Below are 57671 nucleotides of genomic sequence, written 5' to 3'. Positions count from 1 at the left end.
CGCTCGGCGACGGCAGTGCGCAGCGAGCCCCGCTGCGCCTGCCGGCACTCGTCGTAGACGCGCTGGAACGCCTCGGCGTCGACGTCGGCGCCGCGCTCGCCGGCGAGTTCCCGCGCCGCTCCCAGGAGCGCGTCGCGGTAGACCACGTCGTCGTAGATCGGCCCGCCCACGTCGAGCAGGACGAGGTTGATCTCCGCAGTCGCAGCGGAGTCGCCCGGGTTCGCCGTCACGTCGGTCCTTTCCACCGGGAGCCCCGCGGCCCCGACTCACGCATCACGCAAAAGATAACATGATTCCTGATAAAAATAACAGTATTTGTGCGGTCAGGCCCCGTCCCGCAGCGAATGCGCCTCCTCCGCAGGGGGACACCAGGCCAGCTCCAGCAACCCGGCCGCCTGCCGCGTGCCCCGCCGGTCCCTGCGGCTGGACAGGCGCTCGGCCAAGCGCGTCCGGAAGCGCTCCGCCCGCTCGCCCAGCAGCGCGAAGGCCTGCTCCACGCTCGCCAGCGCCACCCGGTGCGGCCCGGTGCACAACAGCTCCGCCAGCGCCACGTCCAGGGCGAGCACCGGCAGCCCGTCGAGCTCGACGACGTCGGACTCGCGGATCCACGACTGGTGCACCGCCAGCCCGTGGCCTGGTCGCGGGTCGCGGTCGTAGGGAACGGTGACGTGCACGGTGCGCTCCGCAGCGGCCGGACAGCCGTGCAGCGCCACGGCGGTCGGCCCGGACAGCACGGCGCGGTCGCCGGCACGCAGCACGCCGGCCGCGGCGCGCGTCAGCGGATCCCGCATCCGGGAGGAGGGCACGACCACCCCGGTCCACGGCTCCCGCAACGTCCCCTCGCGCACCGCCTCGCCCACGACGGCGGGTCCGAGCAGCTCCTCCGCGGCGCTCCGGGACAGCGCCCCGTGCAGCGTCTCGTCCCAGAACCGGCCCGGCGGGGTGAGGTCCTCGGCGCATCGTTGCCAGCGGTCGTTCCATGCGGTGTTCGACGTCATGCCCTGGAGAGCCGCGCAACCCCGCGATCCGGGCAGCTACCGCACACGTTCACTTCGATCGGGTGACTCCGTGGCGCGGTGCGCGGGCCCGTCCCCGCGCAGACCGGCCCGGCACGCAGGAGGCGCCGCGGCCGCCCTCCCGCGACCGGGCCGGGCAGCTGGCCCCCGGCCAGGGCCCCGCAGCCGCGCCCGACGGCCTCACGCCCCCGGTCCGGCCGGTTCCTGACCGCCGGTGTACTGCCGCAGCACGTGCAGCGCCGTGTGCACCATCGTGCGCACCCCGACGAACAGCGCCCGCTCGTCCAGCGCGAAACCGGCGTGGTGCAGGTCCCCGGTCTGCACGCCCTCGCCCTGCACGCCGAGCCGGGCGAAGGCCCCCGGCACGTTCTCCAGGTACCAGCCGAAGTCCTCGCCGCCGGAGGACTGCGGGGTACCGCTGAGCGCGTGCTCGCCGAGCGCCTCGGCCACCCCGGCGCGCAGCAGGGCCGTGCTCGTGCCGTCGTTGACGACCGGCGGCACCCCGCGCCGGTGGTGCAGGTCGATGCCCACGTCCAGCGGCCCCAGCAGGCTGTGCACGATCTCGGAGACCAGCGGTTCGAGCTTGGCCCAGGTGTCCCGGTCACCGGTGCGCAGCGTGCCGCGCAGGACGCCCTGCTGCGGAACGGCGTTGGGCGCCTCGCCGGCGTGCACCGCGCCCCAGGTCAGCACGGTCCCGGTCCGCGGGTCGACGCGGCGGGACAGCACCGCGGGGACCTCCGTGATCGCCGTGCCCAGCGCGTGCACCAGATCCGCGGTGAGGTGCGGGCGCGAGGTGTGCCCGCCCGGCGAGCTCAGCCGCAGCTCCAGCAGGTCGGCGGCGGAAGTGATGGCGCCCGCGCGGGTTCCGACAGAGCCCACCGGCAGCCGCGGGTCGCAGTGCAGCCCGAAGATCCGGTCGACCCCGTCGAGCCACCCCTCGGCGAGCACGTCCAGCGCCCCGCCGGGCATGACCTCCTCGGCGGGTTGGAAGACCAGCCGGACCCGCCCGGGCAGGTCCGGCACCTGCGCCAGCGCCAGGCCCGCCGCCAGCGTGATCACCGCGTGCGCGTCGTGCCCGCACACGTGCGCCACTCCCTCCTCGGTGGAGGAGTACGGCAGCCCGCTGCTCTCGGTGACCGGAAGCGCGTCGATGTCCGCGCGCAGGGCGATCGTCGGTCCGGCCGGATCGCCGACGTCGCACACGAGTCCGGTCCCGACGTCCAGCGGCCGCGGGTTCAGCCCCTCCTGCTGCAGGAGGTCGCTCAGCAGGGCCGTGGTCCCGTGCTCCGCTCGCGAGAGCTCCGGCCGGCGGTGCAGGTGCCGCCGCCACGACACGATCCGCTCGCCGCGGCGCGCCAGCCAGTCGTCCAACCAGGCCGGACCGCGTCCCGCACCGAGGTCCACCACACCTGATTCCACACTGGACATGGTGCCGCCGCGACCGGTCAGCGGCTCGGCGGCGCTCCCGCCGGGGGAACCGTCGCCTGCCCGTTCCGCGGGCGAACCGTGCGAGTACGTCGCAGTCACGCCATGCCTCCGTTCTCGTGCGGGAACCGCGCCCGATCTCCCGCACCGGCTTCGCTGTGTCCGTTGCACGAACCGCGGCGCGCACCGCTCCGGTGCGCACGCGCAGCGACGACCGCGCCCGAAAAGCCGCGCGACTGCAGCACCGCCGCCCGCGGGAACCGTTCAGCGGTGCGGCGCGTGCAGCTCACCGCGCAGCACGACGCGCGGTCGGGAGCAGCCCGCCCACCGCCGCGAGCGGTCCGGGGCACCGCCCCCGGCTCCGGTGCCGGTCCGGCCCGGTCGAGCCGCGGGAGCGCCCGCACGGCGGGACCGGCGCGCGGCCGTGGTTCGGCCGGCTGCGCGGTCGGGCAGTGCGCGGGCGGTCCTCCCGAGGGGGCGGTGGAACTCGCACGGCAGCGGGCACTCCGCTCGCCAGCTGGCGCGGTCGCCAGCTGGTGCACATCCTGCCGCAGGAGGAGAGCGGACGAGAGCGCAGGCGCCCGCGGAACCGGTCATCGGTCGCCACTCTGCGCTGAACGGGTGAGCGGAGTTCGGCAGAACCGATCGAGAAAGCGGCGCAACCGCTCGAAGAGAGGTGGGCCGGCACCGGTCGGGGGGCTTCCCGGTGCCGGACCACGAACACCCCTCGGTGTCGGCCTGGTGCCGATCACCAACGGGCAGTTGTGAAAATCCCACAGGTTCGGCGCGAGGTCTAGTCCGGTCCCGGAATCAGTCCGGAGAACTTCTCGCCAAAACCGACCACCTGGATGGTTTCACGTGCAGCGGGCACTACTTCTTCCACTTCACGAACAGCACGGGCTTCTTCCGCGCCCGCCGCGAGAGCAGCACCAGCCCGATCAGCGCCACACCGCCGACGCCGATGGCGATGTCCTGCCGGCTGCGCTGCTCGGTCGCGCCGGAGTCCCGGCCCGGCCCCGGGGGCGCCTGAACCGCGGCGGCGGGAGCGCGACCGTGCCCCGCCGGGGCGCTCACCGCCGGGGTGCGCGCAGCCGGGGGCTCGGCGGGCGCAGCGGCCTGGGCCAGACCGGGCAGGCCGAGCAGGGCAACGCTCACGACCAGCCCGGCGAGCACTCGCCGGCACGTGCTGCGCGTGGTGGGACACGTGCTGGGCATGGCAGCTCCCTCCGCTGTGGGCGCACCTGCGGGCGCAACGCCGGCGCGCACCGCCTCCACGGCACGTCCGGCGCCGGCCATTCGATCATAATCACCGCGCCCGCGGACCGTCCCGCGCCGCAGATCCCCCGATCCGACGTGCGGACACCGGGCGGCGCAGGAAGCGCGTCACCGCACCCGCTCCTCGCGGCGCAACCGCTCCCCCAGGTCGTCCACCCGGAGGGTGCTGCGGTCGAGGCTGTCGGCGCGGTAGCCCGCCCGCCCCACCAGCTGGGCCGTGATCGGCGAGATGAGCATCTGGAACAGCCCCACGAGGATCAGCCCGGAGGCGTAGACGAAATCCAGCCGCACCGCCGTGCCCACCAGGATCAGCAGCAAACCCAGGGTCTGCGGCTTCGTCGCGGCCTGCAGCCGCGCGGCCACGTCCGGGAAGCGGACGACGCCGACGGCGCCGAGCAGGCAGGACAGCGCGCCCGACAGCAGGCACACGGCGGAGAGGACGTCGAGCCAGTTCACCGGTACGGCTCCTTTCGCTCGACCAGGCGGGCGGCGGTGACCGTGCCGATGAACCCGAGCAGCGCGACCGCGGCCAGCAGCGCCACGTTGGCCCCGTTCCGCTGGGCGGCCATGCTCGCGCACACGGCGGCCACGACCAGCGTGAGGAACACGTCGACCGCCACGATCCTGTCCATGGTGGACCGACCCAGCAGCAGGCGGGCGAGCACGAGCAGTCCGGCCAGGCACAGCAGGCCGAACGTCGCGACGAACACCCAGAACACGGCTTCAGCCCTCCGTTCCCCGCGCGGCGACCCGCTCGACCTGGTCCCGCGCGCCGACCGCGTTGACCACCAAGCGCTCCAGCTGCAGCACGTCGCGGCGCACGGTCCACGCGGTGGACTCGGTCACCCCGAGCCCGTAGACGTAGCAGATCCGGTTGAGGCGGTCGATCTGCAGCACGAACTTGCCCGGCGCCAGCGAGACCCCGCTGGCCACCATGGCGATGAGGTGGTCGGAGTCCGCCCGCATCGACACCGCCACGATCGACGCGGGCGTTCCCGGCCCGTACCGCAGCGCCTGCCAGGACACCCGCACGGTCGACACGAGCAGGTCCGCGGCGAGGTAGGCCAGCAGGCGCAGCAGCGCCACCGGGCGCACCACGAGCTCGGTGCGGATCGCCGGCACCGGGAACACCAGCGCGACGAGCAGCGCCACGAGCACGCCGTACACCAGGGTGCGCAGGTCGAACGTGCCCCACAGCAGCAGCCACACCAGCGTCAGCCAGAGCACCAGCGGCACCCGCCGCAGCTGGCGGTGCCGCCACGTCACGCGCTCACTCACCGGCAGCACCTCCCTCGGAGGTCGTCACCACGGCGGAGCGGTACCCCTCGGCGTGCATCAGGTCCTCCGCGGCGCGCCGGCTGATCCCGGCCAGCGGCCCCGCCGCGGCGGCGATGACCAGGCTCGCGGTCACCAGCAGCGCCGAGGCCAGCACCATCGGGCGGTTCGTCGTCGCGGTGCCCACGACCAGCTCGTCGGTGGGGTCCGGATCCTCCTCGGGTGCCTTGACCTGGCCCCAGAAGGCGCGGGTCCACACGCGCGCCATGGCGTACAGCGTCAGCAGGCTGGTCAGCACCGCCCCGCCGGTGACCACGTAGGCCGGCCACGTGCCCGCGCCGACACCGGACTGCAGCAGCGCCAGCTTGGCCACGAACCCGGAGAACGGCGGGATCCCGGCCAGGCTCAGCGCGGGCAGGGCGAACAGCACGGCGATGAGCGGCGAGGCGCGCGCCAGCCCGCCCATGCGGGTGAGCGCCACCGTGCCCGTGCGCCGCGCGATCAAGCCCGCGACCAGGAACAGTGTGGCCTGCACGGTGATGTGGTGCACCACGTACAGGATCACCCCGGTCAGCCCGGCCACGTCGTAGACGCCGAGCCCGAACAGCATGTAGCCGATGTGGCTGACCAGCAGGAACGACATGAGGCGGTTGAGGTCGTTCTGCGCCAGCGCGCCGAGCGCTCCGATGATCATGGTGGCCAGCGCGATCACGAGCATGAAGTCCCAGCTCGCCTGGTGGCCGAACACCAGCGTCTGGGTGCGGATCAGCGCGTAGACGCCGACCTTGGTCAGCAGTCCGGCGAACACGGCCGTCACCGGCGCCGGCGCGGTCGGGTAGCTGTCCGGCAGCCAGAAGTGCAGCGGCACCATGGCCGACTTGATGCCGAACACGATGACCACCAGCAGCGCCAGTCCGATGCGGAGCCCCTCGGGCAGCTCCGCGATGCGCGGGCCCAGGTCGGCCATGTTGACCGTGCCCGTGGCCGCGTACACCAGCGCGATCATCGTGATGAACAGCAGCGAGGAGGTGATGCTGACGATCACGTAGGTCATCCCGGCACGGATCCGCCGGGCCGTGGTGCGCCGGGTGATGAGCACGTACGACGAGGTCAGCATGATCTCGAAGGCGACGAACAGGTTGAACAGGTCGCCGGTGAGGTAGGCCAGCGACACCCCCGCCGCGAGCATCATGTACATCGGGTGGAACGTGGTGCTCGGCCGCTCCCGCCCGTAGTCGGTGATGCGCTGCCCGATGGAGAACACGAGCACGCCGAAGGTCACCACCGAGGAGACCACCAGCAGCAGCGACGAGAGCCGGTCGGCCACGAGCGTGATCCCGAACGGCGCCGGCCACGCGCCCACCTGCAGCACCAGCGGCCCGCCGTGGTCGGCGGCGTGCAGCAGCGCGCCCGAGACGGCGATGATGACCGCCAGCACCACCAGCCCGATGATCCGCTGGAGGTCGGCGAACCGGCCCAGCGCCAGCGACAGCCCCGCCGCCATCAGCGGCAGCAGCACGGGCAGGGCCACCAGGACGGTCACCGGATCGCCCCCTCGTCCTCGCGCATCTCGTCTTCGTGCACCTCGGCGTCGGCCATCGAGTCGTCCTCGGTCTCGCCCTCCTCGGACTCGGCCAGCTGCCGCTCGAGCCGGCGGATGCGTCGGTCCTCGAGGTCGTCGCGCACCTCGTCGTCACCCAGCAGCGTCCAGGAGCGGTAGGCCAGGGCGAGCAGGAAGGTCGTCAGCCCGAAGGTGATCACGATGGCGGTCAGCGCCAGCGCCTGCGGCAGCGGATCGGTCATCTCCGCCGGCAGCGCCGAACCGATGAACGGCGCGCGCCCCGGCGGCCCGCCGGCCAGCTGCAGCAGCAGGTTCGAGGCGTGCCCGATGACCACGACGCCGAGCAGGATGCGCACCAGCGACCGCTGCATCAGCAGGTAGAAGCCCACCGAGTACAGCACGGCCAGCAGCACGACCATGGTCAGGTTGACGGTGGCCATGCCGATCACGACTGCCCCCTCTCCGCCGCGGCGGCATCGGCCTCGATCGCCGAGCCGAGCGTGCGCAGCAGGTCGAGCACCACTCCGACGATCAGCAGGTAGACCCCGACGTCGAGCACGAGGCTGGACATCAGCTTGAGCTCGCCCAGCAGCGGCGCGTTCAGCTTGACGATCTCCCCCGTGAGCACGGGGTCGCCGGCGACCAGCGGCAACAGCGCGGTGAGCACGGTCAGGGTGATCCCGCAGCCGATGAGCACCGGCGGGCGCAGCGGGACCACGGCGCTGCCGTCCATGCGACCGCCGGCGAGGTAGCGCAGCACGAACGCCTGCCCGGCCACGAGCCCGCCGCTGAACCCGCCGCCGACGCGGTAGTGCCCGGCGAACAGCAGGTACAGCGACAGCACGAGCACCGTGGGGAACACGGTCCGCGCGGCCAGCTCCAGCAGCACGGTGCGTTCGCGGCTGTCCCGCGGGAACCCGGTGAGCAGCCAGCGCTCGGTCGGGGCGTCCCAGTTGGTCCAGGAGCGGCGCACCTGGCGGGTTTCCAGTTCGGAGGTGCCGCGCTGGCCGGACAGCGCGGATCCGCCGTTGGTCATTGCCGGCCCTCCTCGTGCGTCTCGGTTCCGTTCGCGGTGCTGCTCGGCGCCGGGGTGCCCGCGTCCTCGGTGGGCGGCGAGCCGGTGACGGGACGCGGGGTGACGCCGGCGCTGCGCTTCCGGCGCTCGTGCCGGCCCGCGAGGATGAGGCTGGCCACCCCGGTGGCGGTGATGCCCAGCACCGAGATCTCGCCGACGGTGTCCAGCGCGCGGAAGTCGATGAGGATGGCGTTGACGACGTTGTGCGCGCCGGCGCCCTCCTCGGCGTTGGCGATGAAGTTGCCGCTCACGGCCGAGGGGCTCCGGCGCGCGGCGCTGAACACCAGCGCGGACACGGCGATGAAAGTGCCCACGGCGCCGGCGACGAGCGCGCGCGGCCAGCGCAGCGTGTTGGTGCCGTCCTGGCCGAAGCGCACCGGCAGCCGGCGCAGCACGAAGACGAACACGACCAGGGTCAGCGTCTCGACCATGAACTGGGCCAGCGCCAGGTCGGGTCCGCCGTCCACGATGAACAGCCCGCCGATGCAGTACCCGATGACGCCGACCATGAGCACCGCCGTGAGGCGGCGGCGCGCGCGCAGCGCGGCGAAGGCCGCGACGATGGCCCCGAAGGCCAGCGCGACCTGCAGCGGGTTGTCGTAGGCGCGCAGGTCCGCGGGCAGGTCCGCGTGGTGGGTGAGCATCACCGCACCCGGCACGCACAGCACCATCAGCAGGATGACGCCCAGGTAGATCGGCAGCGACCCGGCCTGCAGCCGACCGGTGACGCCGACCGCGGTCCGCTCCAGCCCGGCCATGATCGCCTCGTAGCCGCGCTGCGCGTCGGCGATCCGGGGCAACCGGGCGCGGAACGCGCTGACCGGGTCGCGCGCGAGGTGCAGCGCGACACCGCCGATCAGGGCGACCGCCGAGCACAGCAGCGCGAGGTTGAACCCGTGCCACAGCTCGAGGTGGTACGGGTCCGGGCCGACCGCGAAGTTCGACGCGTAGCCGCCGGCGAGCACGTCGGTGACCGGATAGCCGATCCCGAGCACGATGCTGGCGGCCGCGGGCAGCGCGGCCGGCACCCACAGCACCGGGCCCGGTGCGGCCGCCCGGCTCGGGGCCAGGCCCTCCTTCGTGGCGAAAGCGCCCCACAGCAGCCGAGCGGTGTAGCCGACGGTGAGGACGGAGCCGACGAGCAGGCCGATCGTCCCCCAGGTGCTCAACGCGCCCCCACCGGCGATGAACGATGCGAAAGCGGCCTCCTTGCCGAGGAAGCCCAACGTCGGCGGCACCCCGGCCATGGAGAGGCCGGCGACCGACGCCAGCGCGGCCAGCCACGGCATGCGCCGGCCCATCCCGGACAGCTCGCGCGTGTCCCGAGTCCCCGCCTGGTGGTCGATGATGCCGATGACCAGGAACAGCGCTGCCTTGAACATGCCGTGGGCGAGCAGCATCGTGTCGGCGGCGAGCATCGTGGTGTACGTGCCCGGTCCGGCGAGCACCATCAGGAACCCGAGCTGGCTGACCGTTCCGTAGGCGAGCAGCTTCTTCAGGTCGTGCTCGTGCAGCGCGCGCCACCCCGCCACGATCATCGTGGCGAGGCCGAACACCACCGCGAGCACCGTCCACAGCTCGACCCCGGCGAACACCGGGGCCATCCGGGCCACGAGGAACACCCCGGCCTTGACCATCGACGCCGCGTGCAGGTAAGCGCTGATCGGCGTGGGCGCGATCATCGCGGCGGGCAACCAGTTGTGGAAGGGCAGCTGGGCGGACTTGGTGAACGCGCCGACGAGGACGAGCACGGCCGCCACCGCGGTGGCCGCACCGCCGGGCGGGTCGGCGGCGAGCTCGGAGATCCGGTAGGTGCCCGCGGTCTCGCCGAGCACCACGAACCCGAGCAGCATGACCAGCCCGCCGAGGGTGGTGACCATCAGCGCCTGCACCGAGGAGCGCCGCGACTCGCGGCTCACACCGGCCTGCCCGACGAGCAGGAACGAGCAGATCGTGGTGAGTTCCCAGAAGATGTAGACGGTGAGCAGGTCGTCGGCGAGGACGAGCCCGAGCATCACGGCCGCGAAGGTCAGCAGCAGCGGCGCGGAGCGGCGCGCGGCACCGCTGCCGGGTGCGAAGTAACCGGCGGAGTAGACCAGCACCAGGGCGCCGATGCCGGTGACCAGGATCGTCAGCAGCAGTGCGAGGGAGTCGAGGCGGAAGGTGAACTCGAGTCCGAGCAGCGGTGCCCACGCCAAGCTCTCGGTTCGCGGCACCCCGCCGAGCGCGCTGCCGGCGTGCGCCAGGCTCCAGCCGAGCATCGCGGCGGGCGGAACGGCGGCGGCGAAGAAGGCGGCCCGCGTGCTGCGCCGGGCGAGCGCCGGGAGCGCACCCGCCACGAGCAGGTGCACGAGGACGAACGCGAGCAAGGACACCTCCTCGTTGCCGGACGGTCACCGCCACCGGACGCGGACGCGCACCGCGCGTGGCGGCCCGCTGCGACCGCCCGGATCCCCGGGTCGGCGCGCCCACCCGTGGTTGGGACGTGTTCGGCACCCGGGAGGCCAGCAGTCCGACCGGTGCGGACGCGCGCGGCACACCGTCCGGCTCGCCGAGTTCGACGTCGGTGAACTCGCCCGGGATTGTTCGCCACCCGCTGTCCGCACGCACCGCGACACTCCCCGCGTTCGCGAGGTGCGCCGGCAGCTCGCGCATCCGCCGACCGCGCACCGCCGGTGCGCCGAAATCGGTGTCCGCCAATCTAACCGAACAGTACGATGTATGCCCAATAGCGCATATGTCGCGCGCGGCGGGCCCCGACGGCGAAAGTCGTTTTCACGGAGCACGATCGACGCACGTTAACAACTCCCCGCGACCCACTTGGTGGGAAAAATCACTCGCGATCCGGACTTCGCAACCGGACGAGCGAATTCCGCACCACTGCGCCGAGCGCGCGCGGGACAATGATCCGCGTGACCACCGACAGCGACGCCGACGGCGCCGGGCGCCTCATCGGCGGGCGGTACCGCCTGGACACGCGGCTCGGCCGCGGCTCCATGGGCACCGTGTGGGCCGCCACCGACGAACTGCTGTACCGCCCGGTGGCGGTCAAGGAGATGCGCCTGCCCGAGGGCCTCCCCGAGGAGGAGGCCGCCGAGCTGCGCGAGCGCGCCCTCCGCGAAGCCCGCGCGATCGCGGCGCTGACTCACCCGAACGTGGTGACGCTGTACGACGTGGCCCGCGAGGAGGGCCAACCGTTCGTGGTCATGGAGCTCGCCCCCGCCCAGAGCCTCGCGTCCATCCTCGACGACCACGGTCCCCTCGATGACACCCAGCTGGCCCTCGTCGCCGACGGTGTGGCCGCCGGGCTCGACGCGGCGCACCGGGCCGGGATCGTCCACCGCGACGTCAAACCCGGCAACGTGCTCATCGGGGACGAGGAGCGGGTCAAGCTCACCGACTTCGGCATCGCGCGCAGCCTCAACGACAGCACCATCACCCGGACCGGGACGATGCTGGGCACACCCGCCTACATCGCCCCGGAGACCGCCGAGGGGCACGGTGCGGCGGCGGCAGGCGACCTCTGGGGGCTCGGCGCGACGCTGTACGCCGCGGTCCGGGGGGCACCGCCGTACGACGTCGAGGACGACCCGCTGGAGACGGTCGCCAGCGTCGTGCGCGGCCCCGTCCCGGCGCCGCCCCGCGAAGGCCCCGTCGGGGAGGTCATCGCGGGCCTCATGGTCAAAGACCCCGGTGCCCGCATGCCGCTGACCGAGGTGCGCCGCCGCCTGCAGCCGCTGCTGCCGGAACCGGGCGCGCACCCGTTCGCGATGCTGCTCGACCCGGACGCGCCGACGGTCCGCTTGGTCCGCGAGCGCGCGCGGAGCGCCACCGAGGACGCGGAGCGCCCCGAGCGGCCGGAGCCCGGGGGCGGCGCGGCGAGCTCCTCCGCGGCGGACGCCCCTCCCAGCGGCGCTTCCCCCGACGGCGGGGGTGGCGACGCCGCCCCGCTGGCCGCCAGCCCCGGAGCGCCCCCCTTCCCGCTCACCCCGCAGCGCCCGCGCCGCTCCCGGTGGCGCACGGCGGTGCTGGCCTGCTCCGCGGTGCTCGTGTTCGCGGTGGCCGCGGCGGCCGGTTTCGCCGGCACCCGCGCGGTCGCCGGGGTCCCCGTGCTGCCACCGAGCCTGAGCAGCAACACGGTGGACCGACCACCCGCGCTCGGCACGCTCATGCCGTACTCGGACAACGCCAAGCACACCTCGGCGCCCGCCGGCGGCCGCTTCTCGCTGAGCGTGCCCGAGGGCTGGGAGGTGTTCCACTACGAGGGACGCGAATTCGCCCCGAACAAGACCATCTCGTTCGTCTCCCCCGACGGGACGGTCGAGCTGGCGGTCCAGCGGTTCGGCGGGCTCCTCGCGACCGAGCGCTCCACAACGGACTACCTGCGGCGGCTGCCGGAGCTGGCCGGCGGCTCCCCGCAGGAGTTCGAGCTGCTCTCGGACACCGCGGAGCCCGGGGGCAACGCCCACCAGGTGCGCTACACGACGACCGAGCGCGGCGCCGGGGACGAGCGGATGCGGCGCAGCTCGATCGCGGAGGTGCTGCAGCGGGGGGACGACCTGTGGATCGTCCGCGTGACCGCACCGGAGCACTTCGCCAAGACCGGCCGCGAACTGTTCGCCGCCGTGCTGCCCGGCTTCCGCACCGCGCAGTGACCCGCGGCAGGAGTCCGACCGCTCCCCGGCACCTCGTTCCCGGGGAGCTGTTCCCCGGCAGCGCTGCGCACGTGGGCGCTGTCCCCCGGCTCTGCCCCCCGGCTCTGTCCCCCGGGCTCTGTTCCCCCGGGCTGGGCAGCCCGCCCGACGCGCCGGGACGCGTCGGGTGCGGCCAAGCACACGACCGGCAAGCCGCGCGGCCACTAAGCTGCGGGGCGTGACTGCTTCGAACGCTGACACCACCGCCCTCGAGCCCGCGGACGTCGCCCGGCGCGCCGCGGACGCGCTCGCCGAACGCACCGGCACCCCGCAGCACGACATCGCGGTCGTGCTCGGCTCCGGGTGGCAACCGGCCGCCGAGCAGATCGGCACCCCGGCCGCCGAGATCGGCATGGAGGAGCTGCCCGGCTTCGCCGCACCGACCGCGGTCGGGCACAGCGGCAGGGCCTGGTCCGTGCCCGTCGCCGGCAAGCGGGTGCTCGTGCTGCTCGGGCGCACCCACCTGTACGAAGGCCGCGGCGTCGACCCCGTCGCGCACGGCGTGCGCACCGCAGCGGCCGCCGGGTGCCGGACCGTCGTGCTCACCAACGCGGCCGGCGGGCTGCGGGAGGGCTTCGACGTCGGCCAGCCCGTGCTGATCAGCGACCACATCAACCTCACCGCGCGCTCACCGCTGGTGGGGGCGGAGTTCGTCGACCTCACCGACCTGTACTCGCCGCGGTTGCGCGCCCGCGCGACCGAGATCGACCCCTCCCTCGCCGAGGGCGTCTACGCCGGTGTCGTCGGACCGCACTTCGAGACCCCGGCGGAGATCGGCATGTTCCAGCAGCTCGGCATCGACCTCGTCGGCATGTCGACCGTGCTGGAAGCGATCGCCGCCCGCGCTGCGGGACTCGAGGTGTTCGGGCTGTCCCTGGTCACGAACCTCGCCGCGGGGCTCAGCGGTCAGCCGCTGGACCACGAGGAGGTCCTCGAAGCCGGCCGGGCCTCGGCCGCGAGGATGGGGCAGCTCCTGCGCTCCCTCGCGGAAACCGCTTAGGGAGCCCCGGAGCACGGGAACGAACCGGGGTGGGGACATTGGCCATGGACGCAACGATCAGGCAAACTGCGCGGGAGTGGGTCGCCAACGACGTCGATCCACTCTCGCGCGAGCAGCTCGACGACCTGCTCGCGCGGTCCGACGCCGGTTCGGCGGAGGCCGCGCAGGAGCTGGCCGAGCGCATGTCCGGGCTGCCCCGCTTCGGCACCGCGGGGATGCGCGCGCCCGTGCGGGCCGGCGCCAACGGCATGAACCGCTCCGTGGTGATCCGCACCACGGCGGGGCTCGCGGACTGGTTGCGGCGCGCGGAACCGGGCGGGCTGGTCTTCGTCGGGCGCGACGCCCGGCACGGTTCAGAGGCGTTCGCGCGGGAAGCCGCGGCGGTGCTCGCCGCGGCGGGCTTCGACGCGAGACTGCTCGCCGATCCCCTGCCCACCCCGGTGCTGGCCCACGTGACGCGGGCGCGCGGGGCCGCGGCCGGCATCCAGATCACCGCCTCGCACAACCCGCCCGCGGACAACGGGTACAAGCTCTACCTGCGCGGCGGGGTGCAGCCGGTCGCCCCCACCGACGCGGAGATCGAGAACGGGATCGCGGCGTCCGCGCCGGCCGCAGCCGTGCCCCGCGCGGACACGTGGCAGTGGTGCACCGACGCGCTGGAAGGCTACCTCGACCGCGTGATCCACCTGACGCGCCGGACCGACCGGTCCGCAGCGCCGCGGGTCGCGGCGACCGCGCTGCACGGCGTGGGGGCCGGGCCGCTGCGCGAGGCGCTGCGGCGCTGCGGGGTCGGCGACGTGTCGTTCGTGCCCGAGCAGGAGCACCCGGACCCCGAGTTCCCGACCGTGAACTTCCCGAACCCGGAAGAACCGGGAGCGACCGATGCCCTGCTGCGGCACGCGCAGAGCAGCGCGGCGGACCTCGCGATCGCGCTCGATCCGGACGCGGACCGCTGCGCGCTCGGCGTGGCCGACGGCGGGCGGTGGCGGATGCTGCGCGGCGACGAGACCGGTGTCCTGCTCGGCTGGCACGTCCTGTCCACGTTGGGGGGAGGGCGCGCTCCGGTGCCGCTGGTGGCCAGCACGCTCGTGTCCGCCACGATGCTCGGCCGCATGGCCGAGGACTTCGGCCTGCGCCACGCCGAGACCCCCACCGGGTTCAAGTGGCTGGTCCGCGCCGGCGACGGGCGGGGCACCGGCCTCGTCTACGCCTACGAGGAGGCCCTCGGCCACTGCGTCGACCCCGAGCACGTGCGCGACAAGGACGGGATCTCGGCCGCGGTGCTCTGCTGCGACCTCGCCGCGCGGTTGGCCGCGCAGGGCCGCGGCCTGCCGGACCTGCTGGACGAGCTGTTCCTGCGCTACGGCGTGCACAGCACCGACCAGGTCTCGCTGCGCGTGTCCGACAGCGCCGAGCGCGCGGCGCGGCTGCGCGAGCGGCCACCGGCCGAGCTGGCCGGGACGCCGCTGCGGCTGCGCGATCCGCTCTCCGCCACCGACGCGCTCGTGCTCACCGGTGACGGGGGCACCCGCGTGGTCATCCGGCCCTCCGGGACGGAACCGAAGCTGAAGTGCTACCTGCAGGTGGTGGAGCACCCCGCGCCGGATGCGCACGCCGGTGACGCGGCCGCGGCGCTCGCGGCGGCGAAGCAGCGCGCGAGCGACCGGCTCGCGCGGCTGGGCACGGCCGTGGGGGAACTGCTCGCACCGGACGAACCGGCGCCGTGACCAGCGCGTCGGTGAGGACCGTGCGCTGATCCGCGCACGCCCTGGTCCGCGCGCCCCCGCTGATCCACACACTCCCGGTGGGTTGCGCGCTCGCGCGCATCCGCGAGAAGGTCAACAACGTGCCCAGGCTGCTGATCGTGCATCACACCCCGTCGCCGAACCTGCAGTCGATGCTGGAAGCAGTGCTCGACGGGGCGGCCACCGACGAGATCGAGGACGTCGAGGTCGTGCGCAGGGCCGCGTTGGAAGCGACCGCGTCCGACGTGCTCGCCGCCGACGCCTACGTGCTCGGCACACCGGCCAACCTGGGCATGATGAGCGGGGCCCTCAAGGTCTTCTTCGACACCATCTACTACCCGTGCCTGGACTCCACCCGGCAGCGGCCGTACGGCCTGTACGTGCACGGCGGCAGCGACACGACCGGCGCGGTGCGCGGCATCGAATCCATCACCACGGGACTCGACTGGGCGAAGGTCACCGACAACGTGTCCGTCACCGGGGAGCCGGACAAGGACGACGCGGAGGCGTGCTGGAACCTGGGTGCCACGGTCGCCGCCTACGCCGCCGGGCTGATGCCGTGACCGCTCCCCACCGCACCCTCCCCGCCGCGCCCGGCCCGGGCGCCGGCGCAGCGCCGCGTCCCGGTGCGCCCGGCAGTCGCCGCCGCTCGCGCACCGTTCCCGGCGAAGCCCGCGATCCCGGCAGCGCTCGCAAACCCGGCGACACCCGCAACCCCGGTGGCACCGGCTCCGCGCGTGCGCGAAAACCGTGGTCACACGGGCAGATTACCCCAGTTGATCTTGGTCGACGTGGAACGAGTAACCTAATCGTGTCGTCGAGGTTCGCCTTGGCGGCCAGTGGGCGCCCTGAGCAGAGCCCGCCTTCCCTCATCACCGTGCGATGTTCAGGGCGCCCCAGTCCGTGGCCACATCGGCCGCCCTCCCCGCAACGCGCGGCCCTCGCGGGGAAGGTGACCGCCGCACCCCGCGCACGCGCGCAACGGTGCGCCACGGTGGGACCACCATCGTCGCAGCCGGGCCCGGAACTCGCGCGTTCCGGCACGCCGGGGACGCACCGAACAGGTCGTTGACCGCGGGAGCGGTCAGTAGCGCGTGCGGCGTCCCTTCCACGCCGTCTTGCCGCGCACGACGCGCACCACGCCGTCGAGCAGGACGCTGCCGAACAGCGCGCCGGACGCCGGGGCCAGCGGGGCGTACCGCGGGTCCGAGCCCATCAGCCGCGCGGTGCGCGCGTGCGCGGCGCTCTGCACGGCCCAGCCCGCAGCTCCCACCGCGGCCAATCCGCGCCGGCGCGTGCCCAACCCGACCAGCGCGGCCGCGGGAGCGGCCAGCGACGCCGCGATCTGCCCGACGCCGATCGCGGTCAGCGCGGGCACCGAACCGCGCGTGCCCGCCACGAAGCTCTTCCGGAACGAACGCCAGCCCTGGCGGAACGGGTCCATGCCGGTGGTGATCGCGTGCCTGCCCGAATCGACCAGCTGCGTCGTGCCCCCGTGGTCGCGCACCCGCGTCGCGATCGCGATGTCCTCGTTGCGCACGGACGCCAGCGCGGACCACCCGCCGATCTTGTCGTAGTGCGAACGTCGCAGCAGGATGCAGTGACCGATCGCGAAGGCCTTGCGGCCCCGCCCGTCCGGCGCCGCGTTCTCCCCGATCAACTGCAGGCCCGCGGGCATCAGCCAGGGCCAGGTCGCGGAGTGCTGCTCCGGCGGGCTGCCGGGCGTGGACACCAGGTCCGCATCGGCTCCCTCCGCCGTCGACAGCAGGCGGCCGACCAGTTCGGGGCCGAGCTGCATGTCCGCGTCCACGAACATGAGCCACTCGCCGGCCTCCGGCTCGTCCGCGTGCGCGACCCCGGAGTGCATCGCGTGGACCTTGCCGCTCCACCCCTCCGGGAGCTCGTCCAACCGGACCACGCGGACCCGCGGGTCCTCCTCGGCGTGCCGGCGGGCGATCACCGGTGTGTCATCGGTCGAGCTGTCGTCGACGACCACGATGCGCAGCGCGCTCCCCTCGGCACCGGTCCGGCTGCCGTGGGTCTGCTCCCGCAGCGCGCGCACGCACGCGTCCAGCACAGCGGCTTCGTTGCGGGCCGGCACGACAGCGGTGACCTTCGGCGGCAGCGTGCTCGGGGTTCCGGGAGCACCGAGCGGCAGCACCGCACGTACCTGGGACAACGTCCGTGCGTTGCGGTACACCACCCCGGCGGCCGCCGCCCCCAGCAGGCCACGGGCCCCCGCGCGTAAGAAACCGGATTGTCGTGATGTCACCGTGACAGGCTCCCACGAACTCGCCGAGATCTCCGCCCCCCGGGCGTGAATCTCATGCCTCGGGTGCATGACCGCGAGACAACGGCGAACCAACGCAGGCGGCCTCGCGCCGCGAGCGGCCACGCGGATCGGGTGGCCGCGTGCTCGGCCGCAGCGCTCCGCCGGGCGAGGCGGCGCAACCGCTTCCGCGCCACGTGCGCAGACCGCCCCGTCGGGGGTTCCCACCCGAACCACGACGTCAACCGATCCGCGGACGCTCAGGTGACGGCGCCGTACTCGCGATCCCCGGCGTCCCCGAGCCCGGGCACGATGAAGCCCTTCTCGTCGAGCCGGTCGTCCACGCTGGCGGTGACGACCCGCAGCGGCAGCTCCGACTCCTCGAGCCGCCGCAGGCCCTCCGGCGCGGCCAGCGTGCAGATCGCGGTGACGTCGCTGGCGCCCCGCTCGACGAGCATGCGGATCGTGTACGCCATCGACCCGCCGGTGGCCAGCATCGGGTCGAGCACGAAAACCGGGCGTCCGGAGAGGTCCGCCGGCAGCGACTCCAGGTACGGCGTCGGCCGCAGCGTCTCCTCGTCGCGGGAGAGCCCGACGAAGCCCATCTGCGCTTCCGGGATCAGGCGGTGCGCCTGGTCCGCCATCCCGAGCCCCGCCCGCAGCACGGGGACGAACAGCGGCGGCTCGGCCAGCGCGTACCCGCTGGTGCGCGTGATCGGCGTCTCGACGTCGTAAGTGGCCACCTCGGCCTCGCGGGTGGCCTCGTACAGCAGCATGAGCGTCAGTTCCTGCAGCGCCGCGCGGAACGCGGCGCTGTTGGTGCGCACGTCGCGCATCGTGCTCAAGCGCGCCTTGGCGAGGGGGTGGTCGATGACCCGGACATCCATGAATACCTACGGTAACCGGAGGCGCGGCGCGCACGACGGACCGGCGGCGCGGGCGTGGCCTCCGTCGCACCACCGGGCCGCGGGGACACCGCGGGGTGGGCGGGGACACCGCGGGGCGGAGCGCTCGGCTCCGCCCCGCTCCCCTCCCCCGGTCAGCGCGCCTGCCGCACGCACGTGCGCATCGCCGCGACCGCAGCGGAGATCTCCTCCTCCGAGACGGTCAGCGGAGGACGCCACCGCACGGAATCCGGCCCGCTGGGCAGGAAGAGCGTGCGACAGCGCCGCCGGGCCTCGGCGATCACGCGGTCCCGCACGGTGCGGTCGTGAAAGCCGATGGCGCACATGAGACCACGACCGCGCGGGTGCCGCAGCACGGCGGGGAACTCCGCGGCGAGCTCGTGCAGCTCGTTCCGCAGCACCTCCCCCATCCGGGCGGCGTGGTCGAACAACCCCTCGCGTTCGATCGTCCGCAGGATGTGCGTGCCCCGCACCATGTCGACCAGCGAACCGCCCCAGGTCGAGCTGATCCGGCTGGGTTCCCGGAACGCGTTGTCCTCGACCTCCAGCACGCGGCGTCCACCCTGGACACCGCAGACCTGCATGCGCTTGCCGAAGGCGATGAGGTCGGGACGCAGGTCGAGGTCCACCGACACCCAGGGCGCCCCGGCGGCGGCCCCCGTCTGCACCTCGTCGGCGACGGTGAGCACGTCGTACTCCGCGCACAGCCCCCGCACCTCCCGCAGGAACCGGGAGCGCAGGTGCCGGTCGCCGCCCTCGCCCTGGACGGGTTCGTAGACGAAGCAGGCGATCTCCGCACCGTGGCGCTCCAGTTCGGCGCGCGCCTGCTCGAGCGCGGCGGTCTCGGCGGGCAGCAGTCCGGGGGTGTCCCACTCCGCCGCGGACGCGGTCGGGGCGGGGATCCGCGGCCAGTCGAACTTGGGGTAGTCGCGGACCTTCGCCGGTTCGGTGTTGGTCAGCGACATCGTGTACCCGCTGCGGCCGTGGAACGCGTGCTGCAGGTGCAGCACCCGGTGCCCGCGCGCGGCCACGCCGGCGCGCGCGTTGCGCTTCGTCTTCCAGTCGAACGCGATCTTGAGGGCGTTCTCCACCGCGAGCGTGCCGCTGTCGATGAAGAACAGCAGCGGCAGCTCGGGGTCGCCGGCGACGCGGCGGAAGGCCTCGGCGAACTCCGCCTGCTCCACCGTGGCGAAGTCCGGATTGGACGGTTTCGTGCGCGCGGCCCGCAGCAGCGCCCGTTCGCACGAGGCCTCGCGCAGCGCCGGGTGCCCGTGCCCGAGCGGCGCGGAGCTGAAGTACATCGTCATGTCGAGGTACTCGGTGCCGTCGCGGGCGTCGGAGAAGCGGCATCCGCTGCCGGAGTCCAGGTCGACGACGATGTCGAGCAGATCGCCGGTGACGCTGGCGCGCAGGTCCTGCACCGCGTGCGCGGCGGTGACCGCGCCGTCCTCCCGGGGATCCGGCACCGCGGCGCCCGCGCTGCGCGCCTCGGCGCTCGCGCCGGCGCTGCCGGCTCCGGGGTGGTCGTGCCGTGTCGTGGCGTCGCGCGCCGTGTCGTCCCGCAGGGTCATCTCCGGCCTCCCGAGCACGCCGAGGGAACGGTTTTCCCTTCCACACCTACAGTAGCTCAATGATATCCTGCAAAACACAGGTAAACCAGGAAAATTTCCTACTCGGTAGCGCATCAGCCGGAAGGAGGACCCCGGCAGAGCACGGTGGCGGCCCCGCTCCCCTCCGCGGCGGGGTGGAGCCCGCCGACCGCGGCGCCCCCTCCGCGCCGGAGCCGTCCGGCGTCCACAGTGCTCGGACGTGCGACGTCCGCGGTCCGGCGGAAACCCCGCGCTGCTCGTACGATCCGGGCGTGCGTTCTCCAGTTCGGAGCCGGCACCGCCGTCGGAGGGAGCTGCCGTGACGAGTGGCACCGCACGCGAGAGCAACGGCCCCCGGCGCGCCAGCGGAAGCGGCCTCGTCATCGGCGCGTCGATCATCGCGGCGTTCGGCGGGTTGCTGTTCGGCTACGACACCGGCGTCATCTCGGCGGCCATCCTCTACATCCGACCGGAGTTCGGATTCGGCGACTCCACGCAGGAAGTCGTGACCGCCTCGATCCTCGTCGGCGCGGTCATCGGCGTGCTCATCGGCGGCCCCGTGTCCGACCGGGCGGGACGCCGCAACACCCTCATCGCCGTGACCGTGCTGTTCATCCTGGCCACGCTGGCCTGCGCGCTGGCACCGAACGTGGCGTTCCTGGTGGCGTCCCGCGGATTCCTCGGCGTGGCCATCGGGATCTCCTCGCTCGTCGTCCCCGGCTACATCGCCGAGATGGCGCCACCGCACCGGCGGGGCACGCTCGTGTCGCTGCACCAGTTCATGGTCACCGTCGGCATCCTCGTCTCGTACGTCGTCGGCTACGGCCTGTCCCACACCGGCGCGTGGCGGTGGATGCTCGGCGTGGCCGTGCTGCCCGCCGTGGCCATGTTCCTCGGTCTGCTGCGACTACCGGAGAGTCCGCGCTGGCTGATCACGCACGGCCGGCAGGACGAAGCGCGGGCCGTGCTCGCCCGCACCCGGCCGCCCGAGCACGTCGAGTCCGAGCTCACCGAGATCCGCGACACGGTGCGGGCCGAGGGGCGCATCACCTACCGCGAACTGCTCGGGCCGCGCTACCGCCGGTGGGTCTCCGTCGGCGTCGCCGCCGCCGGCGGCAGCCAGGTCGTCGGGGTGAACGCGATCATCTACTACGCGCCCACGATCCTCACCGACGCCGGATTCGGCGATGCGGGCGCGATCCTGGCCTCGGTGGGCATCGGCACGCTCAACGTGCTGTTCACGATCTTCGCGCTGGTGTTCATCGACCGGCTCGGGCGGCGCCCGCTCATCCTCGGCGGCACGGTCGTGATCATCGCCGCCCTGGCCTTCATCGGCCTGCTGTTCACCCAGCCGGTGCAGGGCACGGTCGCCGTGCTGCTCATCGCCGCGCTGATCGTCTACCAGTCGGCGTTCGCCTGCAGCCTCGGCATCGCGATCTGGCTGGTCAACAGCGAGATCTTCCCGAGCAGCGTGCGCGGCAAGGCGGGTTCGTTCGGCATCGTCTCGCACTGGGCGCTGAACTTCGTCGTGTCCGTCTCGGTGCTCACGCTCATCGGCCTGTTCGGCGGACCCGCCGGGGTGTTCTGGCTCTACGGCGTGCTCGGGCTGTTCGTGCTGATCTACCTCTACCGCTGGCTGCCGGAGACGAAGAACCGCACGCTCGAGGACATCGAGACCGATCTCACCAGCCGCACCGGACGCCAGCGGGCCCGCCGCGAGGCGTGACCACCGCAGCGGCCGGGCTGGCGAGCACCGATCCGCACGGCTTCCCCTCAACGCGCCGCGGAAGCCGGCACCGCCGGACGCGGCTCGCTCGGGGCGGCACCGGCCTCCGCCCGGCCCGCGGCGCTGCGGAACCGCCGCAGGCGCAGGCTGTTGCTGACCACGAACACCGAGCTGAAGGCCATCGCCGCCCCGGCGATCATCGGGTTGAGCAGTCCGGCCGCGGCCAGCGGCAGCGCCGCCGTGTTGTAGGCGAACGCCCAGAACAGGTTGCCCTTGATCGTGCCGAGCGTGCGGCGCGACAGCCGGATCGCGTCCACCGCGGCCCGCAGGTCGCCCCGCACCAGCGTGAGGTCGCCGGCCTCGATGGCGACATCGGTGCCCGTGCCCATCGCGAGGCCGAGATCGGCCTGCGCCAGGGCCGCGGCGTCGTTGACCCCGTCGCCGACCACGGCCACCGCGCGCCCCCCGGCCTGCAGCTGCGCGACCGCGTCCACCTTGTCCTGCGGCAGCACTTCGGCGCGCACGTCGTCGATGCCGACGCCTTCGGCGATGGTCCGCGCGGCCGCCTCGTTGTCCCCGGTCAGCAGCACGGGGTGCAGTCCCAGCCCGCGCAGGGAGCGCACGGCCTCGGCCGAGGTCGGCTTGACCGCGTCGGCGACGACGAGCACCCCGCGGGCGAGGCCGTCGGCGGCCACGAGCACCGCGGTGGCGCCGCGCCGCTCGGCGGCCTCCCTGGCCGCGGTGAGCTCCGCGGGCACGGTGATGCTCCACCGCTCCAGCAGGGCCTGCCGACCGACGAGGACGGCGTGCCCGTCGACGATCCCGCGGACGCCGAGGCCCGCCTCGTTGCCGAACTCCTCGACCTCGCCGAGCCGGCCGGTGCGCTCGGCGGCATCGCGCGCGACCGCCTGCGCGACCGGGTGCTCCGAACCGCTCTCGACCGCGCCGGCGAGGGCGAGCACCTCCTCCTCGGAGCTTCCGGCGGTGGTGTGCACGCCGGTCAGCTCCATCCGCCCGCTGGTGACGGTGCCGGTCTTGTCCAGCACGACCGTGTCGACGCGGCGGGTGGACTCGAGCACCTCCGGGCCCTTGATGAGGATGCCGAGCTGGGCGCCCCGACCGGTGCCGACGAGCAGCGCCGTCGGCGTGGCCAGCCCGAGCGCGCACGGGCAGGCGATGATGAGCACGGCCACCGCCGCGGTGAACGCCTGCACCGGCCCGCCGGTGACCAGCCAGAACACGAGCGTGCCGAGCGCCAGGGCCAGCACGATCGGCACGAACACGGCGGAGATGCGGTCGGCGAGCCGCTGCACCTGCGCCTTGCCGCTCTGGGCGTCCTCGACGAGCCGCGCCATCTGGGCCAGGCGCGTGTCCGCGCCGACGCGGGTGGCGCGCACGACCAGCCGCCCGCCCGCGTTCACCGTCGCGCCGACGACCTCATCGCCGGAGCCCACTTCGACGGGCACGGACTCGCCGGTGAGCATGCCCGCGTCCACGGCCGAGGAGCCCTCGGTGACGACGCCGTCGGTGGCGATCTTCTCGCCGGGCCGGACGACGAAGACGTCGTCGACGCGCAGCTGCTCGACGGGCAGGCGGTGCTCCTCGCCGCCGCGCAGCACGGCGACGTCCTTGGCGCCCATGTCCAGCAGTTTGCGCAGCGCCGCACCGGAGCTGCGCTTGGACCTCGCCTCGAAGTACCGGCCGGCGAGCACGAACGCGGTCACGCCCGCGGCGACTTCGAGGTAGATCGCGCCACCGCCCTCGCCGCGCTGCACGGACAGCTCGAACGCGTGGGTCATGCCGATCTCCCCGGCGCTGCCGAACACGAGCGCGTACAGCGACCAGCCGAACGCGGCGAGCGTGCCCATCGAGATGAGCGTGTCCATCGTGACCGCGCCGTGCCGCAGGTTCGTCCACGTGGCGCTGTGGAACGGCAGCGCGCCCCACAGCACGACGGGCGCGGCCAGCACCAGCGAGACCCACTGCCAGGCGGTGAACTGCCACGCGGGGACCATCGCCAGCGCGATGACCGGTACGGACAGGACCGCGGAGACGAGCACGCGGGTGCGCAGCTCGGTCAGGCGCCGCTGCTCGGCCTGCTCGGCCTCCTGCTCCGGCGCGGGCAGGCGGGCGCCGTAGCCCGCGGCTTCGACGGCGCGGATGAGCTCGTCGTCGCCGACCGCGGCGGGGCGCTGCACCTTCGCCTTCTCGGTGGCGTAGTTGACGCTGGCCTCGACGCCGTCGAGCTTGTTCAGCTTGCGCTCCACCCGCGCGGCGCACGAAGCGCAGGTCATCCCTTCGATCGCCAGTTCCACGCCGGTCTGCTCGGAACCGGCTCCTCCGGGGTGCGGCATCGCCCGACTCCCTCCGCAGCGGTTGCGACACACCTGAAGTTATACCCTAGGGGGGTAGGGTGTCAAAGTCGCCGCAGTGCCGTGACCTTGTCGCGCCGCCTCGCCGAGGAGTACGGTTTTCGTGAACGGAAAACCACATTGTTCGCACGGATTCTCCACGAGCACCGCGACCACGCACCCCCGCCAGCCGGCCGCGGCGCCGGCAGGTCCGCTGATCACTCAGCAGGCGGCTCCGCACGAGGGACATGTCCATTCCGCGGGAATGCGCACACCGGGGGCGGGTGGGAGCGGCGGCCGCGGAGCACGCGGGAGGGTCTGGCGCCGGCGGAGCTCGCGCCAGCCCCGGCGAGAAGGCCCCAGCAGAAGCCGCCGGCAAGAAGTCCCCAGCAAGAAGCCCCGGGCAGGAAGTCCCCGGGCAGAGAAAGGCAGGGAGGCGGTATGCCCGCCAAGTTCACCGCGGAGGAGCGCGAACGCGTCACCGCGGAGCTGCTCTCCGCCGGCTACGAGCTGTTCACCACGCAGGGCCTGCGCAAGACCTCCCTGGAGGAACTCGCCGGCCGCGCGGGCATCGCCAAGAGCAGCTTCTACGCGTTCTTCGACTCGAAGGAGCAGCTCTACCTGGAGCTGATGCTCCGCCAGGCACCGCAGGTCGCCGAACGCGCCCTCGGCGACCTGCAGCAGGTCGGCGACGCGCGCACCGGCCTGGTGCGCATCCTCACCGGCAGCCGCGAGACCACCGCGAACGATCCGCTCTACCGGCGGCTGCTCACGCACCCCGACGAGCTCGAAGTCGTGCGCCGGCGCGTCGGCGCCGACGAGGCCGAACGGGTGCGGCCCCACCTCCTGCAGCCCGTCCTCGACTTCATCACCCGCTGGCAGCGGTGCGGGCAGCTGGTCGACGCCGATCCCGAGCTCGTGTTCGGCGTCATCCGCGCCGCCGGGCTCATCGCCGCGCACCGCGAGGAGTTCGGCGAGCACTACGAGGCGGTCGCGCAGCTGCTCACCGACGTGGTCGCCACCGGACTGACCACAGCGCACCGCGAGGACGCCGCGCACCGCGAGGACGCCGAATGACACGGGACACGAGCGACCACGCCCCCGCCGGGAACACCTCCACCGGCCACGCCCCCACCGGGCGCGCCCCCGCCGGGAACACCCCCGCCGGGTACCCCTCCGCCGGGCAGCGGTCCGCGGCGGCGGAGCCGACCGAGGCCGTGTCCGTGCAGGACCTGACCTACACCTACGCGGGTTCGTCCGAGCCCGCCGTGCGCGGCATGGGCTTCACCGTGGGGGCGGGCGAGGTCTTCGGGTTCCTCGGACCGAGCGGGGCCGGGAAGTCCACGACGCAGAAGATCCTCATCGGACTGCTGACGGGGCACGGCGGTCGCGTGTCGGTGCTGGGAGCGGATCCGGCCGCGGCGGGCCAGGACCACTACCGCAACATCGGCGTGTCCTTCGAACTGCCCAACCACTACCAGAAGCTGACCGCGCTGGAGAACCTGGAGCTCTTCGCGCAGCTGCACGACGGCGCCGCCACCGACCCGCGCGAGCTGCTGGACGCCGTCGGGCTGGCCGCGGACGCGCGCACGAAGGTCGGCCGGTTCTCCAAGGGCATGCAGGTGCGGCTGGGGTTCGCCCGCGCCCTGCTGCACGGGCCGGCCCTGCTGTTCCTCGACGAGCCCACCTCCGGGTTGGACCCGCGCAACGCGCGCCGGATCCTCGACCTGGTGCTCGAGCAGAAGGCCCGCGGCACGACGGTCTTCCTCACCACGCACGACATGGCCACCGCCGACGAGCTCTGCGACCGCGTGGCCTTCGTCGTCGACGGCCGCATCGCCGCGCTGGACGCGCCCAAGGAGCTGAAGGTCGCCCGCAGCCAGCGCGCGGTGCGGGTGGAGTACCGCACCGGGTCCGGCGAGCTCGCCGCGGCGGAGTTCGACCTGGACGGGCTCGCCGATGACGCCGCGTTCCGGGAGCTGGTGCGCACGCAGCGCGTGGAAACGCTGCACAGCCAGGAGGCCACCCTCGACGACGTGTTCGTCGAAACGACCGGGAGGAGCCTGCGATGACCACCGCCGCACTCGCGCCCCGCGCAGCTCTCCGCCGGTTCGGCACCGCGCTGCGGCTGGAGCTGCGGCTGCAGTACCGCTACCGGTTCCTGCACGCCGGTGTGTTCTCCGGGCTGCTGTGGTTGGCGATCCTGCTGCCGATGCCGCGGGACCTGCGCTCGCTGGCCGAGCCGTACGTGATCCTCGGCGACCTGTCCATCGTCGGCTTCTTCTTCATCGCCGGTGCGGTGTTCTTCGAGAAGGGCGAACGCACGGTGCACGCCCTGGTCGTCACACCGCTGCGGTTCGGCGAGTACCTGGCGTCCAAAGTGGTCCTGCTGACAGCTCTGTCCACAGTGCTCGCCCTCGTGGTCGCGACGGTCGCGCACGGGACCGGCTACCACCCCGCCCCGCTCGTGGCCGGCGCGGTGCTCGGGACGGTGATCATGCTGCTGGTGAGCTTCGCCAGCTCGATGCCGTTCGCCTCCGTCAGCGACTGGTACCTGCCGTCGATGCTGCCGCTGGCGCTGTGCACCCTGCCGATCTTCCCCTACTCCGGGGTGTGGCAGAGCTGGTGGTTCGCGCTCATCCCGACCTACGGGCCGCTGCACCTGCTCGGCGCGGCGTTCGACCAGGTCGCCCTGCCACCGGGGATGGTCGCCTACGCGCTGCTCTACCCCGTGGTCTGCGCCGCGGTGCTGTGGTGGTTCGCCGGGCGCCTGTTCACCCGCTGCGTCGTCGCGCGCTCGGGAGGTGCGTGATGGCCAGCGCCTTCGCCGTCCTCGGACGCAACGACCTCCGCGGCATCCGGCGGGAACCGCTGCTCATCGCCGTCGTGCTGGCCCCGCTGGGCTGGATCGCGCTGCTCCGCTTCGGCACGCCGCCCGTGGCCGCGGCCGTGCACGCGCGCTACGGCCTGGACCTCGCGCCGTACCACCCGCTGATCCTGACGGCGTTCCTGCTGCTGACCAGCCCGGTCGTGGTCGGCGGCCTCACGGGGATGCTCGTGCTGGACGAGCGCGACTCCGGCACGCTCACCGCGCTGCGCGTCACCCCGGTGCCGCTCCTCCGGGTGGTGGCCTACCGCGCGGTGACGGCGTTGCTGCTGACCGCGCTGTACACGGTCGCGACGATGGCCGCCAGCGGCATGCTGCCCGCGGAGCAGCTGCCCGGGCTCGCCGTCATCGGCCTGGGCAACGGCCTGTGCGGAGTCATGTTCGCACTGCTGGTCCTGGCGCTGGCGCGGAACAAGGTGGAGGGGCTGGCGGTCGTGCGCGGCGTGGCGATCGTGCTCGCGGGTCTGCCGCTGATCGGCTACTTCCTCGACTCGCCGTGGCAGCTCGCGCTCGGGGTCATCCCCACCTACTGGCCGGCCCAGGCGTACTGGACCCTGTCCGAGGGCGGCCAGTGGTGGCCCCACGTCCTCGGCGGCCTCGCGGTCAACGGCGTGCTGGCCCTGCTGCTGTACCGGCGTTTCGCGCGGAGCGTGTGACCCGCCGCGGAGCAGCGCACCGGGGTGCGGAGGGGCGCAGGTGCCGCCGCGCGAGAATGGCGCCGTGACATCCGCACGCAGATCCGCACCGACCTGGCTGCTCGTCGCCGGTCCGGTGCTGGCCGCCGCCGTCGTCGCCGCGATCGCCCTGGCCGCGGGCACCGCGCCCTACGCGGCCGTGGGCAGCGCCGACCCCGGGGCGGTCATCCGCATCGGTACGCCCGTGCTGCGGCTGGTCACCGAACTGGCCGCCGTCGTGTGCCTCGGCGCGCTGGCCTTCGCGACCTGCTGCACGCGCGCCCAGTCCTCCGGCACGGTCACCGCCCCCGCCTACGCGCAGCTCCGCGTGGCCGGGCGCACCGGGATCGCCTGGTGCGCGGGCGCGCTGCTGCTGGTGCCGTTCAGCGCCGCGGAGCAGGCCGGGGTCCCGCTGCGCGAAGCGCTCGTCCCCGAGCAGCTGCTCGGCCTGCTGCCCGCGCTGGAGACCCCGCGGGCGTGGCTGGTCGCCGCGGTGCTCGCCGCGGTCGTCGCGTTCGGCGCGCGGACCGCGCTGGCCTGGCGCTCCGCCGCCGGGCTGCTGGTGCTGGCCGCGCTCGCGCTGCTGCCGCCGCTGGTGACCGCGCACGGCGCCTCCGACGCGGGCCACGACCTGGCCATCGCCGCGCGGGTGATGCACGTCCCGGCCGCGGCCCTGTGGCTCGGCACGCTCATCGCCCTGCTGGCCCACGCGCGCCGCGCGGGCGGCCTCGGCGGTGAGCTGGCGGCGCGGTACTCGCGGCTGGCCGCGGCGTGCCTGCTCGTGCTCATCGCCTCGGGCGTGGCCGACGCGTTCGTGCTCGTTCCGCCGTCCGAACTGCTCACCTCACCGTACGGCCGCGCGCTGCTGGTCAAGACGCTGCTCGTCGCCGCGCTGGCCGCCGGTGGGCTCGCGCTGCGGCGCCGGGTGCTGCGCGGCCTGGACCGACCGGGGCAGGGCTGGTCCGGACCGCTGCGGCTGGCCGGGACCGAGCTGCTCGTGCTGCTGGGCGCGGTGGGGCTGTCGATCGGGCTGACGCACCTGCCGCTGCCGGCGGCGCTGGACCGGGCCGGCGGCACGCAGGACACGCTGCTCGGCTACCACCTGGCCGGGCCGCCCACGCCGTGGCGGCTGCTGACCGACTGGCGGCTCGAGCTCGTGTTCACCGCGCTCGCCGCGGCCCTGGCGGTCGCATACCTGGTGGGGGTGGTGCGCCTGCGGCGGCGCGGCCTGCGGTGGCCGCTGGCCCGCACGCTGGCCTGGCTCGCCGGGTGCCTGCTGCTGCTCGTGGCGACCTCCTCCGGTCTCGGCCGGTACGCGGCGGCGATGTTCAGCATGCACATGGCCAGCCACATGCTCGTGTCCATGGCCGTGCCGGCGCTGCTCGCTCTCGGCGGACCGCTGACGCTGCTGCGCACCTGCGGCCGCGGCGGCAGCGCGCAGCTGCCGGGGGCGTCCGACTGGGCGGACCTGCTGCAGGACTCGCGGGCGGTGCGCTGGCTGACGCACCCGCTCGTGGCGCTGGTGCTGTTCGCCGGATCACCCTTCCTGCTGTACTTCACCGACCTGTTCGACGCCCTCGTGCGCTACCACTGGGGCCACATCCTCATCAACGCGTGGTTCCTCGTGGTCGGCTACCTGTTCGCCTGGCCGCTCATCGGCGCCGACCGGGCGCCGCGGCCGCTGCCGAGCATCGCGCGGCTGGGCATGCTGCTGGCCGCCATGCCCGCCGACATCGTCTTCGGCGCGCTGGTCATCGGCACCGACAGGGAGATCGGCAACGGCCCGGCCGCGTCGAACATGTACGAGGCGCTGGCGCTGCCGTGGGTGCCGGACCTGCTGGCCGACCAGCGGCTGGGGGGCATCCTCGCGCTGGTGATCGGCGAGCTGGTGCTGTTCGGCATGCTGGCCGCGCTGCTCGCCCGGTGGTCGCGCACCGACGAGGTGTTCGCCGCCTCGTCGCCGGAGGACTACCGCGCGGCCACCGGAGCGGGCGCCGCCTCGCGCTGAGCGCCGGCGCCCCGCCGGCCGCCCGCCTCCGCGAAGGTGCGCAGCCGCATGCTGTTGGACACCACCAGCAGCGAGGACAGCGCCATCGCGGCCGCGGCGACGAGCGGGTTGAGCAGGCCGAGGGCCGCCACCGGCAGCGCGGCCACGTTGTAGCCGAACGCCCAGGCCAGGTTGCCGCGGATGGTGCCGAGCGTGGCGCGGGCCAGGCGGACCGCGGTCGGCACCACGTGCAGATCGGTGCGCACGAGGACCAGGTCTGCCGCGCCGATGGCCACGTCGGTACCGGTGACCACGGCCAGCCCGAGGTCGGCGCGCGCCAGCGCCGGGGCGTCGTTGACCCCGTCGCCGACCACCGCCACCGCGCTGCCCCGCTCCTGCAGCCGTTCCACCACGGCGGCCTTGTCCGCGGGCAGCACCTCGGCGATCACCTCGTCGACGGCGATCTCGTCGGCCACCGAGCGCGCGGTGGCCTCGTTGTCCCCGGTGAGCAGCACCGTGCGCAGCCCGAGGGAGCGCAGCTCGGCCACCGCCGCAGCCGCGCTCGCGCGCACCGCGTCGGCCACGGCGAACAGCCCGACCGCGGCTCCGTCGCGCGCCACGCAGACGGTGGTGCACCCGGAGCCCTCCCACTGCTCGCGCACCTCGTCGAGCTCGGCGGGCAGCTCGACGCCCTCCTCGGACAGCAGCCGCCGCGAGCCGACGAGGACCTCGTGGCCCTCCACCGCGCCGCGGGCACCGAGACCGGAGAGCCCGGCGAAGCGCTCCACCTCCGGCAGCGCGCCGACCGCGTCGGCGGCGTGCGCCGAGATCGCCCGGGCCACCACGTGCTCGGAGGCGTGCTCGACCGCGCCGGCGTGCCGCAGCAGCTCACCGGTGTCACCGGTGGCGCGCACGTCCACCACGGACATCCGGCCGGTGGTGACCGTGCCGGTCTTGTCCAGCACCACCGTGTCCACGGCGCGCGCCGATTCCAGCGCCTGGTGGCCCTTGATGAACACGCCGAGCTGGGCGCCGCGGCCGGAGGCCACCAGCAGCGCCGTCGGCGTGGCCAATCCGAGCGCGCAGGGGCAGGCGATGATGAGCACGGCCAGGGCGGCGCCGAAGGCGGTCTCCACCCCGCCTCCGGCGAGCATCCACCCGGCGAAGGTCAGCGCGGCCAGCGCGAACACCGCGGGGACGAACACGCCCGAGATCCGGTCGGCGAGCCGCTGCACCCCGGCCTTGTCGGTCTGCGCCCGCTCGACGAGGTCGACCAGCTGGGCCAGCTGCGTGTCCGAGCCGACGCGCTCGGCGCGGACGAGGAGGCGCCCGCCGAGCGCCGTGGTGCCGCCGATGACCGCGTCGCCCGCGGTCACCTCGGCCGGCACCGACTCGCCGGTCATCGAGCTGCTGTCCACGGTGGCCGCGCCGGACTCGACGACGCCGTCGGTGGCGACGGTCTCACCGGGGCGCACGAGGAACCGCTCGCCCACGCGCAGCTGCGAGACCGGCACGGTGGACTCGGAACCGTCCGCGGCCACCACGACGACCTCGCTGGCGCCGAGCTCGGCCAGGGCGCGCAGGGCACCGCCCGCGGTGCGCTTGGCCTTGGCCTCGAACATCCGCCCGGCGAGCACGAAGATCGTCACGCCCACGGCCACTTCGATGTACAGCGCCCCGCCGGGTTCGAGCACCAGCCCGAGCACGCCGTCGGCCGAGCGCTGCACGTCGCCGTAGGCGAACGCCGCGTAGAACGACCAGCAGCTGGCCGCGATGATGCCGACGGACACCAGCGTGTCCATCGAGCTCGTGCCGTGCCGCGCCGCGGTGAACGCCTTGTGGTGGAACGGCCAGGCGCACCAGGTGACCACGGGCAGCGTCAGCAGCACCAGGCCCCACTGCCAGCCGGGGAACCGCAGCGACGGCACCAGCGCCAGCGTGATCGAGAAGTCCGCCAGGGGCACGCCGAGCAGCAGGGCGAGCACGAGGCGGCGCCACAGGTAGCGCACGCGGTCCTCGTCCGGGTGCGCGTCCTCCTCGTCGGGGTGGTCGCGCTGCACCGGGCGGGCCGTGTAGCCGGCCTTCTCGACCTGCGCGACGAGCTGGTCGACGTCGACCTCCGCGGGGGCGCGCACCGCGGCGTTCTCGGTGGCGTAGTTCACGCTGGCCGAGACGCCGTCGAGCTTGTTCAGCTTGCGCTCCACCCGCGCGGCGCACGCGGCGCAGGTCATGCCGCCCACGGCCAGTTCGACCGCGCGCTCCTGCCCGACGCCCTGCTCAGGTTCGACGCGGGGCTCCACCGACACGATCAGCTCCCATCGCGGTCCGGCACATCCGGCAGCCACGATACTGCGCAGCCGTGACCGCGCCCGGCGGCGGTGCGCTGCCGGCTCAGCCGACCCGCACCCGGGTGCGCAGCCGCGGGCCGCCGGCGCTGCGCCCGATCTCGGCGGTGCAGTCGCCGGGGACGAGCCGCCAGCCGTGCCGCGAGGTGTCCCAGATCTCCGCGGCCCGCCGCGGAAGCGCGATGCGCACCGGCGGTCCCGCCCGGTCCGGTTCGGCCGGCGCCAGCTCCGGGTCAGGCCGCCCCGCCGGACTCCCGGGCCGCGGCGAAGTCCCGCCGCTCCAGCACGGCGGAGACCGCCACACCGGCGACGAGCCCCCAGAACGCCGAGTTGATGTTCAGCGGCTGCACGTCGGAGACCGTGACGAGCAGCGCCACCAGCGCGCCGAGCGTGCACCCGCCGCGGAACGCGGTGGTGAAGGCGCCCTGCAGCGCGCGCAGCATCGCGAGACCGCCGAGCACGGCGATGAACTCCGGTGGCGCGGCGAGCATGAACCGCACGAAGGCGGGGGCGAACAGGCCGGTGACGATCGCCAGCAGCCCGCAGACCAGCCCCGCGGTGTACTGCCGGTCCCGCTCGCCGGAGGCCGTCAGCAGCGCGTTGGTCGGACCGGTCAGGCAGGTGGACACGGCGCCGACGAACGCCGCGGGCAGCGACCAGAGCCCGCAGAGGACGGCGGACGTGTTCACCGGCGGCTCGTGGCCGGCCTGCCGCAGCACGGCGATGCCCTGGCCGTTCTGCACGACGAGCACCGTCACCGCCAGCGGGACGACGAGCTCGAGGATCGCCGCCCACGACCACTGCGGGGTCTGCAGCAGCGGGCTCGCCAGCCACCCGGCGCTCCGCCCGGAACCACCGGTGAAGCGCCCGCCCGCGAGGAGCACCACCGCGCCCACCACGAGCGCGCCGAGCACCGGTGGGACCTTCGCACCGCTCGCGTGCGCGCTCAGCAGCGCGAACACCGCGACCATCGGCACCGCCAGCACCGGGTCCGCACCGAGCGCGGTGATCAGGTCGAGGCCGAAGCTCAGGAAGACCCCGGCGACCATGGCCATGACGATCGGCACGGGCAGCGCGGCCATGACCGCGCGCACCCATCCGGTCAGCGCCAGCGCGAGGACGAGCAGCCCGGTGACGACGAACGCGCCGAGCACCTCGGGCCAGGCCAGGTGGTTCAGCGATCCGCCGACGACGACCGTGCCGGGGATGGTCCAGAAGAACGCCAGCGGCTGGCGGTACAGCCACGAGGCCAGGACGGTCAGCACGCCGTTGAGCGCGAACACCCCGAACACCCACGAGGCCAGCTGCGCCTGCGACAGGCCGCCGCGCGTCCCGGCCGCGAGGATCACCGCGATCGGCCCGGTCGCGGAGAACACCAGACCGATGAGGCCGTTCGCCGCGGTGGTCGCGGTGAGGTCCGCGATCGCGCGGCGCGGGCCGGCCACCGGGCGCGCTGGGCGCTCGAACCGCGGGGCCGGTGCTGCTCCGGTGCGCGCCTCCTGCCCGGTCGTGCTGGTCACGGGACCTCCCTGCAACGGCGGCGGGGATGCCGCGGTGCGCGGACGCACCGGCCGGCCCGGTGCTGGGCGGGGCGACCCTGCGGAGGTCGCCGGGACCGGTGCGGCGGCCGAGTATTCCGAGCGGATCCCGCGGCGTGAAATATCGACCGCGACCGGGTTCATATCCGGCGCGGATCAATCGGATCGCGACCTCGGCGAGCTGCCGGAACCGCCCGATGCGACCGGGGGCGGGGCGCGGGGCTGCCGCACGGGCACCCGTCGCCTGTTCGGACGGCAGCGCCCCTCGATCACGGCCGGATGCTGACCGCATCCGGGCATATCGATCGACAGCACTCACAACACCACTCGCATGCATAAAAATCGAGGTATCGCAAGTTGCGCGATGAACCATGAAAGCATTTACAATAGATAACTTTGTGCTACAATAGCGCCCTCAAGGGCGCAAATATGAGGTGATGATGATGCGAACAACACTGTCCATCGATGACGACATGTTGCGATCTGCTGCAGAAGAGCTGGGCACCCAAGGTGCAGCCGAGACTCTCAGGGCTGCCCTCGCGCACATCGTGGCCGAACGGAAACGACGGGACGCCCTCTCAGGATTCGACCTCATCAGCACCAGCCTGTCGCAGCCGGAGGCCCTGGACGGAGCTTGGCGTTGAGCTACCTCCTGGACAAGTCCGCCTTCGAACAACGGCATCAATCCGCTGACGCCAAGACACGTCTGGATCACCACCTGCTCGCCGGGGAACTGGCCACCTGCGAAGTCATCGCGTTGGAAATCCTCTACTCGGCGCGTTCGGCCGCTGACTACAGCGCCATGCGCTCCACGCTCGACGCGTTGGAATGGCTTCCCACCACCACCGAAGCACTCCGACGCGCACTCGACGTGCAGCAGCAGCTCGCGCAGCGCGGCAAGCATCGGCGCCCCATACCGGACCTGATCATCGCCGCAACGGCGGAGCTGCACGACGCGACCGTGCTGCACCACGACAAGGATTTCGACCTCATAGCCGAGATCACGGGGCAGCCCGCGGAATGGATCGCGACCCCGACGAGCCGCTGAAACCGCCCGATGCGACCGGGGAGCCCGCCGGCCCCGACGGCGGGTTCCGGGCGCTCCCCGCCCGCGGGTCCACCAGCGGCCCAACAGGAGCGACCAAATGAGTGATTTGCGCCACACGCGCTTGTGTGCGACGTCCCACGCGGTACCCAATAACTGTTACTTCGAGTAACACTTACCGCTTGGTAACGGACAGAGTCGTCACCGTCGCAGGGAGCTCCCATGACCGCGGATCACACGGCCCCGCCGCAGTCCGACCGCCACGAGACGGCGGACCGGCTGCTGCGCTCCTCGGAGACCCTCTCCTACGACCCGGCGCAGGAGGTCGACTGGGAGACGCCGCTGGACACGAACTACCACGGCACCAGCCCGGAGTGGAGCACCCTGTACGGAACCGCCTACTGGCGCGAGATGACGCCGGAGCAGCAGCGCGAACTCACCCGGCAGGAAGCCGCGTCGGTGGCGAGCACCGGCATCTGGTTCGAGATGATCCTGCAGCAGATGATGCTGCGGGACTACTACGCGAAGGACCCGACCAACCCGGACTTCCAGTGGGCGCTGACCGAGATCGCCGACGAGTGCCGGCACTCGATCATGTTCGCCCGCGGGGCCGCCAAGCTCAACGCGCCCGCCTACCGCCCGCGGCGGACGGCCGTCGAGCTCGGCCGCGTGTTCAAGTCCGTCGCCACCGGCGAAGCCGCCTACGCCGCGATCCTCGTCGCCGAGGAAGTCCTCGACGTGATGCAGCGCGACTGGATGCGCGACGAACGCGTCGTGCCGTTCGTGCGCACCGTGAACAACATCCACGTCGTCGAGGAATCGCGGCACATGAAGTTCGCCCGCGAGGAGACCAAGGCCCGCCTGCAGGGAGCGAGCCGGCTGCGGCGGGAGATCAACGCGGTCGTCGTCGCGATCGCCTCCTACTTCATCGTCACCAGCATGGTCAACGACACGGTCTACGAGCGCGCCGGCCTGGACGCGAAGCGCGCCATCCGCGAGGCGAGGACGAACGAGCACCACAAGTCGATGCTGCGCTCCAGCTGCTCCGGGCTGATGGAGTTCCTCAGCTCCGCCGGCCTGCTGACCAAACCGGCGCAGCAGATCTACAAGCGCGCGAACCTGATCTGATCCCATGGCATTCGCGATCACCCAGACCTGCTGCAACGACGCGTCCTGCGTGGCGGTCTGCCCGGTCAACTGCATCCACCCGACGCCGGACGAGCCGGACTTCGGCAAGACCGACATGCTGCACATCGACCCGGCGACCTGCATCGACTGCGGTGCCTGCGCCGATGCGTGCCCGGTCGAGGCGATCTTCCCGGTCGAGAAGCTGACCGAACCGCTCAAGGACTACGCCGACATCAACGCCGCCTACTACGCGGAGCGGGAAGCGGCGCCGGCGAACGCGGACCCGGCGCCGAACTTCCACAGCTGGAACCCGCCGGTGTTCCACCGGAACCTGCCGCCGGACTTCCCGCAGCTGGACGTCGCCGTCGTCGGCACCGGCCCGGCGGGGATGTACGCCGCCGAGGACCTGCTGCTGCACACCAGCGCCCGGGTCACGCTCATCGACCGGCTGCCCACCGCCGGCGGTCTCGTGCGCTACGGCGTGGCACCCGACCACCCGTCGACCAGGAAGATCGGCGAGACGTTCAGCCGCTTCCACGACCACCCGCGGGTGCGGCTGCGGCTCGGCGTCGAAGTCGGCGAGGACGTCACCGCCGCGGAGCTGGCCGAGCAGCACGACGCCGTGATCTACGCAGTCGGCGCTTCCACGGCCAAGCGCATCGGCCTGACCGGCGAGGACCTGCCCGGCAGCATCGCCGCCACCGATCTCGTGGCCTGGTACAACGGGCATCCGGACGTCCCGGCGGGCGGGCTCGACCTCTCCGCCGAGCGGGCGGTCGTGATCGGCAACGGCAACGTGGCGCTCGACGTCGCGCGGATCCTCACCGCCGACCCCGAGCAGTTGGCGGACACGCCGATCTCTCCCGCCGCGCTGGAGCAGCTGCGGTCCAGCAACGTGCGGGAAGTCGTCGTCCTCGGCCGGCGCGGCCCGGAGGCCGCCGCCTACACGGCACCGGAGCTGCGCGCGCTCGACCAGCAGTCCGGTGTGGACCTCGTCGTCGACGGGCACGATCCGCGCACCGCCGCGGGCATCGATGCCGCGGGTGAGGCGGAGAAGGCGGCGCTGCTGCGCGGCGTCCCCCGCGAAACCGTCGACTGGTCCGCGCCTCCGCAGCCGGGGCGGCGCCGCATCGTGCTGCGCTTCCACTCCGCACCGCGGGAGTTCCTCGGCGAGGACGGCGTGCGCGGGCTGCGCGTCACCGGCAGCGGTGCTGGTGGCAGCGGTTCCGGTGGGACCACTGTGGACATCAGCACCGGCAGGGTGGTCACCGCCGTCGGCTACCGCGGCACGGCGCTGCCCGGTCTGCCGTTCGACGAGGCCAGCGCGACGATCCCGCACACCAGCGGGCGCGTGGACGACCGCCCCGGCACCTACGTCGTCGGCTGGGTCAAGCGCGGCCCCTCCGGCGGGATCGGCGCGAACAAGACCTGCGCGCAGGAAACCGTGGGGGCGCTGCTCGAGGACGCCATCGCCGGGCGGTTGCGGCCCGCCCGCGCGCCGCGACTGACCGAGCGGGCCGCGTCCGTGCTGCAGCGCCTGCGCAAGAAGCCCTCCGACGCCCTCGACCACAGCTGAGGCCGGGCACCCCCGGAGGACCGGGCACCGCCCGGAGGATCCGGAACCACCCGAGCAGTCCGGATCACCCCGACAGAGCCCAGATCAACCCGACGAGCCGGAGGACCCGACGAGCCGGACGACCCGGCACCACCCCCGGAGCCTGATCCCCGGCCCCGCGACGCCGGGGATCAGGCGGCCCACCGCGCACCGCTCCCCCACCGCACGCCGTTCCCGCGGCCCACGTCACCCGACAGCGTGGTGATCGTTTGTGCTCCATCCGCGTGGGGACAGTTTCCAATTTTCATGAAAATTGCGCTCTCTGGAACGACTCCAGAAAGTGCCGCGGCGCTGCTCCACGGATGACGTGCGTTCCGCGGGCTGGCGGGCGCCTCCGCGGACGGGAACGAGCGGGGCGGGATGGGGCGGGCGGAATGAGCAGGGCGGGAGGGGGCGGGCGGAACGAGCGGGGCGGGACGCTCAGACGCTGCGCAGGACCGAGGTGACGACGCCGAGGACGACTGCGGCGTCCCCGTCGAGCACCGGGTACTCGGGATTGCGCGGTTCGAGCACGACGTGGCCGCTGCGCCGCCGGTACACCTTGACGGTGGCCTCCTCGTCGATCATCGCCGCGACGATCTGGCCCGAGTGCGCCTCGTGCTGCTGCCGCACCACGACGATGTCGCCGTGGCAGATCGCGGCGTCGACCATCGAGTCGCCGCGCACCCGCAGCCCGAAAACGTTGCCGCGCCCGGTCAGCTCCCGCGGCAGCTTGATCACGTCGTCCACGTGCTCCTCCGCCGTGATCGGGCTGCCGGCGGCGATGTCGCCGACCACGGGAACCGGGACCGAGTCCTCGGTGGACTCCTGCGCCGCGGGTTCCTGCAGGAACATCCGCACGTCGATCGGCCGGGACACGCTGGGACTGCGCCGCAGGAGCCCCTTGTCCTCCAGCGCCGACAGGTGCTTCGACACCGACGACGTCGACCGCAGGCCGACCGCGTCGGCGAGCTGCCGCGTGCTCGGCGGATACCCCCAGCGGACCACCCAGTCCCGGATCGTCAGCAGGATGCGCTGCTGGCGCACCGGCAGGTTCGCGGCGTCCAGGTGCTCGAACGCGGGCAGATCATCGCGGGTGGTCATCCGCAGCATGGTAAGGGCCGCGCCCGCCACCGCCCGCACCGGACCGCCCGCTGCTCGCGCCGGACCGCCGCGGCACCGCTCCGCTGCGCCCGGACACCCGCGTGCCGCAGCAGCCGGTTGCGCCACGACCTCCCGGTCCGCTGTGCTGGAGGCGACGAACGCCGGTGCACCGCGGGAAGACGGCTGCTGCAGGACCCGCCCGAACTCCAACTCCCCCTCCCCCCAGCCGCCCCTCCCGCAACGGAGACCCACGTCGGAAGCAGCGCTCGAGGAGGCCCGCCATGTCGATGCTCGCCCGCCCCGCGGTGGCGGCGCTGGCCGCCCGGACGATGCAGTGGGCGGTGCGGCTGACCCGCACCCCGGGGCGGGAGCGGTACCCGGCGTGCCCGCGCCGCGTCGTCGAGCTCCCGCGCGAGGCCGCGCCGGCGCGCGCCGTGGTGTACCTGCCGGAGCAGCCGACGGGCGCTCCGGTGTACGTCAACTTCCACGGCAGCGGCTTCGTGCTGCCGCTGACCGAGTGGGAGGACCCGCTGTGCCGCTACCTCGCCGCCGAGGCCGGCGTCGTGGTGGTCAACGTCGACTACGCGCTCGCCCCGCAGCACCGCTTCCCCGAGCCGGCGCACCAGGCCTTCGACGTGCTCCGCTGGATCGCCGAGCGCGGCGGCGCCCGCGGCTGGGACGCCGGGCGCCTGTGCGTGGGCGGGCAGAGCGCCGGCGGCAACCTCGCCACCGCGGCGGCCCGCCAGGCCCTCGAGCACGGCGGTCCACCGATCGCGCTGCAGGTGCTGCACTACCCGGTGCTCGACCTGGTCGGCGACCGCCCGTACGAGCCGAGCGGCCCGAACACGCCGGTCCTGCGGCCGTGGATGCGGGACGTCTTCGACCACTCCTACGTCCCCGACCCCGCGCAGCGCACCCATCGCCTGGCATCCCCCGCCCACCCCGGCGACTCCGCGGACCTGAGCGGGATGGCCCCGGCCGTGGTGATCACCGCCGAGCACGACGTCCTGCGCCCGGAGGCCGAGCGCTACGCCGAACGCCTCCGCACCGCGGGTGCGCTGCTCGAGCACCACGTGGTCACCGGCACCGACCACGGTTACGACATGCACGACACCCGACCCGTCCGCGAGACCTACGCGCGCATCGCCGGGCACGTCCGCCGCGCGACCGAACCGGCCCACCACGCCGAGCGTTCCCGCTGAAGGGCCCGCGGCCCGGCCGGCGCCGTGGATCGGGGGATCCGCCGGCTCCCGGCCACCCGCGACCACCAACCCGGGCAGCGGACATCGGGCGACCACGGGCCGGCGCGGTCACCGCCCCGCTTCGCGCTCGCGGAGCTCGCGGCGCAGCAGCTTGCCCGTGAGGGTCTTCGGCAGCTCCTCGAGCACGTCGACCTCCCGCGGGTACTTGTACGCGGCCATGCGCTCCTTGCAGAACGCGACGAGCTCCTCCGGGTCCGCCCGCGCTCCCGGACGCAGGCTGACGAAGGCCTTGGCGGTCTCGCCGCGGTACGGGTCGGGCACGCCGACGACCGCGGCTTCCCGCACCGCCTCGTGCTCGTAGAGCACGTCCTCGACCTCGCGCGGCCAGATCTTGTACCCGCCGGCGTTGATCTGGTCCTTCTTGCGGTCGACGATGTAGAACCAGCCGGCCTCGTCCATGTAGCCGACGTCGCCGGTGAAGAAGCGGCCGCCGCCCATCGCTTCGGCGGTCTCCTCCGGCTTGTTCCAGTACCCGGCGACCACCTGCGGCCCGGAGGTCACGAGCTCGCCGATCTCCCCCGCCGGCAGGTCGGTGCCGTCCTCGCCGAGGATGCGGACCACCGTGCCGTACACGGGAACGCCGACCGACAGCGCGCCCGAGGCGCTGTCCACAGGGGCCTGTGCGCCCAGCGGAACCGCGTGCGACGGCGAGGTCGTCTCGGTCAGCCCGTAGATGTTGTGGATGTAGTGGCCGAACGTCTCCTGGAACGCCGCCACGGTGCTGGGCGGTATCGGCGCCCCGCCGGAGTACACCTTGGTCAGGCTCGCCAGGTCGTCCTCCGCGGCTGCGGGGACGTTCATCAGCGCGATGAACACGGTGATCGAGCCGACCGTGAAGGTGGCCCGGTGCTCCCGGACGGCCTCCAGCACCACCTCCGGGACCAGCCTGTGCACGAGCACCAGCGGCGCACCGGTGAGCAACGACAGGGCCACGTGCCCGATGAGGCCGGTGATGTGGAAGAGCGGTGCCACGCCGAGGATCACGTCCCCGGGTCCGATGCCGATCCAGTCCCGGTAGGTCTGCGCGTTGAACACCACGTTGCGGTGCGTGACCATCGCTCCCTTGGGCGGACCGGTGGTGCCCGAGGTGTAGGTCAGCAGCGCGACGTCGTCCGGCCCGGGGGAAGCCGCCGGGGGCGACTGGCCGCGGAACCGCCGCAGCAGCTCCGCCATGTCAAGCGTGCCCGGGCGCTCCTCGCGCGCGGAACCGGCGAAGACCCGGCTGTCGTCGCGGGTCTGGTACTCCAGTTCCGAAGTGGTGATGACCGCGCGCACCGACGTGCCCGGCACCACCGAGGCGGCGACGTCGCTGTGCAGGGCCTGCAGGCACACCAGGACGCTCGCCCCGGAATCCCGCAGCAGCGCGGCGAGTTCGCGTTCGCGGTTCATCGGGTTGACCGGGACCGCGATGCCGCCGGCCTTCCACGTGCCCAGCTGGGCGATGACGAACTGCGGAACGTTCTGCGCGTAGAGGGCCACGCGCTCGCCGGCGGCGAACCCCGCCTCGGCGGCGAGGCCCGCGGCGAACGCGTCGCTGAGCTCGTCGAGCTCGCGCATCGTCAGCCGGCCGTCGAAGTACCGGATCGCATCGCCGTCCGGGTCGCGCCGCACCGCCGCGGAGAACATGGCGACCGCGCTGTCGTGCTCGATCTCGATTTCGGCCGGTTGGCCCGCGTCGTACCGGGCCAACCACGGCTTGTCGTCGTAGACGCTCACGGCTGCTCCTCAGCGGACGGCGATCGGGTTCACCGGGGAGTGCTGCCGCGTCAGCCCAGCAGCTGTTCGCGCAGGGTCTTCTTGGAGAACTTGCCGGTGCTGGTCTTGGGCACCTCGCCGACGAAGCGGATCTCGTCGGGCAGCCACCACCTGGCGACCCGGCCGCGCAGGTGCTCGAGGATCTCCTCCTCGCCGAGCTGCTCGCCCTCGGCCGTGACGATGCAGGCCAGCGGGCGTTCGGTCCACTTCTCGTCCGGCTTGGCGATGACCGCGGCCTCGGCCACCTTCGGGTGGGCCATGATGTGGTTCTCCAGGTCGACCGAGGAGATCCACTCGCCCCCGGACTTCACCAGGTCCTTGGTGCGGTCGACGATGCGCACGTAGCCCGAGCGGTCGATCGTGGCCACGTCGCCGGTGCGCAGCCAGCCGTCCGCGGTGAACGCGTCGGAGTGCTCCTGGCCGTAGTAGGCCGAGGCGATCCACGGTCCGGCGGCCTGCAGCTCGCCGATGGACTCGCCGTCCCACGGCTGCTCACCGCCGTCGACGGCGTCGACGATGCGCAGGTCCACCAGCGGCACCGCCTGCCCCTGGGTGGCCCGGACCTCCGCCAGGGACTCCGCGTCGAGCCCTTCGTGTTCGCTGTGCAGGTTGGCGACGCTGCCGAGCGGGCTCGTCTCGGTCATGCCCCAGGCCTGCGTGATCGGCAGGCCGATGGCCTCGCGCCACCCCTCGGACAACGACTTCGGCACGGCCGAGCCGCCGCCGACGACCGCCCGCAGGCTGGACACGTCGTACTCGCCGAGCTTGGGCAGCATGCCCATCCAGATCGTGGGCACGCCGGCGGTGAGCGTGACCCGGTGCTGCTCGATCTGCGCGAGCAGCTTGTCCGGCTGCATGGCGGGACCGGGGAGCACGAGGTCCGCCCCGGCCGCCACCGCGGCGTAGGGGATGCCCCACGCGTTGACGTGGAACATCGGCACCACGGGCAGGATCGTGTCGCGCTCGCTGACCCCGAGCGAGTCCGCGGTGAGGCTCATCAGCGAGTGCAGCACCGTCGAGCGGTGCGAGTAGAGCACGCCCTTGGGGTTGCCGGTGGTGCCGGACGTGTAGCACATGGCCGCCGCCGTGTTCTCGTCCGGCACGTCGAAGTCCCCCTCGCGGGGCGCCGACGCGGAGAGCAGCTGCTCGTAGTCGCGGATGCGCGGGTCGTCCGGGATCTCCGCGTCGCTGCCGTCGTCGAGGACGACGAAGTGCTCCACCGTGTGCAGCTTCTCCGCCATCGGCCACAGGACGGGCAGCAGCGAGCGGTCGACGAAGATCGCGCGGTCCTCGGCGTGCTCGACGATGTAGCTGAGCTGGTCGGCGAACAGGCGGATGTTCAGCGTGTGCAGCACCCGGCCGGTGCACGGAACGGCGAAGTACAGCTCCACGTGGCGCTGGGTGTTCCAGCCGAACGTGCCCACCCGGGCCCCGGCGGGCAGCCCCAGGGCGTCCATCGCCGTGGCGAGCCGCCGCACCCGCTCGGCCCACTGCGCGTAGGTGTTCGACACCTCACCGTCGACCCGGGCCGTGACGATCGTCTTCGCGCCGAAGTGCCGCTCGGCGCGGTGGAACAGGTGCGGCAGGTTCAGCGGGCGATCCTGCATCAGACCCTGCATCTGCGTCTCCGTTGTCGCTCGGGGACAGTGGCTCGGCCACCTGTGTGACGTGGTGCACAGATTTCTAGCAGGATAAACGGGTGGAGGCACTATGTCGCAAGCCCACCGTTGCTCCGGTCGCGCTGTGCTCCGAGCACAACGCCCCTGCTCGCGGCGCTCGACCGCGCACCGGACGCGCCGGCGGGGTCCGAGGCGTCAGCTCCGGTCGGTGGACTCCTCCGCGGGGCGGATCCAGCCGAAGGTGAGCTCGACCGCGCGCTGCCAGTTGGTGTACTCGGACTCGCGGTGCCGCGGGTCCATCCGGGGCAGCCACTGCGCGGCGCAGTGCCAGTTGCGGCGCAGGCCCTCGAGGTCCGGCCAGTAGCCGACGGCGAGGCCGGCGGCGTAGGCCGCGCCCAGCGACACGGTCTCGGCGGTGATCGGCCGCATCACCGGCACGTCGAGCACGTCGGAGATGAACTGCATGAGCAGGTGGTCGGGGGTCATGCCACCGTCCACTTTGAGCTCGGTGGCCTGCAGCCCGGAGTCCCCGTTCATCGCGTCCACGACCTCGCGGGTCTGCCAGCCGGTCGCCTCCAGCACCGCCCGCGCCAAGTGGCCCTTGGTGATGTAGGACGTCAGCCCGACGATGAGCCCGCGCGCCTCGCTGCGCCAGTGCGGTGCGAACAACCCGGAGAACGCGGGGACGACGTAGCAGCCGCCGTTGTCGTCGACGGTGCGCGCCAGCGTCTCGATCTCCGGTGCGCTGTTGATCAGGCCCAACCCGTCGCGGACCCACTGCACCAGCGAGCCCGTGACCGCGATCGACCCCTCCAGCGCGTACATCGCGGGCTCGTCGCCGATCTTGAACCCGACCGTGCTCAGCAGCCCGCGCGTCGAGTGCACCGGCGCGGTGCCGGTGTTCATCAGCAGGAAGCTCCCCGTGCCGTACGTGCACTTCGCCTCGCCGGGCGCGAAGCAGGTCTGCCCGAACAGCGCGGCGTGCTGGTCGCCGAGCGCCGCGGTGATCCGGATTCCCGGCACGACCCGGCGCGTGGTGCCGTAGTCCTCGGCGGAGGAGCGGATCTCCGGCAGCATGCGGCGGGGCACGCCGAAGAACGACAGCAGCTCCTCGTCCCAGTCGAGGGCGTGCAGGTCCATCAGCAGCGTGCGGCTGGCGTTGGTCACGTCGGTGACGTGCACGCCGCCGTCGACGCCGCCGGTGAGGTTCCAGATCAGCCAGCTCTCCATCGTGCCGAACAGCACGTCGCCGCGTTCGGCCCGCGCGCGCAGGCCGGGCGTGTTGTCCAGCATCCAGCGCACCTTCGGCGCGGCGAAGTACGTGTTCAGCGGCAGCCCGCAGCGCTGGTGCACCGCGTCGGCGCCCGGCATCCGCCGGAACTCGTCGACGAGCTCGTCCGTGCGGGTGTCCTGCCAGACGATCGCGCGGCCGACGGGGGAACCGGTGTGCCGGTCCCAGAGCACCGTCGTCTCCCGCTGGTTGGCGATCCCGAGCGCGACGACGTCCTCGACCCCGATCCCGGCTTCGCGCAGCGCCTGCCCCGCGATGCGGTCCACGTTGCGCCAGATCTCGACGGGATCGTGCTCGACCCACCCGGGCTTCGGGAAGTGCTGCTGGTGCTCGCGCTGCACCACCGAGACCAGCCGGGCGCGCTGGTCGAACAGGATGCAGCGGGTCGAGGTGGTGCCCTGGTCGATCGACATCACGTAGCGTTGCGGCATTGCGCTCCTCCTGCCCGAGCTCAGGACCGGGACTCGCCGAGGTCGCGGGACACCGCGCGCGCCGCGTCCCGGACGTAGCCCACCAGCGCGGTGTCGGCGCGCCCCTTGACGTCGCAGATCCGTTCCACGGCACCCGAAATGCCGATCGAGCCGACGACCAGCCCGCCGTGGCCGCGGATCGGCGCGGCGATGCTCGCCGCACCCGGCATCGACTCCTCGGTCTCGGCGGCCCACCCGGAGTCGCGCACGCGGCCCAGCGTCCGGGTGAGGGCCTCCGCGTTCGTGGTGGTGCGCCGGGTGAACGACTCCAGCCCCGCGCGCTGCGCCGCGGCCGCCAGGTCGGTGTCGTAGGCGAGCAGGACCTTGCCCAGTGCCGTGGCGTGCAGCGGCAGCAGCGAACCGGCGTCGAGCGACTGCTGCGTGTCGTCGGGCCGGAACACGTGGTGCACGACGAGCACCCGGCCCTCCATCGGCGCGCCGATGCGGACGGCTTCGCCGCTGCGCGCGGCCAGCGAGTCCGCCCAGTTGATCGCGCGGGAGCGCAGCTCGTTGACGTCGAGGTAGCTGGTGTGCAGGTGCAGCAGCCCCTCGCCGAGCCGGTACTTGCCGGTGGCCCGGTCCTGCTCGACGAAACCGACCCGCTGCAGCGTCCGGAGGATGCCGTGCGCGGTCGGCTTCGCCAGTTCCAGCGCACCGGCGATCTCGCCGACCCCGAGACGGCCCGAGCCGCGGGCGAGCAGGCGCAGGATCGCGGCTGCGCGCTCGACTGACTGGACGGATCCCGGCACGGGGGGAACCTATCTGCTCACGTCTGATTCGACAATGTCGAACACAGGCGCGGGCCGCGCAGCCACCCCCCGTGCCGCACGAGCTGGGTCACCGGCCCCGGAGCGCAGTTCTCCCCGGCCGGCGGCACCAGCACCGGCGTTCGACATTGTCGACCAGAACGCGTTGATGCCGCGGAAACCCCCGCTTAACGTTCCGGTCCAACATGCGGGCAGCGCAGCCCGCACCTTTCCGCTGCGGCTGCGCATCCCGCTGCACGCAGGCACGTCCCGATCGTGCGCAGGCATTTGCGGAGGGACCATGGTCGACCGGCTCAGAGCCCGCGGCCTCAGCGGCGAGATGGCCGCCGAGTTCGCGGGAACCTTCATCCTCATCCTGTTCGGCGTCGGCGTGGTGGCGCAGGTCAGCGCCGCCGAAGTCGGTGACCACAACAGCATCGCCTGGGCGTGGGGGCTGGGCGTGACGCTGGGCGTGTTCGTCTCGGCGAAGATCAGCGGCGGGCACATCAACCCGGCGGTCACGGTCGCCTTCGCCGTGTTCCGCGAGTTCCCCTGGCGCAAGGTGCTGCCGTACTCGCTGGCGCAGACCGCCGGCGCGTTCGCGGCCGCGCTGCTCGTGCGCTGGAACTACTCCGAGGCGCTCCGCAGCGCCGACCCCGGGCTGACCACCGAGACCCAGGGCGTGTTCTCCACCCTGCCGGGCAACGGCGAGCTCCCGGTCGGTGACCTCGGCGCGCTGCGCGACCAGATCATCGGCACCGCGATCCTGCTGTTCGTCGTCGTGGCGGTCACCGACGCGCGCAACGCCGCGCTGGCCGCGCACCAGGCGCCGGTCGCCATCGGGCTGACGGTCGTGGGCATCGGCATGGCGTGGGGCGCCAACGCGGGCTACGCGATCAACCCGGCGCGCGACTTCGGACCCCGCCTGGCCTCGTTCATCACCGGGTACGACACCGCGTTCCTGGACCAGTACGGGAACCCGTACTTCTGGGTCCCGATCGCCGGACCGCTGATCGGCGGAATCCTCGGCGTCGCGCTCTACAAGCTCCTCATCACCCGCTTCCTGCCACCGGAGGCCCCGGCACCGGCCAGCACCCGCAGCGCCTCCGCCGCCGAACTCGAGACCACCTGAAGGAGACCCGACATGGCTGACTTCGTGGGAGCGATCGACCAGGGCACCACCAGCACCCGGTTCATGGTCTTCGACCACGGCGGCAACGAGATCACCCGCCACCAGCTGGAGCACGAGCAGATCCTGCCCCGCGCCGGCTGGGTCGAGCACAACCCCACCGAGATCTGGGAGCGCACCCGGGCGGTCATGGAGACCGCGATGACCAAGGCCGGCCTGCAGGCCGCCGACCTGGCAGCGGTGGGCATCACCAACCAGCGCGAGACCGCGGTGGTGTGGAACCGCAGGACGGGCAGGCCGTACTGCAACGCGATCGTCTGGCAGGACACCCGGACCGACAAGATCGCCGCCGAGCTCGACCGCGACGGCCGCGGCGAGATCATCCGGCACCGGGCGGGCCTGCCGCCGGCGACGTACTTCTCGGGCGGCAAGCTCCAGTGGATCCTGGACAACGTCGAGGGCGTGCGGGCCGACGCGGAGTCCGGCGACGCGCTGTTCGGCACCACCGACAGCTGGCTGCTGTGGAACCTCACCGGCGGCGTCGACGGCGGCGTGCACGTCACCGACGTCACCAACGCCAGCCGCACCATGCTGATGGACCTGGAGGCCGGGGACTGGGACGACGAGCTGCTGTCGTTCTTCGGGGTCCCGCGCAGGATGCTGCCGCGCATCCTGCCCTCGTCCGACCCCGAGCTGTACGGGACGACGCGGGTCGGCGGCCCGCTGGGCGGTGGAGTGCCGCTGGCCGGGGACCTCGGCGATCAGCAGGCGGCCACGGTCGGGCAGGTGTGCCTCCGGCCCGGCGAGGCCAAGAACACCTACGGCACCGGCAACTTCCTGCTGCTCAACACCGGCCACGATCTGGTGCGCTCGCAGCACGGCCTGCTGACGACGGTCTGCTACCAGTTCGGCGCGGACAAGCCGGTGTACGCGCTGGAGGGCTCGATCGCGGTCACCGGCTCGGCCGTGCAGTGGCTGCGGGACCAGCTCGGCGTGATCTCCGGAGCCGCCCAGAGCGAGGCGCTGGCGCGCCAGGTCGACGACAACGGCGGTGTCTACTTCGTACCCGCGTTCTCCGGCCTCTTCGCGCCGTACTGGCGCTCGGACGCGCGCGGGGCGCTCGTGGGGCTCTCGCGCTACAGCACCAACGCGCACGTCGCCCGCGCCACGCTGGAGGCGATCTGCTACCAGACCCGCGACGTCGTCGAGGCCATGGCCGCGGATTCCGGCGTCGCGCTGGGCAAGCTGCGCGTCGACGGCGGCGTGACCGCCAACGAGCTGTGCATGCAGCTGCAGTCCGACCTGCTCGGTGTTCCGGTCTCCCGCCCGGTGGTCACCGAGACCACCGCGCTCGGCGCCGCCTACGCCGCCGGGCTGGCCGTCGGTTTCTGGGCGAGCACCGAGGAGCTCGAGCAGAACTGGCAGGAAGGCCGGCGCTGGCACCCGACCTGGACCGACGAGCAGCGCGAGAAGGGATACGCCCGCTGGCGGAAGGCGGTGTCCCGGACTCTCGACTGGATCGACGTCGACGACTGAACAGCCCCGAGCGGCGGCCCCGCCCGGGGCCGCCGCGTTCCCCGACCGGGAGGAGTGGACACGTGACATCCGCAGCCCTGGGACCCGAGCACCGCGCGGACGCGCTGCGCACCGCGCAGGAGACCGAGTTCGACGTGCTGATCGTCGGCGGTGGCGTGACCGGTGCGGGCGCGGCGCTGGACGCCGCCTCGCGTGGTCTGTCCGTCGCGCTGGTGGAGGCCCGCGACTTCGCCTCCGGGACCTCCAGCCGCTCCAGCAAGCTGATCCACGGCGGCCTGCGCTACCTCGAGCAGCGCGACTTCACCCTCGTCCGCGAAGCGCTCAAGGAGCGCTCGCTGCTGCTGAACCACCTCGCGCCGCACCTGGTGCGGCCGGTGAAGTTCCTGATTCCGCTGCGCCACCGGGTGTGGGAGCGCGGCTACATCGGCGCGGGCGTGCTGCTCTACGACACGATCGGCGGGGCGGGCGCGGTGCCCCGCCACCGGCACGTCAGCCGGCGCGCTGCGCTGCGCGCCGGGCCGAGCCTGCGGTCCGACGCGCTGGTCGGCGGGATCCAGTACTACGACGCCCAGGTCGACGACGCCCGCTACACCACGACGCTCGCGCGCACCGCCGCCGAGCAGGGCGCTACCGTGCTCACGCGGGCCGAGGTCACCGGCCTGCTGCGCGAGGGGCGCAGCGTCACCGGCGCGTGGGTGGCCGACCACGAGACCGGCCGGGAGTTCCGGGTGCGGGCGCGGAAGGTCATCAGCGCCACCGGCGTGTGGACCGACGACCTGGTGGCCGAAGCGGGTGCGGAACCCCCGTTCACCGTCCACGCGTCCAAGGGCATCCACATCACGGTGCCGCGCGAGCGGATCGAGCTGGACACCGGTCTGCTGATGCGCACCGAGAAGAGCGTGCTGTTCGTCATCCCCTGGCAGGACCACTGGATCATCGGCACCACGGACACGCCGTGGGAGCTGGACCGCGCGCACCCGGCGGCCAGCAGCGCCGACGTCGACTACGTGCTCGGCCACGTCAACGCGATGCTGCGGAACCCGCTGACCCGCGAGGACATCGACGGTGTTTACGCGGGGCTGCGCCCCCTGCTGGCGGGGCAGTCGGCGGAGACCGCCAAGCTCTCCCGCGAGCACGCCATCGCCGAGCCCGTCCCCGGTCTGCTGGCGATCGCGGGCGGCAAGTACACGACCTACCGCGTGATGGCGAAGGACGTCGTCGACACCGCGGTGCAGGGGCTCGACCGCGCGGTCGGCGAGTCCCGCACCGAGCAGCTGCGCCTGTTCGGCGCCAGCGGGTTCGCGGAGCTGTGGGACGACCGCCGGGAGCTCGCCGCGGGGGCGGGTCTCGCGGTGGCGACGGTCGAGCACCTCCTGCGGCGCTACGGATCGGGGATCCACGACCTGCTGGAGATCATCGCCGAACGGCCCGCGCTGGGCGAGGCGATCCCCGGAGCGCAGGAGTACCTCGGCGCGGAGGCGCACTACGCGGTCACCCACGAGGGAGCGCTGCACCTGGAGGACGTGCTCACCCGGCGCACCCGGATCTCCATCGAGGGGCACGACCGGGGGCTGTCGGCCGCGCCGCGGGTCGCCCGCATCATGGCACCGCTGCTGGGGTGGACCGACGAGCAGTTGGAGCGCGAGGTGCGGCACTACACCGAGCGGGTCCAGGCCGAGCGCGCGGCCCAGAACGCCGCCGACGACACCGCCGCCAACGGCGCCCGCCTCACCGCCCCCGACGTCGCGGCCCTCGCCGACTGATCCGGCACTTCCGCGGCGGTGGGACGCCGAAGCGCGAAACCACCTGCGGTGACGGCGTTCCCGTCCCACCGCCCGCGGACCGGGGCGCTGCTCGGGTGCTGCACCCGGCGGTTCGGGGGCGGGGTCCGACGAGGACCGGGACTCCGCCCTCATCCCTCGCTGACGGCGGGGGAATCTGGTTCGGAGTTCTGAGCCCGCTCGCGCAGCGTTCCCAGGGTGCGCGTCAGCAGGCGCGACACGTGCATCTGGGAGATGTCCATGTCCCGGGCGATCTGCGTCTGCGACATCCCGTACACGAACCGCATGAAGAGTATGCGCTTCTCCCGCTGCGGGACGTTCGCCAACAGCGGGCGCAGCCGCTCCGCGTCCTCGACCCCGACCAGATCGAGGTCGTCGACCCCGAGCGTGTCCCCGAGCGAGATCGACTCGGCGTTGTGGATCACCTCGTCGAGCGAAGAGCTCTGGTAGGCGTTGCCCGCTTCCAAGCCCTGGTGCACCTCCTCGAGCTCGATCCCGAGGTGGTCCGCGAGCTCGCTCGGCGCGGGAGCGCGCCCCAACCGCTGCGAGAGCGCGGAAATGCCCTTCGACACCTCCTGGAGCCTGCGGGGCATCCGCACCGACCAGCCCGCGTCGCGGAAGTGGCGCCGCAGCTCCCCGAGGATCGTGGGCACGGCGTAGGACGCGAAGTTGTTGCCGCGCCCCGGTTCGTAGCGGTCGACGGCGTTGATCAGCCCGAAGCGGGCGACCTGCACCAGGTCTTCGTGGGACTCGTCCCTGCCGCGGTAGCGGCGCGCGAGGTGCTCCGCGATCGGCAGGTGCCCCGTGATCAGTCGTTCGCGCAGTTCCTCGTGGCGTGCGCTCCCCGGCTCCGCGTCGGCGAGCTCGCGGAACAGCGGGAGCAGCTGCTCGTACTCGCGCTCGTGCGTTCCGGGGGGCGCCGTTCCCTCGTTGCTCATGCGGGCACTGCAGACGACTTCGACAGTTCGACGCGGGCCACGTACTCGTCCCCCTCGGTGCGCACGTCCGTCCACAGGGCATCGACCATCGCGCTGAGCACCTGCCAGCTGAACGTGTCCGTTCGGACGCCGTCCGCGGTGGTCGTGCTCGCCTCGGCGGCGAGGACGAACTCGCGGGAATCGAGGACCTGCAGCCGACAACGGATCGACGTGCCGCCGCTCGCGGCATCGGCGAGGCTCGTGCAGACCTCGTCGGTGGCCAACCGGATGTCGGCGATGGTGTCCACGTCGAAGTCCGCGCAGAGGGCGACGTCGCCGGCGAGGAGGCGCAGCATGCGGGATGCTCCTGCTGCGCCGCTGACGCGGACTTCAACGGTGCCGGGGCCGCTCGCGCCGCTCGCGGCTCGAGGAGCGGGGAGGGGGTGTCGCGCTGGCATCGACGCTCCGTTCCACGCAAGTTCGGGGTTCCACGCAAGTTCGGGGTTCCACGCAAGTTCGGGGTTCCACGCAGGTTCGGGAGCTGGTTTCGTACCCGCGGACGGGGCGCTCCAAACCTCGCGCACCGCGGAGCCGCGCCCCCGGAGCGCCGCGCCCCCGGAGCACTGCCGACCGCGGTCGGCGCGGCGCTCCTGTTGGTGGCAACGGTCCGCACGAGCGCTCCTGAGGCGCGAGTGGCAGCGCTGCCCGTTTGCGGCGCGAGTCACCTCGTGAGCACGCAGCGGTCCTCCGGGCACTGCGGACCCCGGGGACCTCCGCTCCGCGGACCGCGCGGGCGACCGGCGCGTCGCCCGCGTTTCGCCCGGTGCGCCGCGGGTACTCCGCGGTGGAGACCGGTTGAGCAGCCAGCTGGCTCGAACATCAGCGATCGAGGAGATGCTGGCTGGCTGCGGGCGGGCCAGCACACAGCCACCGGAGCAGTCGCGATGCTGGAACCCGCCGATGCGAGGACGACGACGTGGAAACCGGCGGCGGAGTGGGAGCAGCTGCTGAGAGCTGCGCACGCCGCCGGGAAGTGGGCTGCCGGGGAACTGGCCCGGCGGTGCTCGTCCCGGCACCTGCTGCTGGGACGCGCGGGCACCGTGTCGGTGCTCATCGGAGCAGCCGAATCGCCCGTGGCCGCCTGGCTGCTCGAGCGCGGGCAGGGGTGGTTGCGGGGAGAGCACGTCGCGGTGCCGATCACCGTCGATCCGCGAGACCTGCACCCAGCGGCCGACGCCGCGGAGAAGGCGTGCTCGCTGCTCGTCGCGCACGCCTACGCGGCTGCCTACTCCACGGTCCTGGTGCAGGAAGCGGGCGTCGACGCGGACGTCGCCGTGGAACCGGTTCCGAACCAGCCGTCCGCGTAGCGCTCCGCGCGCAGCGCCGCTCCGCGGGCCCTCCTGCCCCGCACCCCCGCGGGGGTGCGGGCATCGCGGAACGGCCCCGGTTCACCGGAACAACGCCGCATAGCCGGTCGGCAACTGCGCGCGCAGGTCCTCGATCTCGCCTTCGGAGACGAATCCGGCGATCGTCCCGAGAACGGCCTGCGCGTGGGTGAGGGCCTCCTCGGGGCTGCACCCGCGGCCCTCCCGGTCGGCCACGCGCCGGAGGAAGTCGTCCAGATCATCGCCGGTCTCATCGGCCCCGACGTGCTGCAGCAGCGACTCCTGCAGCTCCTGCGGCAGCTGGCTCGCCAGGTCCCGGGGCTCACGCCCGGCGAGGCGCTGCCCGATCGTGGCCAGCACGATCTTCGTCGCCTGGTCGGCGTGCTCGCGGTCGCTGATCCCGCTCTGGTCGCTGACGACGGACAAGAACTGACCGTACTTCACAGCACTCCCTTCCTCTCGCGCCGGTTACCGTCGTGCGTACCCTGTGCACCCCGCTGCGAAACACCGGGCGGGGCACCGCGGCGGTCCGGATGCGCAACATCACCGCACTGCGCACGTTCCGCGCGGGCCCGCTCCGTGCCATCTTCGCCTGCGGATGCCCGTGCTCGTCCTGCAGGTCGACGAGCACCACGCACCACCCCTGCAACCGAGAGGAGCCCCATGTCCTCGGAAGAACCCGACGAGCTGGGCACCGACTACAAAGGACGCGGCGATCTGCTGCGGGAGGACGAAGTCGAGCGCACCTTCGACACGATGGTCGCCCGCGGACGCCCGCGGTTGTTCCGCACGATCCCCGAACTCGTGGCCAGCGGCATCATCGCCGGCGTGGAAATCGCCCTGGGCGTGCTGGCCTTCCTGGCCGTGGAGCAGGCCACCGGGAGCCAGCTGCTCGCCGGGCTGGCCTTCGGGGTCGGCTTCCTCACCCTCCTGCTGGGCAACAGCGAACTGTTCACCGAGGGATTCCTCGTGCCGCTCGCCGTCGTGCTCGCGAAGGAGGCCGGCTGGTGGCGGCTGCTCCGCTTCTGGGTGCTGACGCTGCTCGGCAACCTCATCGGCGGGTGGGTGTCCATGTGGATGGTCATCACGGCGTTCCCCGAGCTGCGCCACCTCGCCGCCGAGACCGGCGCCAAGTACGCGGAGGCGGGGTTGAGCCTGCAGACGTTCCTGCTGGCGGTCCTCGCGGGCAGCACCATGACGTTGCTGACGCGCATGCGGCTGGGCACCGAGGACGACGTCGCCCGCGTGCTGGCGTCGATCGCGATCGCCTTCCTCGTCGCGGGGATGGGCATGTTCCACTCCGTGCTGGACACGTTGTTCATCTTCGGCGGCCTGCACGCCGGGGGCGACTACAACTACCTGCACTGGCTCGCCTTCTTCGGCTGGTGCGTGCTCGGCAACGCCGTCGGCGGGATCGGGCTCACCGCCTTCCTGCGCCTGGTCCGCAGCCACGTCCGGCTGTTCGAGTGGCGCCGCGCAACTCCCGCCAGCAACCGGCCGTGACCGCGGGCCCCGTTTGGTGTTCCGGCGGTGGTGGGTACCGGATGATCAGGTGCTCGTCTCCCGGGACACGTCGCACCAGGCTCGGTGCTGTTCAGCGCGCAGCGGCAGCAAGCCCGGGGACCTCGGGGCACGGGGGTTCGGTTCCAGCAGCGCCCGTGCCCCGCCCCGCACTCCACCCGCCCCGGTGCGGGGTCCGCATCGACGGGCGGGTGGTGGCCCGGTAGTGTTCGTGGTGCGGTCGGTTGAGCAGACAGCCTGGCCAGCATTCCCAGTCGTTGCTGGGTGTCGCTGCGCCGCAGGAGTGCGTCGCTCCCACCGTGCTCTCCCCACGTGGGTCGCCAGTTCCCCGGGCGGACGACACCCGCGTTCGGAGAGAGGTGTTATGACCGCGGCGCCCCGACGAACCGGAACCGGCGGTTCCGCACCGCAACCGGATTCCCCCGACCCGGCCGAGCGGCCGGGGGCACCTCGCGTGCGGGCGGAGGAGCGCGGGCGGTTGCGGGTGCACTACCCCGCTGCCAGCACGGCTGTGCTCACCGTCAGCGGTGAGGTCGACGACGCCAACGTGGAGCGGCTGTCGAGCCTGGTGCACCAGCGGCTGAGCGGCCTGCTGGGAGCGCTCGTGCTCGACCTGTCCGGCGTGGGGTTCCTGAGCCTGTCCGCGGTGGAGGTGCTCACCCGGGCCGCCCACCGCGCCCGCGCCAACGGTCCCCAGCTGCGGCTGGTGGTCACCACGCCCGCGGTGCGGCGGGCGGTGCAGGCGGCCGAGCTGCAGCAGGTGGCGACCTGCTGCTCGAGCCTGTCGCAGGCGCTGTCCGACCTCCCCCCCGGCCCGCACCGCGCCCGCGCCGCGCGACCAGCACGCCCCCGAGACCGCCTCGGAGGCCCCGCGGGAAGGGGAACAACCGTGACCTCCCGGGACGCGGCCCGCTCCGCCGGGCCCCGCGGGTCCTCGCCGGTCCAGCGGGTGGAGAGCACCACCGACGCGCTGGACCAGCTGCTGGCGCTGCTGGAGCAGCGCCAGCCGTTGCGGACCGTGCTCGCGCAGCTGGTGCGCTCGGCCACGGCCACCATCCCCGACACCGGTAGTGCGACGGTGTCGATCCTGTGCCGCGACGGGAGCGCCCACACCGCCGCGGGCAGCCACGCCTGGGCGGTGGAACTCGACGAGCAGCAGCACCGGGCCGAGGACGGCCCCTGCCTGCACGCGGCCCGCACGGGCCGGATGGTGCGGCTGGAGACCTCCGACGAGCAGCGGTGGCCCGAGTTCTGCCACGCCGCCCGCGACAACGAGGTCGCCGTCACCGTGGGGGTCCCGCTGCCGCTGGACGAGGACCTGGCCGCCACGGCGGCCGCGCTGAACCTCACCACCCCGCATCCGCACGCCTTCGACCCGCTCGACGAGGCCTTGCTGGAGCTGTTCACCAACGCCCTCTCGGCGGCCATCAACCACGCCTACCGCCACGCCCGCGCCCGCGAACTGGCCGAACAGCTCGGTCAGGCGCTGGAGCACCGCGACGTCATCGGCCAGGCCAAGGGCCTCCTCATCGCCCGCCACCGCTGCAGCCCCGAGCAGGCCTTCGACCACCTGCGCCGGGCCTCCCAGCACACCAACACCAAGCTCCACGAGGTCGCCGCGCGGCTGGTCGCGGACGAAAGCGGATAGCGCGGACGAAACCGGATGCGCTGCGCGAGCGCACCGCCGCCGAGGACCGCCCGGCGCGCCAGGCCCTCGGCCCGATCAACTCCCGGTACGATCGCTGCTGCACCTCGACCGCACCCGCGGCACCCGCGTCCGAAGCGAAGGCCCGTGCCCCCCGAGAAATCCCGCCGGTCCGGGGCAGCGCCGCTGTCCTGGTCCCACCGCGCCCGCCGCGCCGCGCTCCGGCTGGTCCGCGAGACCGCCGAGGTGATCACGCGGCACCGGATCGCCGGTCTCGCCGGCGAAGCGGCGTTCTTCACGCTGACCTCGCTGCCGCCGCTGCTGTTCGGCCTGGTCGGCACCCTGGGGTACCTGGCGAACGTGATCGGCGCCGACACCATCCGCGCCGTGCGCACCACGCTGGAGCAGGCCGCCGGCGCGGTCCTGTCCCCCCGGGGCATCGACCAGATCCTGCGGCCCGCACTCGACGAGGTGCTCACCACCGGCCAGGCCGGCGTCGTCTCGATCGGGTTCGTGCTCGTGCTGTGGTCGGGATCGACCGCGCTGCACGTCTTCATCGACGCGATCTCCACGATCTACGCACTCGCCGAGCAGCGCAGCCTCCTCCGGCAACGGCTGCTGTCGCTGCTGCTCTACACCACCGGGCTGCTCAGCGGGCTGGTGCTGCTGCCGCTGCTGGTCGTCGGACCCGGCTGGATCGCCCAGCTCGCACCGGCGGCCTCGGTGCTCATCCACTGGCTGTACTGGCCCGGCATCGCGCTGGGCTCGATCGCCTCGCTGACCGCGCTCTACGCCCTGTCCGTCCCGGTGCGCACCCCCTGGCACGAGCACCTCCCCGGTGCCGTGCTCGCGCTGGCGCTGTGGCTGTTCGGCAGTTTCCTCCTGCGCCTGTACCTCGCCCTCGTCCTCGAGCACTCGGCCGTCTACGGAGCGCTCGCCGCCCCCATCGGCCTGCTGTTCTGGCTCTACATCACCGCCTTCGCGGTGCTGCTCGGCGCGGCCACGAACTCCGAGCTCGACACCGTCATGCCCAACCGCGCCACCGCGCGGGCGCGCGCGGAGCTCGCGACCCGGACGCGGGAAGGCGCCGGGGAAGCCTCGTGAGCGGTGCCGGTCCCGCACCGGTGATGGCCCCTTGAACGGTGTTGGCGGTGTTCCGGTCAGCAGGTTCCGGTCAGCAGCCGGCCGGGTCCGGTGCGACCCGGTGGCGCGGCGGGCCCGCGGGCGCGGTGCTGCGCTGCGCCCGCTGCGCAGGCCTCGGCGCGCAGCGGGTGTTTACGAGTCCGCCGCGTGCGGTAGGCAACGGGCGAGGAGGGTGTGATGACCGAACAGGTTCGACTGCTCCCGCTCGGCGGGCACGAATACGCCGCGGAAGTGCACGAGGCGGGTGAGACCACCGAGCACCGCGTCGTGGGCGCGCAGGAGGTGCGCGACTCGCTCGACCTCCCGGAGGAGGACGAGGAGCGGTTCGTGACCGAGTCGCTGCGGTACTTGCTGCAGGAACGTCCCGTCACGGCGTTGCCGCACGACATCGACCTCAAGCGCGTGCACCAGGACGACCCGGAGTTCCTCCCGGAGATGCGCTCGCGCATCTCCGAATAGGACGGTGCGGGTGCCGGGCGGGCCGCTGGAGGTTTCCGCGGTGGAAGCGCGGCTGATCACCGGGGACCTCTGAGCGCGGGAACCGAGCGCCGTGTGCCCGGTACCAGAGCCGCAGGGATCACCCGCCGCCGCAGAGGCGCTCGACGGCGTCGGCCGCGGCCCCGGTGCCACCGTCGCGGCGAACCCCGCTTTGCAGCACGCGTGCCCGCTCCGCTTTGCCCAACGCGGATTCGACGGCGGCGCGCAAGTTCGCGCCGTCCAACGGTTCGCCGGGTTGCGCTCCGGCGCCGATCTCCACGAGCGTGGCGGCGTTGAAGAACTGGTCGACCGCCTGCGGCAGCACCACGGTGGGGACCCCGAACCACAACGACTCCGCAGCGCTGCCCATCCCGGCGTGCGTGAGGAACACCGACGCGTGCGCCAGCACGTCCAGCTGCGGCTGGGTGCGCGCCGCCCGCACACCGGCCGGCAACGGCCCGAGCGAAGCGGGGTCGACCTTCCCGGTGGCCAGCACGACCCGGTAATCACCGGCCAGTTCGTCGACGCACAGCCGGTAGAGGTCCGGCCGGTCGGTGTAGCTCGTGCCCAGCGACACGTACACCAGCGGCCGGTCGTCGCCGGGTTGCGGCGCCCAGCCCGTGCGGCGGGCGGGATCGATGCACGGGCCCGCGAAGACGTACCGGTCCGCGACCCGGTCGGCGTGCGGTTGCAGCGCCTTCGGGATGAGCACCACGCACGAATCCGGCCTGCCGAGGAACTCGTCGGCGTCGATCTCCATGCCGTTGCGGGACAACCAGGAACGCA

50 protein-coding genes (2 of these 50 cut by a window edge) are annotated in these 57671 nt (G+C 73.1%); 23 read left to right on the top strand and 27 right to left on the bottom strand.

The features are described 5' to 3' along the window. The 11 genes from ACVGV0_RS03070 to mbhE form a co-directional block, all read right to left on the bottom strand. Positions 1–230, bottom strand: the 5' portion of a protein-coding gene (locus ACVGV0_RS03070) for an HAD family hydrolase (protein ID WP_459158333.1). Its footprint begins 481 nt before the window's first position; only the first 230 of its 711 coding nucleotides appear in the window; its start codon is at positions 228–230; the stop codon falls past the left edge of the window. Between the two features lie 93 nt (positions 231–323). Continuing rightward, positions 324–998 carry a hypothetical protein gene (locus tag ACVGV0_RS03065; protein WP_459158332.1) on the bottom strand — a complete coding sequence of 225 codons (675 nt, stop codon included), beginning with the start codon at positions 996–998 and terminating at the stop codon, positions 324–326. A gap of 198 nt (positions 999–1196) precedes the next feature. Beyond that, positions 1197–2465, bottom strand: coding sequence for an amidohydrolase (locus tag ACVGV0_RS03060; protein WP_459159906.1), 1269 nt, complete (start codon positions 2463–2465; stop codon positions 1197–1199). An 846-nt stretch (positions 2466–3311) separates the two neighbouring features. Next, positions 3312–3656 (bottom strand): hypothetical protein, encoded by a 345-nt coding sequence (locus ACVGV0_RS03055; protein WP_459158331.1) that lies wholly within the window; start codon positions 3654–3656, stop codon positions 3312–3314. Positions 3657–3824: 168 nt separating this feature from the next. Further along, entirely contained in the window at positions 3825–4172 is a 348-nt protein-coding gene (gene mnhG, locus ACVGV0_RS03050; protein ID WP_459158330.1) for a monovalent cation/H(+) antiporter subunit G, read from the bottom strand. Next, positions 4169–4435: a monovalent cation/H+ antiporter complex subunit F gene (locus tag ACVGV0_RS03045; RefSeq protein WP_459158329.1), complete on the bottom strand. Its 267-nt coding sequence runs from the start codon at positions 4433–4435 to the stop codon at positions 4169–4171. Before ACVGV0_RS03045 ends, mnhG begins: the two co-directional genes overlap by 4 nt. Before the next feature lie 4 nt (positions 4436–4439). Next, a complete protein-coding gene (locus tag ACVGV0_RS03040) occupies positions 4440–4994 on the bottom strand; it encodes a Na+/H+ antiporter subunit E (protein ID WP_459158328.1) in 555 nt (184 codons plus the stop codon). After that, on the bottom strand, positions 4987–6534 hold the full coding sequence (locus ACVGV0_RS03035) for a Na+/H+ antiporter subunit D (RefSeq protein ID WP_459158327.1): 1548 nt from the start codon (positions 6532–6534) through the stop codon (positions 4987–4989). Before ACVGV0_RS03035 ends, ACVGV0_RS03040 begins: the two co-directional genes overlap by 8 nt. Beyond that, the gene (locus ACVGV0_RS03030) at positions 6531–6992 is read right to left on the bottom strand and encodes a Na(+)/H(+) antiporter subunit C (protein WP_459159905.1); all 462 of its coding nucleotides are present in this window, start codon (positions 6990–6992) and stop codon (positions 6531–6533) included. The genes ACVGV0_RS03035 and ACVGV0_RS03030 overlap by 4 nt, the downstream gene beginning before the upstream one ends. Positions 6993–6997: 5 nt before the next feature. Then, complete coding sequence (locus ACVGV0_RS03025) at positions 6998–7588, bottom strand: MnhB domain-containing protein (RefSeq protein ID WP_459158326.1); 591 nt, start codon at positions 7586–7588, stop codon at positions 6998–7000. Further along, positions 7585–9996, bottom strand: a complete 2412-nt coding sequence (mbhE, locus tag ACVGV0_RS03020) for a hydrogen gas-evolving membrane-bound hydrogenase subunit E (protein WP_459158325.1) — start codon at positions 9994–9996, stop codon at positions 7585–7587. Before mbhE ends, ACVGV0_RS03025 begins: the two co-directional genes overlap by 4 nt. 534 nt (positions 9997–10530) lie before the next feature. Between mbhE and ACVGV0_RS03015 the strand changes: the two genes are divergently transcribed. The 4 genes from ACVGV0_RS03015 (at position 10531) to ACVGV0_RS03000 (ending at position 15629) form a co-directional block, all read left to right on the top strand. Then, positions 10531–12282, top strand: coding sequence for a serine/threonine-protein kinase (locus ACVGV0_RS03015; protein WP_459158324.1), 1752 nt, complete (start codon positions 10531–10533; stop codon positions 12280–12282). A 217-nt stretch (positions 12283–12499) separates the two neighbouring features. Further along, a complete protein-coding gene (locus tag ACVGV0_RS03010) occupies positions 12500–13321 on the top strand; it encodes a purine-nucleoside phosphorylase (protein ID WP_459158323.1) in 822 nt (273 codons plus the stop codon). 44 nt (positions 13322–13365) lie between these two features. Continuing rightward, complete coding sequence (locus tag ACVGV0_RS03005) at positions 13366–15048, top strand: phospho-sugar mutase (RefSeq protein ID WP_459158322.1); 1683 nt, start codon at positions 13366–13368, stop codon at positions 15046–15048. Positions 15049–15167: 119 nt separating this feature from the next. Then, the gene (locus ACVGV0_RS03000) at positions 15168–15629 is read left to right on the top strand and encodes a flavodoxin family protein (protein WP_459159904.1); all 462 of its coding nucleotides are present in this window, start codon (positions 15168–15170) and stop codon (positions 15627–15629) included. A gap of 521 nt (positions 15630–16150) precedes the next feature. Here the strand turns inward: ACVGV0_RS03000 and ACVGV0_RS02995 are convergent. From ACVGV0_RS02995 to lat, 3 genes are all read right to left on the bottom strand, one after another. Continuing rightward, positions 16151–17338: a glycosyltransferase family 2 protein gene (locus ACVGV0_RS02995; RefSeq protein WP_459158321.1), complete on the bottom strand. Its 1188-nt coding sequence runs from the start codon at positions 17336–17338 to the stop codon at positions 16151–16153. A 257-nt stretch (positions 17339–17595) separates the two neighbouring features. Then, the gene (gene upp, locus ACVGV0_RS02990; protein WP_459158320.1) at positions 17596–18222 is read right to left on the bottom strand and encodes a uracil phosphoribosyltransferase; all 627 of its coding nucleotides are present in this window, start codon (positions 18220–18222) and stop codon (positions 17596–17598) included. A gap of 152 nt (positions 18223–18374) precedes the next feature. After that, positions 18375–19811 (bottom strand): L-lysine 6-transaminase, encoded by a 1437-nt coding sequence (gene lat, locus ACVGV0_RS02985; RefSeq protein ID WP_459158319.1) that lies wholly within the window; start codon positions 19809–19811, stop codon positions 18375–18377. 337 nt (positions 19812–20148) lie between these two features. On the opposite strand from lat, the gene ACVGV0_RS02980 reads away from it, so the two are divergent. Beyond that, positions 20149–21555, top strand: a complete 1407-nt coding sequence (locus tag ACVGV0_RS02980; RefSeq protein WP_459158318.1) for a sugar porter family MFS transporter — start codon at positions 20149–20151, stop codon at positions 21553–21555. A gap of 47 nt (positions 21556–21602) precedes the next feature. Here the strand turns inward: ACVGV0_RS02980 and ACVGV0_RS02975 are convergent, their stop codons facing one another. Next, positions 21603–23909 (bottom strand): heavy metal translocating P-type ATPase, encoded by a 2307-nt coding sequence (locus ACVGV0_RS02975; RefSeq protein WP_459158317.1) that lies wholly within the window; start codon positions 23907–23909, stop codon positions 21603–21605. A gap of 438 nt (positions 23910–24347) precedes the next feature. Here ACVGV0_RS02975 and ACVGV0_RS02970 point away from each other — a divergent pair, with 438 nt between their 5' ends. The 5 genes from ACVGV0_RS02970 (at position 24348) to ACVGV0_RS02950 (ending at position 29475) form a co-directional block, all read left to right on the top strand. Further along, entirely contained in the window at positions 24348–24983 is a 636-nt protein-coding gene (locus ACVGV0_RS02970) for a TetR/AcrR family transcriptional regulator (RefSeq protein WP_459158316.1), read from the top strand. Next, on the top strand, positions 24980–25978 hold the full coding sequence (locus ACVGV0_RS02965) for an ABC transporter ATP-binding protein (RefSeq protein ID WP_459158315.1): 999 nt from the start codon (positions 24980–24982) through the stop codon (positions 25976–25978). Before ACVGV0_RS02970 ends, ACVGV0_RS02965 begins: the two co-directional genes overlap by 4 nt. Further along, a complete protein-coding gene (locus tag ACVGV0_RS02960) occupies positions 25975–26718 on the top strand; it encodes a fluoroquinolone export ABC transporter permease subunit (RefSeq protein WP_459158314.1) in 744 nt (247 codons plus the stop codon). Before ACVGV0_RS02965 ends, ACVGV0_RS02960 begins: the two co-directional genes overlap by 4 nt. Next, positions 26718–27449 carry an ABC transporter permease gene (locus ACVGV0_RS02955; RefSeq protein ID WP_459158313.1) on the top strand — a complete coding sequence of 244 codons (732 nt, stop codon included), beginning with the start codon at positions 26718–26720 and terminating at the stop codon, positions 27447–27449. Before ACVGV0_RS02960 ends, ACVGV0_RS02955 begins: the two co-directional genes overlap by 1 nt. Before the next feature lie 64 nt (positions 27450–27513). Next, positions 27514–29475 carry a cytochrome c oxidase assembly protein gene (locus ACVGV0_RS02950; protein ID WP_459158312.1) on the top strand — a complete coding sequence of 654 codons (1962 nt, stop codon included), beginning with the start codon at positions 27514–27516 and terminating at the stop codon, positions 29473–29475. Here the strand turns inward: ACVGV0_RS02950 and ACVGV0_RS02945 are convergent. The 3 genes from ACVGV0_RS02945 to ACVGV0_RS02935 all read right to left on the bottom strand — a co-directional run bounded on the left by ACVGV0_RS02945 (position 29436) and on the right by ACVGV0_RS02935 (position 33319). Further along, positions 29436–31763: a heavy metal translocating P-type ATPase gene (locus ACVGV0_RS02945; RefSeq protein WP_459159903.1), complete on the bottom strand. Its 2328-nt coding sequence runs from the start codon at positions 31761–31763 to the stop codon at positions 29436–29438. The two genes, ACVGV0_RS02950 and ACVGV0_RS02945, sit on opposite strands and share 40 nt — an antisense overlap. An 82-nt stretch (positions 31764–31845) precedes the next feature. Then, a complete protein-coding gene (locus tag ACVGV0_RS02940) occupies positions 31846–31989 on the bottom strand; it encodes a hypothetical protein (RefSeq protein WP_459158311.1) in 144 nt (47 codons plus the stop codon). A gap of 43 nt (positions 31990–32032) precedes the next feature. Beyond that, positions 32033–33319: a benzoate/H(+) symporter BenE family transporter gene (locus tag ACVGV0_RS02935; RefSeq protein WP_459158310.1), complete on the bottom strand. Its 1287-nt coding sequence runs from the start codon at positions 33317–33319 to the stop codon at positions 32033–32035. Between the two features lie 455 nt (positions 33320–33774). Here ACVGV0_RS02935 and ACVGV0_RS02930 point away from each other — a divergent pair, with 455 nt between their 5' ends. The 4 genes from ACVGV0_RS02930 (at position 33775) to ACVGV0_RS02915 (ending at position 37086) form a co-directional block, all read left to right on the top strand. Then, the gene (locus ACVGV0_RS02930; protein ID WP_459158309.1) at positions 33775–33981 is read left to right on the top strand and encodes a type II toxin-antitoxin system VapB family antitoxin; all 207 of its coding nucleotides are present in this window, start codon (positions 33775–33777) and stop codon (positions 33979–33981) included. Continuing rightward, positions 33978–34385: a PIN domain-containing protein gene (locus ACVGV0_RS02925; protein ID WP_459158308.1), complete on the top strand. Its 408-nt coding sequence runs from the start codon at positions 33978–33980 to the stop codon at positions 34383–34385. The genes ACVGV0_RS02930 and ACVGV0_RS02925 overlap by 4 nt, the downstream gene beginning before the upstream one ends. A 219-nt stretch (positions 34386–34604) precedes the next feature. Then, positions 34605–35510: an AurF N-oxygenase family protein gene (locus ACVGV0_RS02920; RefSeq protein ID WP_459158307.1), complete on the top strand. Its 906-nt coding sequence runs from the start codon at positions 34605–34607 to the stop codon at positions 35508–35510. Between the two features lie 4 nt (positions 35511–35514). Beyond that, on the top strand, positions 35515–37086 hold the full coding sequence (locus ACVGV0_RS02915) for an FAD-dependent oxidoreductase (RefSeq protein WP_459158306.1): 1572 nt from the start codon (positions 35515–35517) through the stop codon (positions 37084–37086). Between the two features lie 459 nt (positions 37087–37545). On the opposite strand, the gene lexA is transcribed toward ACVGV0_RS02915, so the two are convergent. Continuing rightward, on the bottom strand, positions 37546–38208 hold the full coding sequence (lexA, locus tag ACVGV0_RS02910; RefSeq protein WP_459158305.1) for a transcriptional repressor LexA: 663 nt from the start codon (positions 38206–38208) through the stop codon (positions 37546–37548). Between the two features lie 281 nt (positions 38209–38489). On the opposite strand from lexA, the gene ACVGV0_RS02905 reads away from it, so the two are divergent. Continuing rightward, positions 38490–39410, top strand: a complete 921-nt coding sequence (locus tag ACVGV0_RS02905) for an alpha/beta hydrolase (RefSeq protein ID WP_459158304.1) — start codon at positions 38490–38492, stop codon at positions 39408–39410. A 108-nt stretch (positions 39411–39518) separates the two neighbouring features. Here the strand turns inward: ACVGV0_RS02905 and ACVGV0_RS02900 are convergent, their stop codons facing one another. The 4 genes from ACVGV0_RS02900 to ACVGV0_RS02885 form a co-directional block, all read right to left on the bottom strand. Next, positions 39519–41186, bottom strand: a complete 1668-nt coding sequence (locus ACVGV0_RS02900; protein WP_459158303.1) for a class I adenylate-forming enzyme family protein — start codon at positions 41184–41186, stop codon at positions 39519–39521. A gap of 50 nt (positions 41187–41236) precedes the next feature. Next, positions 41237–42844: a long-chain fatty acid--CoA ligase gene (locus tag ACVGV0_RS02895; protein WP_459158302.1), complete on the bottom strand. Its 1608-nt coding sequence runs from the start codon at positions 42842–42844 to the stop codon at positions 41237–41239. A gap of 195 nt (positions 42845–43039) precedes the next feature. Beyond that, on the bottom strand, positions 43040–44566 hold the full coding sequence (glpK, locus tag ACVGV0_RS02890) for a glycerol kinase GlpK (RefSeq protein ID WP_459158301.1): 1527 nt from the start codon (positions 44564–44566) through the stop codon (positions 43040–43042). Between the two features lie 20 nt (positions 44567–44586). Beyond that, entirely contained in the window at positions 44587–45354 is a 768-nt protein-coding gene (locus ACVGV0_RS02885) for an IclR family transcriptional regulator (protein WP_459158300.1), read from the bottom strand. Between the two features lie 298 nt (positions 45355–45652). On the opposite strand from ACVGV0_RS02885, the gene ACVGV0_RS02880 reads away from it, so the two are divergent. From ACVGV0_RS02880 to glpD, 3 genes are all read left to right on the top strand, one after another. Beyond that, a complete protein-coding gene (locus ACVGV0_RS02880) occupies positions 45653–46483 on the top strand; it encodes an MIP/aquaporin family protein (RefSeq protein WP_459158299.1) in 831 nt (276 codons plus the stop codon). Between the two features lie 12 nt (positions 46484–46495). Further along, entirely contained in the window at positions 46496–48016 is a 1521-nt protein-coding gene (gene glpK, locus ACVGV0_RS02875) for a glycerol kinase GlpK (RefSeq protein WP_459158298.1), read from the top strand. Between the two features lie 62 nt (positions 48017–48078). Continuing rightward, positions 48079–49779, top strand: a complete 1701-nt coding sequence (gene glpD / locus ACVGV0_RS02870) for a glycerol-3-phosphate dehydrogenase (RefSeq protein WP_459158297.1) — start codon at positions 48079–48081, stop codon at positions 49777–49779. A 149-nt stretch (positions 49780–49928) separates the two neighbouring features. On the opposite strand, the gene ACVGV0_RS02865 is transcribed toward glpD, so the two are convergent. Together ACVGV0_RS02865 and ACVGV0_RS02860 are read right to left on the bottom strand one after the other, a co-directional pair. Beyond that, positions 49929–50735, bottom strand: a complete 807-nt coding sequence (locus ACVGV0_RS02865; RefSeq protein ID WP_459158296.1) for a SigB/SigF/SigG family RNA polymerase sigma factor — start codon at positions 50733–50735, stop codon at positions 49929–49931. Further along, positions 50732–51070, bottom strand: a complete 339-nt coding sequence (locus tag ACVGV0_RS02860) for an ATP-binding protein (RefSeq protein ID WP_459158295.1) — start codon at positions 51068–51070, stop codon at positions 50732–50734. Before ACVGV0_RS02860 ends, ACVGV0_RS02865 begins: the two co-directional genes overlap by 4 nt. A gap of 588 nt (positions 51071–51658) precedes the next feature. Here ACVGV0_RS02860 and ACVGV0_RS02855 point away from each other — a divergent pair. Next, positions 51659–52081: a hypothetical protein gene (locus ACVGV0_RS02855; RefSeq protein ID WP_459158294.1), complete on the top strand. Its 423-nt coding sequence runs from the start codon at positions 51659–51661 to the stop codon at positions 52079–52081. Positions 52082–52162: 81 nt separating this feature from the next. Here ACVGV0_RS02855 and ACVGV0_RS02850 read toward each other — a convergent pair whose 3' ends face one another. Further along, complete coding sequence (locus ACVGV0_RS02850) at positions 52163–52525, bottom strand: DUF2267 domain-containing protein (RefSeq protein ID WP_459158293.1); 363 nt, start codon at positions 52523–52525, stop codon at positions 52163–52165. A gap of 237 nt (positions 52526–52762) precedes the next feature. Here ACVGV0_RS02850 and ACVGV0_RS02845 point away from each other — a divergent pair, with 237 nt between their 5' ends. The 4 genes from ACVGV0_RS02845 (at position 52763) to ACVGV0_RS02830 (ending at position 56867) form a co-directional block, all read left to right on the top strand. Further along, positions 52763–53602 carry a formate/nitrite transporter family protein gene (locus ACVGV0_RS02845; protein WP_459158292.1) on the top strand — a complete coding sequence of 280 codons (840 nt, stop codon included), beginning with the start codon at positions 52763–52765 and terminating at the stop codon, positions 53600–53602. A 502-nt stretch (positions 53603–54104) separates the two neighbouring features. After that, a complete protein-coding gene (locus tag ACVGV0_RS02840; protein WP_459159902.1) occupies positions 54105–55268 on the top strand; it encodes an ANTAR domain-containing protein in 1164 nt (387 codons plus the stop codon). A 144-nt stretch (positions 55269–55412) separates the two neighbouring features. After that, positions 55413–56369, top strand: coding sequence for a YihY/virulence factor BrkB family protein (locus tag ACVGV0_RS02835; protein ID WP_459158291.1), 957 nt, complete (start codon positions 55413–55415; stop codon positions 56367–56369). Between the two features lie 216 nt (positions 56370–56585). Beyond that, entirely contained in the window at positions 56586–56867 is a 282-nt protein-coding gene (locus ACVGV0_RS02830) for a hypothetical protein (protein ID WP_459158290.1), read from the top strand. Positions 56868–56985: 118 nt separating this feature from the next. On the opposite strand, the gene ACVGV0_RS02825 is transcribed toward ACVGV0_RS02830, so the two are convergent. Then, a protein-coding gene (locus tag ACVGV0_RS02825) for a macrolide family glycosyltransferase (RefSeq protein ID WP_459158289.1) crosses the window boundary here: on the bottom strand, positions 56986–57671 show its 3' portion. The gene runs 445 nt beyond the window's last position; only the last 686 of its 1131 coding nucleotides appear in the window; its start codon lies beyond the right edge, outside the window; its stop codon occupies positions 56986–56988.

The sequence above is a fragment of the Salinifilum ghardaiensis genome, assembly GCF_054491345.1.
Note: the sequence above shows the minus strand (reverse complement) of the source record. Positions and strands in the feature narration are given on the sequence as shown.

What these genes read in the sequence shown, in the direction of transcription:
- ACVGV0_RS02905 (WP_459158304.1), top strand. Translation starts at nt 38,490, where the DNA reads ATGTCGATGCTCGCCCGCCCCGCGGTGGCGGCGCTGGCCGCCCGGACG.
- ACVGV0_RS02955 (WP_459158313.1), top strand. Translation starts at nt 26,718, where the DNA reads ATGGCCAGCGCCTTCGCCGTCCTCGGACGCAACGACCTCCGCGGCATC.
- ACVGV0_RS02915 (WP_459158306.1), top strand. Translation starts at nt 35,515, where the DNA reads ATGGCATTCGCGATCACCCAGACCTGCTGCAACGACGCGTCCTGCGTG.
- ACVGV0_RS02920 (WP_459158307.1), top strand. Translation starts at nt 34,605, where the DNA reads ATGACCGCGGATCACACGGCCCCGCCGCAGTCCGACCGCCACGAGACG.
- ACVGV0_RS02965 (WP_459158315.1), top strand. Translation starts at nt 24,980, where the DNA reads ATGACACGGGACACGAGCGACCACGCCCCCGCCGGGAACACCTCCACC.
- ACVGV0_RS02845 (WP_459158292.1), top strand. Translation starts at nt 52,763, where the DNA reads ATGTCCTCGGAAGAACCCGACGAGCTGGGCACCGACTACAAAGGACGC.
- ACVGV0_RS03030 (WP_459159905.1), bottom strand. Translation starts at nt 6,992, where the DNA reads ATGGCCACCGTCAACCTGACCATGGTCGTGCTGCTGGCCGTGCTGTAC.
- upp (WP_459158320.1), bottom strand. Translation starts at nt 18,222, where the DNA reads ATGGATGTCCGGGTCATCGACCACCCCCTCGCCAAGGCGCGCTTGAGC.
- lat (WP_459158319.1), bottom strand. Translation starts at nt 19,811, where the DNA reads ATGACCCTGCGGGACGACACGGCGCGCGACGCCACGACACGGCACGAC.
- ACVGV0_RS02865 (WP_459158296.1), bottom strand. Translation starts at nt 50,735, where the DNA reads ATGAGCAACGAGGGAACGGCGCCCCCCGGAACGCACGAGCGCGAGTAC.
- ACVGV0_RS03005 (WP_459158322.1), top strand. Translation starts at nt 13,366, where the DNA reads ATGGACGCAACGATCAGGCAAACTGCGCGGGAGTGGGTCGCCAACGAC.
- ACVGV0_RS03065 (WP_459158332.1), bottom strand. Translation starts at nt 998, where the DNA reads ATGACGTCGAACACCGCATGGAACGACCGCTGGCAACGATGCGCCGAG.
- ACVGV0_RS02930 (WP_459158309.1), top strand. Translation starts at nt 33,775, where the DNA reads ATGATGATGCGAACAACACTGTCCATCGATGACGACATGTTGCGATCT.
- ACVGV0_RS02830 (WP_459158290.1), top strand. Translation starts at nt 56,586, where the DNA reads ATGACCGAACAGGTTCGACTGCTCCCGCTCGGCGGGCACGAATACGCC.
- lexA (WP_459158305.1), bottom strand. Translation starts at nt 38,208, where the DNA reads ATGACCACCCGCGATGATCTGCCCGCGTTCGAGCACCTGGACGCCGCG.
- ACVGV0_RS03025 (WP_459158326.1), bottom strand. Translation starts at nt 7,588, where the DNA reads ATGACCAACGGCGGATCCGCGCTGTCCGGCCAGCGCGGCACCTCCGAA.
- glpK (WP_459158298.1), top strand. Translation starts at nt 46,496, where the DNA reads ATGGCTGACTTCGTGGGAGCGATCGACCAGGGCACCACCAGCACCCGG.
- ACVGV0_RS02975 (WP_459158317.1), bottom strand. Translation starts at nt 23,909, where the DNA reads ATGCCGCACCCCGGAGGAGCCGGTTCCGAGCAGACCGGCGTGGAACTG.
- ACVGV0_RS02895 (WP_459158302.1), bottom strand. Translation starts at nt 42,844, where the DNA reads ATGCAGGGTCTGATGCAGGATCGCCCGCTGAACCTGCCGCACCTGTTC.
- ACVGV0_RS03015 (WP_459158324.1), top strand. Translation starts at nt 10,531, where the DNA reads ATGATCCGCGTGACCACCGACAGCGACGCCGACGGCGCCGGGCGCCTC.
- ACVGV0_RS02855 (WP_459158294.1), top strand. Translation starts at nt 51,659, where the DNA reads ATGCTGGAACCCGCCGATGCGAGGACGACGACGTGGAAACCGGCGGCG.
- glpK (WP_459158301.1), bottom strand. Translation starts at nt 44,566, where the DNA reads ATGCCGCAACGCTACGTGATGTCGATCGACCAGGGCACCACCTCGACC.
- ACVGV0_RS02860 (WP_459158295.1), bottom strand. Translation starts at nt 51,070, where the DNA reads ATGCTGCGCCTCCTCGCCGGCGACGTCGCCCTCTGCGCGGACTTCGAC.
- ACVGV0_RS02960 (WP_459158314.1), top strand. Translation starts at nt 25,975, where the DNA reads ATGACCACCGCCGCACTCGCGCCCCGCGCAGCTCTCCGCCGGTTCGGC.
- ACVGV0_RS02970 (WP_459158316.1), top strand. Translation starts at nt 24,348, where the DNA reads ATGCCCGCCAAGTTCACCGCGGAGGAGCGCGAACGCGTCACCGCGGAG.
- ACVGV0_RS03055 (WP_459158331.1), bottom strand. Translation starts at nt 3,656, where the DNA reads ATGCCCAGCACGTGTCCCACCACGCGCAGCACGTGCCGGCGAGTGCTC.
- ACVGV0_RS02880 (WP_459158299.1), top strand. Translation starts at nt 45,653, where the DNA reads ATGGTCGACCGGCTCAGAGCCCGCGGCCTCAGCGGCGAGATGGCCGCC.